Annotated in this window: 40 protein-coding genes and 1 tRNA gene; 24 read left to right on the forward strand and 17 right to left on the reverse strand. The window is 47.6% G+C overall.

All coding sequences use genetic code 11. The features are described from left to right. The 4 genes from G459_RS28225 to G459_RS0121735 form a co-directional block, all read left to right on the forward strand. Positions 1-289: transposase (locus G459_RS28225; RefSeq protein ID WP_035456644.1), on the forward strand; the 289-nt coding region annotated here is incomplete at its 5' end. A 114-nt stretch (positions 290-403) separates the two neighbouring features. Beyond that, entirely contained in the window at positions 404-985 is a 582-nt protein-coding gene (locus G459_RS0121725; protein ID WP_035456645.1) for an RNA polymerase sigma-70 factor, read from the forward strand. Continuing rightward, positions 982-1,953, forward strand: a complete 972-nt coding sequence (locus G459_RS0121730) for a FecR family protein (protein ID WP_026969508.1) — start codon at positions 982-984, stop codon at positions 1,951-1,953. Before G459_RS0121725 ends, G459_RS0121730 begins: the two co-directional genes overlap by 4 nt. A gap of 18 nt (positions 1,954-1,971) precedes the next feature. Continuing rightward, positions 1,972-3,624 carry a peptidase associated/transthyretin-like domain-containing protein gene (locus tag G459_RS0121735; RefSeq protein ID WP_026969509.1) on the forward strand — a complete coding sequence of 551 codons (1,653 nt, stop codon included), beginning with the start codon at positions 1,972-1,974 and terminating at the stop codon, positions 3,622-3,624. Positions 3,625-3,744: 120 nt separating this feature from the next. On the opposite strand, the gene G459_RS0121740 is transcribed toward G459_RS0121735, so the two are convergent. The 3 genes from G459_RS0121740 to G459_RS0121750 all read right to left on the reverse strand — a co-directional run bounded on the left by G459_RS0121740 (position 3,745) and on the right by G459_RS0121750 (position 7,891). Beyond that, on the reverse strand, positions 3,745-6,378 hold the full coding sequence (locus G459_RS0121740; RefSeq protein WP_084454626.1) for an ABC transporter permease: 2,634 nt from the start codon (positions 6,376-6,378) through the stop codon (positions 3,745-3,747). Beyond that, a complete protein-coding gene (locus G459_RS0121745) occupies positions 6,378-6,704 on the reverse strand; it encodes a PadR family transcriptional regulator (RefSeq protein WP_026969511.1) in 327 nt (108 codons plus the stop codon). Before G459_RS0121745 ends, G459_RS0121740 begins: the two co-directional genes overlap by 1 nt. Positions 6,705-6,871: 167 nt before the next feature. Continuing rightward, positions 6,872-7,891, reverse strand: a complete 1,020-nt coding sequence (locus G459_RS0121750; RefSeq protein WP_026969512.1) for a PDDEXK nuclease domain-containing protein — start codon at positions 7,889-7,891, stop codon at positions 6,872-6,874. Positions 7,892-8,076: 185 nt separating this feature from the next. On the opposite strand from G459_RS0121750, the gene G459_RS0121755 reads away from it, so the two are divergent. The 4 genes from G459_RS0121755 to G459_RS0121770 all read left to right on the forward strand — a co-directional run bounded on the left by G459_RS0121755 (position 8,077) and on the right by G459_RS0121770 (position 13,828). Further along, positions 8,077-9,327, forward strand: coding sequence for an LA_2272 family surface repeat-containing protein (locus G459_RS0121755; RefSeq protein WP_026969513.1), 1,251 nt, complete (start codon positions 8,077-8,079; stop codon positions 9,325-9,327). A 264-nt stretch (positions 9,328-9,591) separates the two neighbouring features. Continuing rightward, the gene (locus tag G459_RS0121760; protein ID WP_026969514.1) at positions 9,592-10,197 is read left to right on the forward strand and encodes a hypothetical protein; all 606 of its coding nucleotides are present in this window, start codon (positions 9,592-9,594) and stop codon (positions 10,195-10,197) included. A 172-nt stretch (positions 10,198-10,369) separates the two neighbouring features. Continuing rightward, complete coding sequence (locus G459_RS0121765) at positions 10,370-12,715, forward strand: TonB-dependent receptor (protein ID WP_026969515.1); 2,346 nt, start codon at positions 10,370-10,372, stop codon at positions 12,713-12,715. Positions 12,716-12,967: 252 nt separating this feature from the next. Next, positions 12,968-13,828, forward strand: a complete 861-nt coding sequence (locus tag G459_RS0121770; RefSeq protein WP_026969516.1) for an oxygenase MpaB family protein — start codon at positions 12,968-12,970, stop codon at positions 13,826-13,828. 3 nt (positions 13,829-13,831) lie between these two features. On the opposite strand, the gene G459_RS0121775 is transcribed toward G459_RS0121770, so the two are convergent. Beyond that, on the reverse strand, positions 13,832-14,185 hold the full coding sequence (locus tag G459_RS0121775) for a DUF2147 domain-containing protein (RefSeq protein ID WP_026969517.1): 354 nt from the start codon (positions 14,183-14,185) through the stop codon (positions 13,832-13,834). 213 nt (positions 14,186-14,398) lie between these two features. Between G459_RS0121775 and pta the strand changes: the two genes are divergently transcribed. From pta to G459_RS0121805, 5 genes are all read left to right on the forward strand, one after another. After that, complete coding sequence (gene pta, locus G459_RS0121780) at positions 14,399-16,489, forward strand: phosphate acetyltransferase (RefSeq protein WP_026969518.1); 2,091 nt, start codon at positions 14,399-14,401, stop codon at positions 16,487-16,489. 136 nt (positions 16,490-16,625) lie between these two features. After that, positions 16,626-17,822 (forward strand): acetate/propionate family kinase, encoded by a 1,197-nt coding sequence (locus tag G459_RS0121785; RefSeq protein ID WP_026969519.1) that lies wholly within the window; start codon positions 16,626-16,628, stop codon positions 17,820-17,822. Positions 17,823-17,973: 151 nt separating this feature from the next. Beyond that, positions 17,974-19,428: an amidohydrolase family protein gene (locus tag G459_RS28230; RefSeq protein WP_051315362.1), complete on the forward strand. Its 1,455-nt coding sequence runs from the start codon at positions 17,974-17,976 to the stop codon at positions 19,426-19,428. Positions 19,429-19,615: 187 nt separating this feature from the next. Next, positions 19,616-20,065, forward strand: a complete 450-nt coding sequence (locus G459_RS0121795; RefSeq protein WP_026969520.1) for a KTSC domain-containing protein — start codon at positions 19,616-19,618, stop codon at positions 20,063-20,065. Between the two features lie 228 nt (positions 20,066-20,293). Next, the gene (locus tag G459_RS0121805) at positions 20,294-20,749 is read left to right on the forward strand and encodes a DinB family protein (RefSeq protein ID WP_026969522.1); all 456 of its coding nucleotides are present in this window, start codon (positions 20,294-20,296) and stop codon (positions 20,747-20,749) included. A 74-nt stretch (positions 20,750-20,823) separates the two neighbouring features. Here G459_RS0121805 and G459_RS0121810 read toward each other — a convergent pair whose 3' ends face one another. The 4 genes from G459_RS0121810 to G459_RS0121825 form a co-directional block, all read right to left on the reverse strand. Next, entirely contained in the window at positions 20,824-22,209 is a 1,386-nt protein-coding gene (locus tag G459_RS0121810) for an efflux transporter outer membrane subunit (RefSeq protein WP_026969523.1), read from the reverse strand. 118 nt (positions 22,210-22,327) lie between these two features. Beyond that, on the reverse strand, positions 22,328-25,489 hold the full coding sequence (locus G459_RS0121815; RefSeq protein ID WP_035456646.1) for an efflux RND transporter permease subunit: 3,162 nt from the start codon (positions 25,487-25,489) through the stop codon (positions 22,328-22,330). A gap of 40 nt (positions 25,490-25,529) precedes the next feature. Beyond that, positions 25,530-26,666 carry an efflux RND transporter periplasmic adaptor subunit gene (locus G459_RS0121820; RefSeq protein ID WP_035456649.1) on the reverse strand — a complete coding sequence of 379 codons (1,137 nt, stop codon included), beginning with the start codon at positions 26,664-26,666 and terminating at the stop codon, positions 25,530-25,532. A 425-nt stretch (positions 26,667-27,091) separates the two neighbouring features. Beyond that, complete coding sequence (locus G459_RS0121825) at positions 27,092-27,754, reverse strand: GDSL-type esterase/lipase family protein (RefSeq protein ID WP_026969526.1); 663 nt, start codon at positions 27,752-27,754, stop codon at positions 27,092-27,094. 337 nt (positions 27,755-28,091) lie between these two features. Here G459_RS0121825 and G459_RS0121830 point away from each other — a divergent pair, with 337 nt between their 5' ends. Next, positions 28,092-29,213 (forward strand): DUF4407 domain-containing protein, encoded by a 1,122-nt coding sequence (locus G459_RS0121830; protein ID WP_026969527.1) that lies wholly within the window; start codon positions 28,092-28,094, stop codon positions 29,211-29,213. A gap of 57 nt (positions 29,214-29,270) precedes the next feature. On the opposite strand, the gene G459_RS0121835 is transcribed toward G459_RS0121830, so the two are convergent. The 5 genes from G459_RS0121835 to leuS all read right to left on the reverse strand — a co-directional run bounded on the left by G459_RS0121835 (position 29,271) and on the right by leuS (position 36,420). Continuing rightward, positions 29,271-30,032, reverse strand: a complete 762-nt coding sequence (locus tag G459_RS0121835; RefSeq protein ID WP_026969528.1) for a DUF5995 family protein — start codon at positions 30,030-30,032, stop codon at positions 29,271-29,273. A 6-nt stretch (positions 30,033-30,038) separates the two neighbouring features. Next, a complete protein-coding gene (locus G459_RS0121840) occupies positions 30,039-30,761 on the reverse strand; it encodes a VIT1/CCC1 transporter family protein (protein WP_026969529.1) in 723 nt (240 codons plus the stop codon). Positions 30,762-30,764: 3 nt separating this feature from the next. Next, positions 30,765-31,928 carry a dipeptidase gene (locus tag G459_RS0121845; protein WP_026969530.1) on the reverse strand — a complete coding sequence of 388 codons (1,164 nt, stop codon included), beginning with the start codon at positions 31,926-31,928 and terminating at the stop codon, positions 30,765-30,767. A gap of 607 nt (positions 31,929-32,535) precedes the next feature. Continuing rightward, a complete protein-coding gene (locus tag G459_RS0121860) occupies positions 32,536-33,561 on the reverse strand; it encodes a glycosyltransferase family 4 protein (RefSeq protein ID WP_026969532.1) in 1,026 nt (341 codons plus the stop codon). An 84-nt stretch (positions 33,562-33,645) separates the two neighbouring features. After that, on the reverse strand, positions 33,646-36,420 hold the full coding sequence (leuS, locus tag G459_RS0121865; protein ID WP_026969533.1) for a leucine--tRNA ligase: 2,775 nt from the start codon (positions 36,418-36,420) through the stop codon (positions 33,646-33,648). A gap of 171 nt (positions 36,421-36,591) precedes the next feature. Here leuS and G459_RS0121875 point away from each other — a divergent pair, with 171 nt between their 5' ends. The 6 genes from G459_RS0121875 to lpxB all read left to right on the forward strand — a co-directional run bounded on the left by G459_RS0121875 (position 36,592) and on the right by lpxB (position 43,303). Further along, on the forward strand, positions 36,592-38,181 hold the full coding sequence (locus G459_RS0121875) for an amidohydrolase (protein WP_035456651.1): 1,590 nt from the start codon (positions 36,592-36,594) through the stop codon (positions 38,179-38,181). Positions 38,182-38,318: 137 nt separating this feature from the next. Next, positions 38,319-38,768, forward strand: a complete 450-nt coding sequence (locus tag G459_RS0121880; RefSeq protein WP_026969535.1) for a GNAT family N-acetyltransferase — start codon at positions 38,319-38,321, stop codon at positions 38,766-38,768. 139 nt (positions 38,769-38,907) lie between these two features. Then, positions 38,908-39,558 (forward strand): 7-carboxy-7-deazaguanine synthase QueE, encoded by a 651-nt coding sequence (locus G459_RS0121885; RefSeq protein ID WP_026969536.1) that lies wholly within the window; start codon positions 38,908-38,910, stop codon positions 39,556-39,558. A 4-nt stretch (positions 39,559-39,562) separates the two neighbouring features. Continuing rightward, positions 39,563-41,485: an OmpA family protein gene (locus G459_RS0121890; RefSeq protein ID WP_026969537.1), complete on the forward strand. Its 1,923-nt coding sequence runs from the start codon at positions 39,563-39,565 to the stop codon at positions 41,483-41,485. A gap of 208 nt (positions 41,486-41,693) precedes the next feature. Beyond that, complete coding sequence (locus G459_RS0121900; RefSeq protein ID WP_026969538.1) at positions 41,694-42,119, forward strand: 6-pyruvoyl trahydropterin synthase family protein; 426 nt, start codon at positions 41,694-41,696, stop codon at positions 42,117-42,119. A gap of 80 nt (positions 42,120-42,199) precedes the next feature. After that, the gene (gene lpxB, locus G459_RS0121905; protein ID WP_026969539.1) at positions 42,200-43,303 is read left to right on the forward strand and encodes a lipid-A-disaccharide synthase; all 1,104 of its coding nucleotides are present in this window, start codon (positions 42,200-42,202) and stop codon (positions 43,301-43,303) included. A gap of 39 nt (positions 43,304-43,342) precedes the next feature. Here lpxB and clpX read toward each other — a convergent pair whose 3' ends face one another. From clpX to G459_RS0121925, 4 genes are all read right to left on the reverse strand, one after another. Then, entirely contained in the window at positions 43,343-44,569 is a 1,227-nt protein-coding gene (clpX, locus tag G459_RS0121910; protein ID WP_026969540.1) for an ATP-dependent Clp protease ATP-binding subunit ClpX, read from the reverse strand. A 2-nt stretch (positions 44,570-44,571) separates the two neighbouring features. After that, positions 44,572-45,243, reverse strand: a complete 672-nt coding sequence (locus G459_RS0121915; RefSeq protein ID WP_026969541.1) for a ClpP family protease — start codon at positions 45,241-45,243, stop codon at positions 44,572-44,574. Positions 45,244-45,318: 75 nt separating this feature from the next. Further along, a complete protein-coding gene (gene tig, locus G459_RS0121920; protein ID WP_026969542.1) occupies positions 45,319-46,647 on the reverse strand; it encodes a trigger factor in 1,329 nt (442 codons plus the stop codon). Between the two features lie 91 nt (positions 46,648-46,738). Then, a tRNA-Leu gene (locus G459_RS0121925) sits at positions 46,739-46,820 on the reverse strand. Positions 46,821-46,986: 166 nt separating this feature from the next. Between G459_RS0121925 and G459_RS0121930 the strand changes: the two genes are divergently transcribed. The 4 genes from G459_RS0121930 (at position 46,987) to G459_RS0121945 (ending at position 51,482) form a co-directional block, all read left to right on the forward strand. Next, positions 46,987-49,203, forward strand: coding sequence for a RelA/SpoT family protein (locus tag G459_RS0121930; protein ID WP_026969543.1), 2,217 nt, complete (start codon positions 46,987-46,989; stop codon positions 49,201-49,203). A 50-nt stretch (positions 49,204-49,253) separates the two neighbouring features. Then, the gene (locus tag G459_RS0121935; RefSeq protein ID WP_026969544.1) at positions 49,254-49,742 is read left to right on the forward strand and encodes a Fur family transcriptional regulator; all 489 of its coding nucleotides are present in this window, start codon (positions 49,254-49,256) and stop codon (positions 49,740-49,742) included. Next, a complete protein-coding gene (locus tag G459_RS0121940) occupies positions 49,726-50,067 on the forward strand; it encodes an STAS domain-containing protein (protein WP_026969545.1) in 342 nt (113 codons plus the stop codon). Before G459_RS0121935 ends, G459_RS0121940 begins: the two co-directional genes overlap by 17 nt. Positions 50,068-50,210: 143 nt before the next feature. Then, positions 50,211-51,482 (forward strand): adenylosuccinate synthase, encoded by a 1,272-nt coding sequence (locus G459_RS0121945; protein WP_026969546.1) that lies wholly within the window; start codon positions 50,211-50,213, stop codon positions 51,480-51,482. The last annotated feature ends 154 nt before the right edge of the window (positions 51,483-51,636 follow it).

The following is a 51,636-nucleotide window of genomic DNA, read 5'->3' on the forward strand; positions in this document are numbered from 1 at the left end:
GGAGTTGTTCAGTGTAGGAAAGCTTTTCGCCAGACTGTTGTTTAACCGATGGAGTACCGATGCGACTCAAAGAAAAATCAAAGAAATAGACAAGGTCGTAGAGATGTTTAACAGGCATGTTTCCGGAGTGGTCAATGCATTACTCACCAACCTAAACAATGCAATGGCCGAACGCCTAAACGGTAAAATACAGGAACTCAAAACAGTGGGAAAAGGCTATCGAACATTCGCCAACTTTAGAAGCGCTATTTTATTCTTCCATGGAGGCCTAAACTTATATCCTCACTAACTTAAGGGTAGAACCAAATAGTTCAATGTCCACATAGGGGTACGGGAGATTTCAGTTGTCCTATTCCAAAAAGAAACCAAAATCATATCTTGCAGCGAAAGCATTTTTATTTCCATGCAGGCTACGGATCAAGAGGTTTTTTCAGCAATACAATCAGGCGAAATCCCAGCCTTTGAGATGCTGTTCAAGACCTTTTACCAGCCGCTATGCCGCTACGCGACCAGTTTCCTCAAGGACCCTGACGACGCAGAAGAGATCGTGCAGGCTGCATTCATCGGATTTTGGGAAAAAAGGGAGGCGATCTCAATCGACACCTCGGTCAAATCCTATCTGTATCGGGCGGTGAGAAATTCCTGTCTGAACGAGTTGAAGCACGAGCAAGTGAAGCAAAGATACATTGCTGGGGAGACCGTCATGGGAGAGAAGGTCTCCGAATCGGCTGATCATCTGGCAATCCATGTGGAGCTGGAGGACAAGATCAAGGCGGCGATTCAGAAGCTGCCGGAGCAGTGCAGGCTGATCTTCACGATGAGCCGCTTTGAGGAGCTGAAGTATCAGGAGATCGCCGATCAGCTAAACCTCTCTGTGAAAACAGTCGAAAATCAAATGGGTAAAGCGCTGAAAATCATGCGTGTCCAGTTAAAAGAATACCTGGCTTTGTTGGCGATTTTGATGAGCAATCTGTTGGATTCATGAAGTGGGAAGAGGAATATATTGAAGATCTGGTCGGCAAATTCATCGTCGGCGAAGCCTCGGAAAGTGAAGTCCGAGACTTGCGGGAATGGTGCGCCCTTTCGCCCGAGAATCAAAAATACCTGGACGACTCGCTCCTGATCTTTGAAAGAGCCCAGCTTCCCGATGACCGGAATTTCGACACCGATGCAGCTTGGGACAAAGTAAAGGGACAGATTACGGCAAAGAAGACAGTCCGCAGAACGCTGATTCCTCTTTGGAAAGTGGCCGCCGGACTGATCCTGGTGGCAGCTGTTTCCTATTTGTTTTACTGGAATCTGGCACCTGGAGACGAGTTTGTCTACCTGAGCGAAAACGAGGTCATGACCCAGACGCTTCCAGACCAGACGGAGATCTCGATGAACAAAGCCTCCGAGGTCAAGGTGGACTACAATGCCCGAAAGAAAACCGGAACGATCCAGCTCAAAGGTGAAGCTACCATCAGCATCGGCAAGGAAAAAGATATCCAATGGACAGTGGAAGCAGAAAATCTGTTGATTCGGGATATAGGAACGGTGTTTCATGTAAAGGCCTATCCTGACGGGCAACAGATCGAAGTCTCAGTCTTGGAGGGAGCAGTTCAATTTTACAGCGCAACTCATGAGGGCATCATGCTTCAGGCTGGTGAAAAGGGGATCTACGACAAGGCCTCCGGCAGCTACAACAAGACCGTCGCGGATACCAATGTGGTTGCTTTCAAGACCCGCTCATTTCAATTTACGGAGGAAAGTCTCCAGTCGGTCGTGGATCGGATCAGTGAAGTGTATGATCGAAAGATCACGCTGCTGGGAGGAATCGGCACCTGCAAGATCACCGTGGAATTTGAGGAGGAAGAGCTGGATACCATCCTGGGGATCTTGTCCGAAACGATGGGCCTTGAAGTCAGTGAAAACGGAGACGAAATTATCCTGAGCGGCGAAGGCTGTTACTAATCTCATGAGGCAGAACAAATGAACAGAGCGCTACTTTTTTTAGCCGTATTTTTTTTGTTTTTCGGAAGCATTCAGAGCCAGACGATCCCCGTTCTGGAACGAAAAGTAAGCCTCGATGTCCAAAACGAACGGATAGATAACCTGCTCAAGCGGCTTTCACAAGACGCCGGTTGCGTGTTTTCCTACAGCTCCTCCGCCATTGATGTGAGCCGGACCTTTTCTGGGAAGTTTAACCAAAGTCCGCTTCGGGAAGTGTTGGAGGTGGTTTTTGAAGGTGAGATTCAGCTAAAAGCCAAGGGCGTGTATGTGATTTTGACCCCTAAACCGGAATCCTCCAAGGAAGTGACGATCAGCGGCTATGTGGTGGATGAGAGCGGAAAAGGAATTCGTGATGCGACCGTTTATGATCCGATCACGCTGAAGTCTTCCACGACGGATGAGTATGGATACTTTCAGTTTGAGGTAAAAAACCCTGCCGAAGAAAACTTCGAACTGGTCGTCAACAAGAGGGACTTTTCCGACACGCTGGTGCTGGACAACTCTGGCAATTCCTTTCAAAAAATACTATTGAAGACCGAAGGCGTTGGCAAAAGCCTTGCCGAACCGATGAAGAATTTCTGGCTTTGGACCAAAAACTCGGTGGGCGTTACTAACCTTGAAAACGTCACAGATACGATCCATCGGGGTTTTCAAATGTCTTTTATCCCGTTCATCGGTACCAACCGAAAGATCTCCGGTAGCGTCATCAACGATTATTCGCTGAACGTCTTGGGTGGTTTCTCGGGAGGAACTGAAAAAGCCGAACTGGGCGGATTGTTTAACATCAACAAGGGCGACGCCGGAGTCGTACAGATCGCAGGTCTGTTTAACCAAGTCGGCGGTCAGGTCAGAGGCTTGCAGCTGGCAGGCTTGGTCAATTCCGCTATGGATTCGGTAAAAGCTGCCCAGATCGCCGGACTCACCAATTTCACGACAGGAAATGTGCGGGGATTCCAACTGGCTGGCTTGCTGAACCTGGGTACACAAAGCGTGCAGGGAACGCAGATCGCCGGCATTGCCAACTATACCCATCGGAATGTCACAGGCGCACAAATTAGCGGGATTTTGAACATTGCCAAGAATGTGGCCGGTTCGCAAGTCGGCCTTTTCAACTACTCGGACAGCACCACAGGAGCCCCAGTTGGTCTGATCAGCTTTGTCAGAAAAGGCTACCACAAAGTGGAGGTCGGGGCCGATGAAGTGTTCCCGCTCAACATTGCTCTCCGCACCGGTACCCGATCTTTTTACAACATTCTTTTTGCAGGAATGCGTCCCGAACAGGCAGATTCCGTCACTTGGGCTTTCGGCTATGGCTTGGGAACTTCTTCGAAACTGGGCAAGAAGACCTTCCTGAACATTGAGGTGAGTTCCGAGCAAATGATCAAAGGGAATATAGCCGCTCTGAATTTGATCAACACCGCTTACCTGGGGTTTGACTATCAAGTTGTGAAAGGTTTTGGCCTTTACGCCGGGCCAAGCCTCAACTGGAGAGTTTATGACAGTTCTTACACGGATCATCCACAAGTTTTCGACTACGTCACTCCAAAGATCCTTTCGGAAAACACCTACCCGGTGGAGAACCTCGCCAGCCAGCTTTGGTTTGGATTTAGGGCAGGGGTGAGGTTTTTTTAGAAAGTAGGGGGAAGACAAGGTTGAAGGTGGTAGAATTTCCAAGAGCCAAAGGACCAAAAGCTGTCCGGAGCCTCGTAAATCGTACTTCGCAAATCCTATTTTTTCAGTTCCAAGAAATTCCTATTCCGATTTCAAACTCTTCACCGGATTCATCAGAGCGGCTTTGATCGCCTGAAAACTCACGGTCAATAAGGTGATGCCGAGCGCAATACTTGCAGCCATCACAAAAATCCACCAACTGATGCCTGTTCGGTATTCATACTTTTGAAGCCCTTCTTCAAGAATTAGGTAAGCCAATGGCACAGCGATAAGGCACGCCAATAAAACCAATAGCACAAATTCCTGAGATAAAAGTCTCCACGTGCTCAGAACTGAAGCACCAAGTACTTTTCGGATGCCGATCTCCTTGGTGCGTCGCTCTGCCACAAAGGATGCCAACCCAAAAAGTCCCAAACAACTGATAAATATTGCAAGCACTGCAAAAACGCCGGCCAGTTTGCCGATACGATCTTCTGTAGAAAACTTGGAATCAAATTCCTGATCTACAAACCGATAGTCAAAAGGGATCTCGGGAATAAGCTGGGTAAATACTTTTTCGATTTTGGGCAAAGCTTCAGCCGCACTGATTCCGGGCGTGATCCGCATCAGAAGCACCCTTTCATAACCATAGGTGACATAAACCGCAGGCTTCACCGGTTCAAATGGTGAATTCATCAGCATGTCCTTTATCACTCCCAATACCACAAAATCCTGATCCACATTCCAGGAGCGATTGGTCCAGCGGATCGTTTTTCCCACCGGATCCTCGAGATTCATGTATTTCACCGCCGCCTCGTTCAGTACAATGCCGGAAGAATCACTTGCCATTTCAGCCACGAAGTCCCGGCCATCCACAAATTCCCAGCCCACGGTTTTTCCAAATTCCGGAGACACATTCAGCGTAGCGAAATACGCCTCAAAACCGGGGTCTTTTCCCTCCCAATTGAATCCTCCATTGTGCGACCAAGTCCCGGTGACATCACCGCCGGATTCTGCCACCTCAGTGACCATGCCCGTCCGCTTCAGTTCCTCCCGGAGCGCAAGGGCTTTTGTATTGAATTCATCTGACTTTTTGCGAACCGAAATCAATCCTTCCCGGGAATAGCCCACCGGTCTGTCTTTGACATACATGAGCTGATGGTAGATGGCGGCGGTACAACTAATCAACCCTACAGATACGACAAACTGGAGTACAACAAGCGTTTTGCGGGGTAGGGCAGAGAACCGGCCTGCGCGGAACGTACCTTTCAACACGCTTATCGGTTTGAATGAAGAAAGGTAAAAAGCTGGGTAACTGCCTGCCAACAAGCCTGTAAAGGTTATGAAGGAAAGACAGCTGAGCCAAAACCATTTGTCAGCCAATGGCAAAACCAATTCCTTCCCAGCCAATTGGTTGAACGAAGGCAATACAGTATAGGCAACTATCAAGGCGAGCAGAAAAGACAGAATCACTACCAGGAAAGACTCACTGAAAAACTGTCCAATCAGTTGGGAACGGATCGAACCCATCGTCTTTCTGATTCCGACTTCTTTGGCTCTACGTTCGGATCTGGCTGTACTGAGATTCATAAAATTGATGCAGGCAAGCAGCAGTACAAAAACCCCGATCGCTGCAATGAACCGAACCATTTGGATGGGACCGTTTTGGAGTTCCCCATCCCTGAAGTCAGCATACAAGTGCCAATCCGCCATCGGAAGCAATAAAACATCTGAACCCTCCGACCCATCCTGCTTCCTAAAGTCAAGGTTTTCGGTTGCTTTTTTCTCAGCGGATTTGATGGCAGCACCTGCTTCCTGCATCGTCACATTTGGGGCGGTCTCCACATACACCATGACAAAATTATTATCCCATCCCTGCCGGGTGATAAAGGGAGCATCCTTCAGATAGAAATCCCAGGGTTCAAAAAACATCATCCCGTAGAACTCTGTGTTCTTGGGGAAATCCTCAAATACCCCAGTCACTGTGACGTCGGTGTGCTTGTTTACCTTCATCGCCTTGCCCATGGGATCACTATCGCCAAAAAATGCTTTGGACGTGGATTCGGAAATCATGATTCCTTGTATCTCTTCCAGACCATTCCAACTGCCATATTTCATTTCCCAGGAAAACATCTCGGGAGCACCTTCTCCGATATACATGCCTTTTCTGGTCAGTATTTTGTCATCGGTGGAAAGCACGGCATCAAATCCATCGGGGCCCGAGATGGGAACGATGTGTTTGAAATTCTGACCATAGCTACTCTGAAGTTCCTCGATGAGCGGGAAAGGAAGATGCTTTTGGCCCATGTAGTACTTGCCCTCATAATTTCCCGCTTTGGTCACCTGAGCGATCCGTTCATAGTTTTTGAAATACCTGTTAAAGGACAGTTCATCAAAAACCCAAAGTCCGATCAGAATGGCTACCGCCATCCCGGTTGCCAAACCAATGATGTTCAGGGAAGAATTCCCTTTTTGCTTCAGTAGATTCCGCCATCCGATTTTGAAATAAATCTTATACATGCCCATTGGAGAAAACTGATTAGAATTTGAAAACGACCTGATAAACCCCGGTCTGAAATATTTGAGTACACTCCAGGAAAATTTCCACTTGGCTTTTCTAGGAGAATCTTCGACCTCGCTACCAAAAATCTCAATCAGATCCCCCTCGATCTCTTCCAAGTAATCTTCGCGGCAGAACCAGCGGAGGAAAGCGAGTGCCTTTCGTGGAGGATGCATCAGCCAAAGGAGATTTTGGGAATCCGGCTGTAGATAGTACTTCTCAATGCAAACTGCTCATCCAGCACCCTCTTGCCCAGGGCGGTGATAACGTAGTATTTTTTACGCCGGCCTCCTCTGTCTTCTGTGATTCCCCCAAATCGTGACTTGACAAAATCCTTATCTTCCATCCGTTTCAGTGCGACATGTATTGCGCTGACGTTCAGAGATTTTCCAAGTTCTTTTTCCAGTCCGGAGAGAATCGATACGCCATAGGCTTCGTCGTGGAGAGCCGCCACCATAAGCAATACCAGTTCTTCAAATTCGCCCAATGAATGTTGTGCCATGTTGGATTTATTTACTTAACAAAAGTAAATATTATAATTAGATTTACATTTGTTAAGTAAATCAAGAGAAAAATCAACTTGGTGAGAGATCGAATTTTCCTCATTTGAAAGAAATATGCTGTGATTTTAGCCGCTGGAGGGTCGGACTAGGTAAAAAGGGGGTGGAATTACTCTGTATTTCTACTTTCCAATTGATCCATTTTTTCAATTTCTTTCTGCACCTCTGCGATCAATTGTTGCTCGGTCGGCAAATACAGCTGGTATTTACTGGCGACGATGGATTTGTTGTTTTCGGGCAAGGTGATCCTTACCACCGCGTCGTTTTTGTCGGCGCAGAGTAAGATGCCAATTGTGGGGTTTTCAAAATCTTGTTTTTCGAAGCGATCGTAATAATTGACATACATCTGCAACTGCCCAATATCCTGATGGGTGATTTTTGAGGTTTTTATTTCGACCAACACAAAGCACTGCAACAGACGGTTGAAAAATACAAGGTCGATGGAAAATTCATCGCCTTCGATATGGATGCGTTTTTGCCTTGCCACAAACGAAAAGCCATTGCCTATTTCCAACAGGAAATCCTGCAAATGGGTAATGATCGCAGCTTCCAAATCTTTTTCATAATAGGCCGCTTCCCGTCTTAACCCCAGAAACTCCAAGATCATGGGGTCTTTGATAATTTCTTTTGCGTCACTGGGCAATTTTTCCTCCCGGGCCACGGCCAACACTGCCTGAACATCGTTACTCATCAATAACCTTTCAAACAGTTGACTGTTGATCTGCCTCTCCAGTTGTCTTGCTGTCCAGTTGTTTTTGACAGCTTCTGCGATGTAAAACTCCCTTTTATCGGAATTGTCAATCCTTATTAAAGTTCTGTAGTGGGTCCAGCTGAATTGCGAACGCAGTGCGTTCGTAATTGGAAATGACCTATAAAACTGTCTACACATTTCTAATTGGCGAATGGAAAACCCACTTCCAAACTGCGGTTGAAGTGTTTGGGATAAGGATTTGATCAGAAAATCTCCATAACCAGCCCGCTCTTTGCCTTCTTGTTCTTCCTCTAAGATTACTCTACCAATCTGCCAATACATCAGCACACGCTCTGTATCGACAGAGCGAATCGCCCGCTCTCTTGCCGAGGCAATGATGCTTTGTATTTGTTGGATCAGCTCTTTTTTAAGCTCCATGATTTCGAAACCTCCTAGGTAATTGCTTGCGGATTGTAGATAGATAACAAGTTCCTTTTTTTGAGCCAAAAACCCAAACCCTGTCCATCTCCTAGGATTTCGTCCTTTGTATCACATTTTTTTTCAAAACGGAATAGGGGTTGGAATCCTTGAGCTTGTCCTATAAGCGAAACTAAACCAATGTCATGAATACGTTTTATAGAATTTTCGCAGCAATCCTGGTCTTTTCTTTCAATCCGATAGCCGCCAAACCTCTGCAAAGTCAAGCGGAGAAGCCTGGATTAGAAGTGAGCGGGACACCAAACGACAGTCTGAAATCCAGAGAAAAATCAGCTCTGATACAAAAGCCAGATCCATTTAAATTTGACCCTTTTGGAAAAGACCTCAGCGATACTACCTCGATGGGATTTCAGTTTTCCTTCGTCCCCTACGTGGGAACGAACGGAATGTACTCCGGAAATATCGTCAACGACTACTCTTTCAACCTTCTGGGGGGCTACTCTGCGGGAACCAGAAAACTTGAAATGGCGGGGCTGTTCAGTATCAACCGCAGCGACATGACCGGTGTGCAGCTGGCAGGGCTCTTCAACCAAGTTGGCGGCAAGGTCGACGGTGTCCAGTTAGCGGGGCTTTTTAATTCCAACTTAGATTCGGTGAAAAACTCGGTGCAGCTGGCGGGATTGATGAATTTTACCACGGGTCCAGTCGATGGCGTTCAGATTGCCGGAGTCGCTAATTTTTCTCCAAAAAACGTCACCGGAGTCCAAGTCGCCGGGGTGACAAACTTCAGTGCAGCCGACGTCGAAGGTACTCAGGTAGCAGGCGTGCTGAACTTTGCAGCTAAAAACCTCAAAGGTTCCCAAGTTGGCTTGGTAAATTTTGCCAACAAAGTCGACGGTTTTCAGCTTGGCTTGATCAACTATTCGGATAGCACAAGCGGGATTCCGGTGGGTTTCTTGAGCTTTGTACGCGCAGGATATCATACGCTGGAGTTCAGTATCAACGAAGTGGTGCCGATGAATTTGGCTTTCCGAACCGGGAAGCGGGAGTTTTACAATATCTTCTTCGCGGGCATCCGACCCGAGTGGGACGATCAGGTGACTTGGACTTTTGGATATGGTCTGGGGACTTCCCCGAGATTGGGCAAGAAGACCTACCTCAACATTGAGGTGAGCTCCGAGCAGCTAAGCCAGGGAGGAGTTCACGCACTCAACCTGATCAACAGAGGCTACTTGGGAGCAGAATTCCAAGCGACCAAAAACTTCGCAATTTTCGCCGGGCCGACAGTGAATTTCCGGGTCTATGACTCTTCCTACGCCTTCCATCCGGAGCTGTTTACCTACACAAACATGAACGTGCACAACGATGTGTACTATCCTGAAGATCTGGGCAGCCAGCTCTGGTTCGGATTCAAGGCAGGATTCCGGTTTCTTTAATTAATGCCAAGAAGACTTTACCACAAGAGATCACAGAGGAATAGGGTCCTGAATTTCTAACTCTGATTCGAGCCTCGATCCCTAGAGTAAATACAGAACTCTATTTCTCTCTCAGTGCCCTCTGTGGTAAAAAAAATTCTTAAACCAAATAGGGGTAAAGCCTTGGTTGATTGTCCTGTAAACGAAAGCTAAACCAACCTTTCTTTTCTCCTCAGAAATGAGCTGATGATCAGAAAGACAAAAGACTAAAATCAAAAAACTAACATGAAAAAATTACTTGGAGTACTAGTCGCATTGCTGATCATGAACACCGCCTATAGTCAACAAGCTGGCAAATTCAGATACCAAATGGACTTCGGAACGGCAGTTCCAAAGGATGGTGGAATCGGCGCTATTGTCAATATTGAACCTCAGATTCTCGTCATGGACAACCTTGCCGTCGGGATGCGAATGGGCGTTGCAGGGCTGGCCAAAGACATCGTCTATTACGACATCCCAGATGATTATGATGGGGAGATCGGAGCAAATCTTTCGGTACTGGCTACTGCCAATTACCATTTCAACTTCGGTGAGGGCAGGGTGGCGCCCTATATCGGGGGTGGTTTTGGCTATTATGGTCTGAGTAATATTGATATCGAAGAGACTGATATCGATGAAGAGGACATCGAAAACTTGGAGGCGGATTTTGCCTGGGCGCCGATGGTGCGGGCAGGTGTGGAGTTAAACAAATTCCGGATCGGTCTTGAGTATAACTTCGTTCCGAAAAGCAACCTTCAAAACGTCGGTGGCGATGTCATCGGTCAAGCCACCAACGAATACTTCGCCTTTACGCTCGGCTTCTTTGTCGGAGGTGGAAGATGGGGAAATTAAACCCCGAACCTAAGGTCTAAAAGCTTCATATCCAAGGCATTTTCGCCCAGCTATTCCAAAAATTTCTTACCCAAATCCCAGCGGCCGGTTGCTAATCAATCGGCCGCCTGTCACCGGATTGCCTTTTTCGAACCACTTGATTCATTCTCCTCCCTTAAACTAAACCAATGCTATGAATTCGCTTAGTAAGCTCTTTTTGGTGATTTTTTGCTTCGCAATCAATCCCCTTCATGCCCAGACTTTGACCCAGACAGTCCGGGGCAAAGTCGTCGATCAGGTCACTAAGGCTCCGATCCCTGGAGCGACCGTGATGATACTCAACACGGACCCGCTGATGGGAGTGGCCACCGATGTCGATGGAGACTTCAAGATCTCGCAGGTACCGCTAGGAACCCACACGCTTCGAGTGAGCTTTGTCGGCTATCAAGACCTGATTCTCCCCAATGTCTTGGTCAATTCCGGCAAGGAGGTCGTTTTGGCCATCTCCATCGAGGAGGATTTTGGCCAGCTGGATGAAGTTGTGGTGATGGGGGCCGAAAAGGAACGGACCGTCAATGACATGGTGACGGTGAGCGGAAGAACCTTCTCCGTGGAGGAAACGAGGAAATTTGCTGCGGCTGTGAACGATCCCGGCCGGATGGCGACTTCATTTTCCGGTGTGGTCGGCACTGATGACGGCAACAACAACATCTCCATCCGTGGCAACAGTCCAAATGGATTGCTCTGGAGAATGGAGGGCATCGACATTCCCAATCCCAATCACTTTGTCAATCCGGGAACGTCGGGAGGCGGAATTTCGATCCTCAGCTCGCAGTTGCTTGCCAATTCTGACTTTTTGACGAGTGCTTTCCCTGCCGAATATGGCAATGCACTGGGTGGCGTTTTTGATTTGAGCTTGAGAAAGGGAAACAACGAAAAGCGCGAATTTACCCTGCAGGCAGGCTTTTTGGGGACGGACGTAGCTGCTGAAGGCCCAATCGCCAAAAACTATAAAGGCTCTTACTTGATCAATTATCGCTACTCCACGCTGTCGATCCTGTCCAAACTCGGAATACCCTTAGGTGATTTTGTGACGGATTTCCAGGATTTGTCTTTCAATTTCTATCTCCCTGCGGGAAAGAAAAGTAGCTTCTCGATCTTTGGTTTTGGAGGATTGAGTGACCAAAACGGGGATGCTGAGAAGGATTCTCTCACCTGGGAAGGAGAGGGAGACCGCTACAGTTCCAGATACTTTTCCAACACAGGAGCGGTTGGAATCAAGTACTCGTATATGATCAACAATTCCAATTTTCTCCAAACTACCGTCTTGGCATCAGGACATGAGATAGGCGATGACGTGGAGCGGCTGGATGATGAATACAACGATCAGAAGTGGTCTTACGAGAATTTTGGCAACTCCAAGATCACATTTTCCAGTGTGTTGAACTCGAAGATTTCGGCCAGATCCAATCTCCGTAGCGGGATCTATGTGAACCAGCTATACTACAATCTGGTGGAAAATGGCCGGGAGGAGGAAACAGATCCCATGGAGACTTTCATAAACTCCAAAGGGAATACGCAAAGCATCCAGGCTTTCTCTCAACTTAACTACCGGGCAAGCGAGCGCCTGACCTTCAATGTCGGGCTCCATTACCTCCAGCTTTTGCTGAATAATTCCAACTCAATCGAGCCGCGGATCAGCGCCTCGTATGAACTGGACGAAAAGCAGCGGATCAGCATGGGGTATGGCCTTCACAGCCAAGTCCAACCGCTGGGTACTTACTTTGCGGAGCAGGAAGAAAACGGACAAGTCAGCCTGCCAAACGAAGACCTTGGCCTGAGTAAGTCGCATCATTTCGTGCTGGGCTACGACCGTCAGCTGAATCCATTTCTTCGCATGAAGATCGAGGGCTACTATCAGCATTTGTTCAACATTCCCGTCAAGCCAGGTGAAACAGAAACCTACTCCATCCTCAATCAGCAGTGGACGTATATGACCGATCCTTTGGTCAATGACGGCTTTGGCAAAAACTACGGCGGAGAGCTTACCCTGGAGCAGTTTACGCACAAAAATCTCTACTTTTTGCTGTCCGCTTCCGTGTACAACTCCCTGTACAAAACGCAGGAAAACAAGTGGCGAAATACGCTTTACAACGGAAATGCGAATCTCACGCTGACTGTCGGGAAGGAATATGAATTGAAGAAGAACCGGGTGCTGGGCCTTAATCTAAGAAGTATCTACGGAGGAGGACTGCGGGCGACTCCGATAGATCTGGAGCAATCCATAGCCGACAATGAAACGGTCTATGACGAAAGCCGGGCCTTTGAGGAGCAAAATCCCGCTTATTTCAGGACCGATCTGCGCGTAAGTCTGAAGTGGAACAAACCAAAATCAACCAGCACGCTTGCCCTTGATATCCAAAATACGACCAACCGCAAAAACATCTATGGAAGCTATTTTGAACCTATGAAAGGGGAGATTGAGACAGCCTATCAGTCCCCGATGATCCCTCTGATCAGCTATCGGATTGAGTTTTAGGTAAAAAGACGCTAGACGAAAGACGCTAGATTTTAGACTTCGTCGGAGATCGGTTGTCACCATTCTGTCTTGTGTCAGCTTAAAATTAATGTTTTGGAAGCGTCCACTCTCCAAGGGATTTTTTAGATCCCTTGGAGAGTTTTTTTATGGTTTTCGGGTTTGATTTTTTCTGACAGAAACGAAAAAGCCAAAACAGATAATGTGAAAGATGGCTCGATCTTGTAAATTCCACCCTCTTTATTTTTCTCAACTATGAAGCCTTTTTCAACTCAGATCCAATCCCTCAATCCACAGACCGACCACGAGCAAATCTCCTTCTTGCTAAGTTGCCATGTCTTTCCATGGGATCTGGAGCGCTCGCTTGAGTTTGCCCTGTTTAGGACGTTTGCCGTTCCTTCAATCTCTCGCCTGCTGGCGGATACCGGGGAGTTTTCCAAACGTCCGAGAAAACGCTACGACGACACTGAGCTCATTCTGTTTGAGATCCTTGAGCATGGCATGAACAGCCTGCGGGGAAAGCGCTCCATCCGCCGGATGAACTCCATGCACAGCCGCTTTGATATATCCAACGAGGACTTTCTGTACGTGCTATCGACCTTCATCTTTGAGCCCATCCGATGGGTAGAGAAATATGCCTACCGCCGGATGACTAAAGTAGAAAAGGAAGGCATTTTCAGAAACTATCTGGCTTTGGGCAAGCGAATGAACATTAAAGATATCCCGCAAACCCTGGAGTCATTTGAGGAATACAACCTCCGCTACGAGCGGGAAATGTTCCGATTTGCCGAAAGTAATCGGATCGTTGCTGACAAAACCATCGACTTGATGCTGGGGTTTTATGTGCCGAGGTGGCTGTTCGGATTGGGAAGACCTTTTGTTTTTGCGCTGTTGGATGATCCGCTTCGAGAGGCCTTGAACATCCGAGAAGTCTCAAGTCTGAGAAAATGGCTGGCTAAAAAAGGGCTTGCGGTTCATGCTTTTTTCCACAAAATCAGCCCAGAACCGCAGCAACCGGTGCTGGGAACTCAGCGGAAAAGACCCAGCTACCCCGAAGGATATCAGATCGAGGAATTGGGGACTTTTCCGTCTAAAGCCAGTGAGGTACCTCAGTGATCGCTACTTCTTCTTGCCTTTGAAAGTTCCGGTCGCCATATCGGCAAGATTCACTTTTCCTTCCATCTCCGTGGCGGTAGCAGTCCCATCATATTTGATCAGATTTCCCTGGATCTCAAATTCGATGTGGATTACATTGCCTTTGATCGTGCCAGTGACCGGCGCTTCGCCAAGCTGTCCGGTGTAGGTGCCGGTGATTTTTTCGCCTTCCTGCTTGAGCTCGAAAGCTGGAGTTCCGCTGCCGGCGTCTGTCTGCACGGTCATCGACCAACTGCCGGTGACATTGATTGCGTCTTGGGCAGAGGCCGAAAATCCGATAAAAAGGAAGAATGCGAAAAGGGTGATTACTTGTTTCATGGTTTTTGGGATTAGAGTTCTTTAAGTTATTGAAAATAGAGAAAAATCAACATGGCCGGTTTCTCTAGGGCGAAAATTCAAGATGCTATGAAAAGGAAATGCAGTCGGGCCGCCTGATAAAAAAGGCGAGATATGACTTGCGTCAGACTTTTTTCATCAGCTTATTTTCTAATTTGATCCGAGAAACCCACCTGTTTTTTATCTCGATTCCACATGACCAATGCCATTTACCTTACCGCTACGGAGCCTTTTTCGGGAAAATCCATCTTTGCTCTCGGTCTGATGAGCCTGCTGGCGGGCAAGACGGACAAGCTATCCTACTTCAAGCCGGTCATTTCCGGAGGAAAAAAGGAGAAAGACCGACGTCTGGATCTGATCAAAAGCCACTTTAAGCTCTCGCAATCTTACGAGGAGATGTATGTTTTTTCCCGGAAAAAAGCGATCAAGGAGATCAACAGCGGCAACGAATCCTTTCTGATTGATTCCATCATTGATCGGTTCAAAAAGCTCCAGGAGAGTTCGGAGTTTGTGGTGGTAGAGGGGACGGACTTTGTCGATACCACGACCAATGTAGAGTTTGACGGCAATATCGCGATAGCAAAAAATCTGGGGATTCCGGCGGCGATCATCCTGAACTGCTCCAAGAGATCGGTGGCGGAGATTGTCGACTTGGCCCTGGCCACGGTTAAGGGTTTTGTGAGTAGGGGAGTGCAAGTGCTGGTCTTGGTTGCCAATAAGATTGAAGCCGGTACGGAGGACGATGTCGCCAAGCGGCTGAGGGCTGTCATTCCGAAGGAGACCCTCGTGACGACCATTCCCATGCAAGTCGAACTCAGCAATCCGACCATGAGCGAAGTGCTCGAGTCTCTAGAGGCTAAGTTGCTTTTTGGTGAAAGTCAGCTGACGAACAGAGTGGATCACTCCATTGTCGGGGCGATGCAGCTACCTAATTTCCTGACCCGATTGGGACAAAATACCCTGGTCGTGACACCGGGTGATCGGGGGGATTTGATCATCGGAGCGATGCAAGCGAATGTGTCTAGGAATTTTGGAAAAGTGGCGGGAATCATCGTATCCGGCGGCATTCCTCCGGAGCCTTCTATCGTCAAGTTGATCGAAGGGCTGGAGACGATTATTCCGGTTTTGCAGGTGGAAAAAGGAACCTTCCAGGCGGTGACTGAGGTGAATCAGATCAGAGCTAGGATATCGGCTGACGATACTGAAAAGATCTCGATTGCCGTGCGACTTTTTGAAAAATGGGTGGACGAAAAGGCACTATCAGACCGGATCGTGGGCTTCCATTCGGAGACATTGACTCCGCGCATGTTCCAATATCAACTGGTAAAAAGGGCCAAAGCAAAGAAAAAACACATTGTCTTGCCCGAAGGAGACGATGATCGGATCTTGATCGCGGCTGATATGCTGATCCGCCAAAACGTAGTCAATCTGACGATCCTAGGAGCGAAAGAGTCGATCCAAACCGCGATTAACAGACTGAATTTGTCCCTCGATCTGGATAAGATCAACATCGAAAATCCTGAAAGCTCCAGCAAATTTGAAGGCTATGCTAAGACCCTTTATGAACTTAGAAAAAGCAAAGGAGTCACGCTCGAGATGGCGCGGGATCTGATGCTTGACGTATCTTATTTCGGCACCATGATGGTGCACAAAGGGGAAGCTGACGGGATGGTGTCCGGCGCGATCCACACGACTCAGCATACCATCCGTCCGGCGCTTCAGTTTGTGAAGACCAAACCCGGCGTTGCGACCGTTTCGTCCGTCTTTTTCATGTGTCTGCCTAATCGTGTATCGGTCTTTGGGGACTGCGCGGTGAATCCCAATCCCACTTCGGAGCAGCTGGCTGATATCGCGATATCTTCGGCGGAGTCTGCCAGGATGCTGGGGATCGAGCCCAAAGTTGCCATGCTGTCCTACTCCTCCGGTTCTTCGGGAGCAGGTGAGGATGTAGAAAAGGTCCGACTGGCCACGGAATTGGTGAGATCCAGAGCTCCCGAATTGAAGGTCGAAGGACCGATCCAGTACGACGCGGCTGTGGATCCGGAGGTTGGGAAAAAGAAAATGCCCAACTCCGAAGTCGCCGGCCAAGCAAGCGTGTTGATCTTTCCCGACCTGAATACCGGTAACAACACCTACAAAGCCGTACAGCGGGAGACGGGCGCTTTGGCCATCGGCCCGATGCTGCAAGGCCTCAACAAACCGGTCAATGATCTGAGTCGTGGCTGCACGGTTGCCGATATTTTCAACACCGTGGTGATCACTGCCATCCAGGCGCAGGAAAACTGAATTTTGATTTAATGAGTAAATTCTTCGATGTTCTTCATTCAGCATTCGATATTCGTTGTTCCGTTTTAATATCGAATGTCGAACATCAAATAATGAATAATGAAGTAACTCCAACATCCCTTCCAACTTCTAACCCATGAACATTTTCGTAATCAATTCAGGCAGTAGCTCTATAAAGTATCAGCTGATATCCATGCCGGAAGCGACGGTCATCTGTACAGGAATGGTGGATCGGATTGGATTGCCCGGTTCTGAGGTGAAATACAAGGCTTATCGGGCTTCTGGAGAAATTGTAAAAAATGAAATCCGGCCGATCCCCGACCATTCCGAAGGTCTGAAGCTGGTGGCGAAATTCCTGACAGACACAGAGATTGGCGTGATTTCGGACCCGGATCAGGTACATGTGGTCGGACACCGGGTAGTTCACGGAGGGGAAAAATTCTCCCAAACCCAATTTATTACCGAAGAAGCCAAAGCCAAAATCAAAGATCTTTTTCCTTTGGCACCACTTCACAATCCGGCAAACTACCTGGGAATTGAAGTGGCGGAGAGCATTTTTGCGCAAGCAAAGCAGATTGCAGTATTCGATACGGCTTTTCACCAGACCATGCCTCCGGTCGCTTTTCGGATGGCGATTCCCCATGAATACTATGAGAAGGATGGGATTCGGGCCTATGGCTTTCATGGCACCAGTCACAAATACGTCTCGGAGAAAGCAGCGGAATATTTGGGGAAAAAGAACTCCAAAGTCATCACCATCCATCTCGGAAACGGCTGCAGTATGGCTGCTGTGAAAGATGGAAAGTGCATCGATACCAGTATGGGCTTGGGCCCGATGAACGGCCTGATCATGGGAACACGGGCCGGAGATGTAGATCAGTCGGTGATTTTTTACCTAGTCAATCAGCTAGGTTACTCACTGGATGAGGTGAACACGGTACTGAACAAAAAAAGCGGAATGCTCGGCCTGACGGGCTTTAGCGATATGAGGGACATCAGGGTGCGATATGATGCGGGGGAAAAGGCCGCAATTCTTGCTTACCAGTTGTATGCGTATCATATCCAAAAGTTCATCGGATCGTATGCTGCGGCCTTGAATGGACTGGATGCAATTGTTTTCACAGCTGGAGTGGGAGAGAACGACGTCCTGACCCGAAAGCTGGTGTGTACCGAGATGGACTTCTTGGGAATCAATTTGGATGAGGAGAAAAATGCAGCTCGATCGGCTGATTTGAGAGCCATCAACACCGTGGACTCACCGGTCAAAGTGCTGGTCATCCCGACCAACGAAGAATTGGAGATTGCCAGACAGTGCTTTGAGTTGCTGCATTGAGGCCTTTTGACCGAAACATCTTGAAATCGATCATTGAGAGCAATTTTGAACGTCTATCTTTGGGCTTCTATCTCCGAGTGTCAACCTAAAGTGGTTTTCAAAAACGTGACACTGAAAAGATTTTTATCACCCAATAAGAAAAATTGATTGTATGAAGTTGTTTTCCAAATGCTATCTCATTGTCACATTAGTATTGCTATCGGTGATAGCTCGAGCCCAGGGCTTACCCCAAGAGCAGTTTTTGATCTATAATGCGCAGATCGTAGATGTCTTGACAGGCAAGATCAAGAGCGAAAGGGCGGTGTTAGTCAAGGGCGACCAAATAAAAGCTTTGGGAGACTTCGACCAGCTGAGCAAAGGCGTACCCAAATCGCAGCAGCTCGATGCAAAGAATAAGTTCATCATCCCGGGTCTTTGGGACATGCACATACACCTGGAAGGGCAGGGGCTGGAGGAAGATAATCAGGCTTTGCTTCCGCTATTCATCGCCTTTGGCATCACGACGGTGAGGGACTGTGCAAGCGACTTGGGCGAGACGGTTTTGCAGTGGAGAGATGAGATCAACGAAGGGGAATTGTTTGGGCCGAACCTGTTTACAGCCGGGTTAAAGCTCGAGGGGAAGAATTCGTCCTGGAAGGGAGACCTTGAAATAGAAAATGAAACCGAGCTTGCCCTCATGATGGATAAGCAGGATGTTTGGGCTCCGGATTTCATCAAGATTACGGATAACAAGCTGCATGGAGAGCTTTTTTTAAAAAGTATCCAAGCCGCCCATGATCGGGGCTATGTCGTCTCTGGCCACGTGCCGATCGATCTCACGCTGGAGGAAATGGTGGATGCCGGTTTTTCGAGTGTGGAGCATGCTAGCTACCTTAATAGATTGGGATACGATCAGGAGGGGATTGTGGCGCAATTGAGAGCCGGAACGCTGACCAGTGCGCAAGCCAGCGCGCTCTACAGAGGTGAATTTGACCAACAGAAGGCAGATCGTAATTATAAGATACTGGGTGACAAGGGGCTGTTTGTGACGCCAACCTATATCGGAGCACGACAGATGTCCTACAGTGATCAGGAGAATCATCTGTTAGACAGCATGATGACTACCTATTTGACAAAGGCCTACACGGCCGAATATCTTAAAAGGCTTGAGCGGGTGAAAAACGAAACGCCTGAGCAGATGAATGAACGTAAGCGAAACTACCAATTCAACATTTCGCAGCTCCTCCATTACCAGGATGCCGGGATCACGATACTCGCCGGCAGCGATGGTGCAGTACTCAATGCCCTGGTTTATCCTGCCCAGTCCCTGATCCAAGAACTTCAGATATTCCAAGACGCTGGCCTGAAGCCGATAGATGTCCTCCGCGCCGCTACGATCAATGGTGCACGGTTTCTGAAAAAGGACCCGGAAATGGGTTCCATAGACGTAGGCAAGCGTGCAGATTTGGTAATACTTGACAGTAATCCACTGGAAAACATCAATGCCACTACCCACATCAGTGGCGTATTTACCAAGAGCAGCTACTTGGGAAGAGCGGATTTGGATAAAATCCTTTCAGACGCGAGAGAGACCAAAATAAGACTGGATAAGTCGAGAGAAAACTAACCCTGGGCGATTGGGACTCAATTTCTGGAGTCGATTACATAGAAGGATTTTACTTGCACCGGACCGATTTGTGTGGTGTTTTTTTAAGTTTTGGCGGGTAGAATTACAAAATAAGGCCGTTGGTTTTCAGATTTGCTGGCGGCCTGATTTAATATCCGTAGCTTTGCGGGATTTTAAAAATGAAGCGATGAAGCGAATCAATGAGTATAAGAAGATTTTCAATGTGGAGGAACCCCTTGATCTGAAACAATTGAAGACTACCTATAGAAACTTGGTGAAAGAATGGCATCCTGACAAATTTCTCGAAGGAGATGAGAGAGCAGCCGAAGCCAGAGAGAAAAGCACAAAGATCATCGATGCCTATCATTTTTTGGTAAGCATCGCACCGGAAACCCACGCGGCCAATCTGGAGGAATATACCAAGACCGCCACCGAATCGGGGATCGCTGACTTTCATTACAAAAACCAGCTGCTCGAAATCACTTTCTTGGATGGTAATACCTACGAGTATTTTGGAGTGACCAAGAATATCTACAACAAGTTTTTGAATGCTGACAATGCGTATCGCTTTGCCAGAAGAAATATCCTGAACTCACACCTTTACCGAAAATCCAAAAAGACGCTGGAGGAAGCCTAACCGGTGGTTGTCAGAGTTTTGAAATAAAATAAAACGGGCTTTCTGGATTCAGGAAGCCTGTTTTGTTTCTGCGAAAAAGGAAGTTTTTCAGGAGGTTTTGACCTGGAGTAGTATCCATGCAATGCTTGACTAAAAGCCAGATGTTGTAACTTTCACTTTTACCCAATCTCAACGCGAAGCCAATGAGCGGCAAGCCGAAAATCCCGATTTTACCCAACCCGAAATAAAATGGAAGCACTACTTAAAACCTGGAAAACCAGCAGAAACATCTACTTGGATTACTTTGAAAAGTATGATCTCGAGCAACTGAATAAAGTGCCGACAGGATTTAACAACAACCTGATCTGGAACATCGGGCACATCATTGTTGCTCAGCAATCCCTGATCTACCGACTGTCAAGCCTTCCAATGAACATCTCCAGTGAGCTATTTGATGCCTACAAACCAGGAACCAAACCCGTGTCGCCAACCTCCCAACCGGAGGCAGATGAGTTGAAGACGCTATTGATCTCGCTTGTGGATCAGACGGAGTCGGATCTTTCGACCGGGGTATTTCAAAGGTTCACCGGACGACAGACTGCTACAGGGTTTCTTCTGTCTACGCTGGCCGATTCGCTTGAATTCAACAATTACCACGAAGGCATACATTTGGGTTATATGCTAAGCCTAAGAAAATTCGTCTGAAGTCGTTTTTCCCTGAAAATCGAAAGGGCTGAAAAACTCAATTTTCAGCCCTTTTTGATTTGGTTAAGTCCGAGTTACCAGCCTCCGCCGAGTGCCTTGTAAAGTCTCACTGTGGAGGTCAATTGATACTGAAGTGCCAGGGATTTTTCAAATTCGGAATAATACAGTTCCCGCTCGGCATCCAAGACTTGCAGGAAAGAGGTGTAGCCGTTGTCATATAGCGCTTTGGAAAGCATCAATGACTTGGTAGTAGCGGTGACCTGCTCCACTCTGGCGTCATATTCATTGGAATAAGTCCGGATTTCTGCGAGGGAATTTTCTACCTCTGCAAATGCCTCCAAGATTGTCTGTTCGTAGTTGTAAGCATATTGCTTGGCACGGGCGCGTTCAGCTTCTACCCTTCTTTTATTTTGGCCGAATTGGAAAAGCGGACCTGCCAGTTGGCCGGTGACCGAACCCAAGACTGCGCCTGATACAAACAATTTGGAGATGTCCGGGCTGGCAACTCCAAAGAAGCCGGTCAGGCTCAGGGAGGGAAATCGCATTGCAACAGCGACACCAATTCGCTCGGTCTGGGCGACCAAAAGTTGCTCAGCTTGGACGATGTCTGGCCGTCTTTCCAGTAGCTCCGAGGGCAATCCGGTCGGGATGTCCAATGGGAGTTGCTGCTGATCATTTTGAAGGCCTCTGACGATGGGAGAGTAAGTTTTTCCTGTCAGTACACCGAGAGCATTTTCCACAAAGATCATTTCGCGTTCCAAACTGTACATCCCTGCTTTGGCGTCGGCGGCAATCTGCTCCGCTTGGAGCTTGTCCAATTCTGATACGTCCCCTTTTTCAAATCGGAGATTAATGATTCTCAGATATTCCAATCGGGTTTGATAGGTTCGCTCCGTGATTCGATAGCGATCATCCAAACCTCGCAGGTTGAAATAAAGCTCGGCAACCTGTGCGATCACGCTGATGAAGATCGATTTTCTGTTCTCTTCCGAAGCCAACAATTCAGCGTAAGCTGCACGGTTGGCATGTCTGAGTTTTCCCCAGATGTCGATCTCCCAGGAGATATTTCCCAACACATTGTAGGAATTGGTATTGAATCCGACGCCTGCCTCCTGAGCCCGATCTCCGAAATCCGAAGCTCTTGCGGATGCTCCATATCCGATGGCAGGACCCATGTTGGCCTTGTTGTAGCCCAGAATCGCCTGTGCCTCTTCTACCCGAGCCATTGCAGTCAGTAGATTCAGGTTGGAATCGACCGCATTTTGGATCAGAGACCGAAGTACGGTATCCTGGTATACGTCCCACCAAGCAAGGTTGGAGATAGAATCGGGATTTCCCACAGGTTGAAAATATCCCTCCGGAGTTTTGGTTTCGACCGTTTCAGGTCGGGAATACTTTGGCCCAACTGCACAACCTGCCAGAACCAACAAGATGAATATCGGTATGATTAGATTTTTCATGGGTTCTAATTGAATTTTAACAGCCGCATAGCCTGTCCCGTCCGCTGCGGAGCGGGAGGATTTTCCAGAGGCAAGAATCATCTCTTCGTGGGGCCCTTTCTTCGTGCTCGATTTCATATCAATGAGTCGGTTCAGAAGGTGAGACAGCAGGAGAAGCCGGTGGGGTCGGTTTCTTTTTCTTTCCGATACTTTCGATCAAGACATACAAGCCCGGCACGATGATTACCCCGATGATAGTTGCGATCAACGTGCCGCTGAAGACGGCCATTCCCATGACCTTTCTGGCTTCGGCGCCTGCACCACTTGCCGTGAGCAATGGAACTACCCCGAGCATAAAGGCAAATGAAGTCATCAGAATGGGGCGAAGTCGCAGTTTGGCAGATTCCATCGCTGCTTCGTAAAGTGATTTGCCCTGCTCTTCGTGGAGCATCTTCGCAAATTCGACGATGAGGATGGCGTTTTTCGCAGTCAAACCAATGAGCATCACGAGTCCGATCTGCGCAAACACATTGTTTACATAACTGACGCTCCAAAGTCCGCCCAGCCAGAGTCCGAGGAATGCCCCAAACACCGCAGCCGGTACACCGAGTAGCACAGAGAAAGGCAGGGTCCAGCTTTCATATTGAGCCGCTAGGATCAAGAAGACAAAGACTAAAGCCATTAGGAACATGGTGCCCCCGGTACCTTCCGCGGCCTTCTCCTGATAAGACATGTTGCTGAACGCCATGCCGATTTCCTGAGGCATGGTTGCCGCGACTTCTTCGAGCGCTTGGAGTGCGTCCGCTGAGCTAAATCCTTCCTTGGGCGCTCCGGAGATTTCCGCCGCCCGATACATGTTGAATCGGTTGGTGTAGGAGGGACCGGTGATGTCCTCGACCACGACTAAAGTGCTTAACGGGATTATTTCACCGGTTTTGCTTCGCACATAATAGCTGGCCAAGTCATCCTCACCCAATCTGTTTTGACCTTCCGCCTGCACAAAGACTTTGTATTGGCGGCCGAACCTGTTGAAATCATTGACATAAGCGCTACCGAGATAGGTAGACACGGTGCTGGTAATCTCAGAAAGGTCTATCCCCATCTTCTCAGCTTTGTCGTAGTCGATCTGGATTTTTTTCTGAGGAACGTTCGATCGGTAAAGCGTGAAAATGTTTCCGATTTCGGGTCTTTTGCGCGCTTCGGCCATGAAGACTTTGGCCTGCTCGTCCAAAAATTGAGGACTGTTGCCGGAGCGATCCTGGAGCTGCAGGGTGAAGCCCGCTGAGGTTCCCAGACCCTCGATCGGCGGAGGACCAAAGGCAATCGCCGTCGCTTCGGTGATCGTTTGTCGGAAAGCCTGATTGGTTTCAGCGATCAGTTGTTTGGCGGTTTTGGTCCGCTCTTCCCAAGGTTTCAGCGATACGAAGACGAAAGCGTTGTTGGTAGAATAAGCCGTTGTCAACAAGCTGTAGCCCAATACCATCGTTGAATATTGGATTTCTTCGTGCTCGCCCAGAATCGCTTCGATCTTTTTAGCGACTTCATCCGTGCGTTCCATAGAAGCCGCATCCGGCAACTGCATATTGATCAGGAAGTAGCCTTCGTCTTCTTCAGGCACGAAGCCGCCTGGAATTCCTCCATTTAGGAGGAAAATCCCACCGATTACAAAGCCAATGATGATCAAGGAACGGATGGATTTTTTTGCAACCGCACCTGCGATGCCGGTATAGCCCAGTGTAAACTTGTCAAAGCCTCTGTTGAAAGCGTTGAAGAAGCGTTGAAGCCAACCGTTCGATTCTTTCTTAGGTTTCAAAATAATGGCGGACAAAGCTGGGCTCAAGGTCAAGGCATTGAATGCGGAGAACAAAACCGAGATAGCGATGGTGATCGCAAACTGCTGATAAAGTCGACCCGTAATGCCGCCTGCAAAAGCGACCGGTACGAAAACAGCGGCAAGAATCAAGGCAATGGCGACGACCGGACCGCCCACTTCTTTCATTGCTTTTTGGGTAGCCTCTTTTGGTTTCATGCCGTGCTCGATGTTGTGCATGACGGCCTCGACCACCACGATCGCATCATCGACGACGAGTCCTATGGCGAGGACTAGCCCCAGAAGCGAAAGCACATTTACCGAAAAGCCCAAAATCGGGAAGATAATAAATGTCCCCAGCAAGGAAACCGGAACGGTCAGCAATGGGATCAACGTCGCCCGCCAGTCTTGTAGAAACAGGAACACGACGATAATCACGAGCGCTACCGCTTCAAAGAGCGTATGGACGATCTCCGAGATGCCGACGGAGATAGCCCTGGTGGTATTTAGCGCGATGTCATATTTCAGATCCTCGGGGAAGAAACCCTCCAGATTTGCCATGGTGGTCTGCACCGCCTCCGATACTTCCAAGGCATTGGAGCCTGGGATCTGGAAGACCACGATGGAAGCGGCTGGCTTGGTATTCAGCCTACTGGTGGAGTTGTAGTTGTCGAGGCCAAGTTCCAGTCGGGAGATGTCTTTGAGACGTACAATGGAGCCTTTATCATCCGCTTTGACGATGATATTGCCAAATTCTTCCTCAGTGATTAGTCGCTCTTGGAGTGTAACCGTGTAGGTGTATTCCACTCCCGCGGGGGTAGGCGGAGCTCCGAACTTTCCGCCGGGAGCGATCGCATTTTGCTTTTTCACCGCATTTGACACGTCATTGACCGTCAGATTAAGCTTGGTAAGCAGATCTGGATCAAGCCAGATTCTCATCGAATAATCCGCCCCGCCAAACAAGAAAACGTCACCTACACCTCTGATTCGCTTGAGCTGATCGACGATGTTGATGTTTGCGTAGTTGTTGAGGAAAAGCCCGTCGTAGGTTGCATTCGGCGAAGAAAGCGACACCAGCATCAGCGGGAATACAAGCGATTTTTTGGTAGTCACTCCGAAGTTTTTGACTTCAGTCGGCATCTTGGCGCTGGCCTGCGAAACCCTGTTTTGGGTCAGCATGTTGGCATTGTCCAAGTTTGTACCTACTTCGAAGGAAACCTGAAGAGTAAGTGATCCATCGGAGCCGTTGATGGACTTCATGTAGAGCATCTCTTCTACACCGTTTACCTGCTGCTCAATCGGTGTGGCAACGGCCTGTTCGACGTTGACAGCGTTGGCACCGGTAAAGGTCGTGGTCACCTGGATCATCGGAGGGGTGATGTCCGGGTACTTGGAGATGGGGATGCCGCTGAGTGTAATCAATCCCATGATGATCATCAGGATCGAGATCACCATGGCGACTATGGGTCTTCGTATAAAAAACTCACTCATAGTGCTGGAGTCAGATAGTTAGAATTAGGAGAGAGCTGCTTCATTTGTTTTCTTCTGGCCATTTTTGCTCCACTACTTCAATCTTGGCGTTCGGAGTCACACCGGCAGAGCCAATGATCGCTACCCGGTCGCCGGCTTTTAGTCCGCTTTTGATGATCCATGCATCACCGACCTTTGGGCCCGGTTCGATGGTCGTTACCTTTAGGCTATCTGATTCGCCTACCACATAGACTTGGGAGATGTGCTGGAGCTGCACGACTGCGCGCTGCGGAATCATCACAGCTCCGGCATAGGTGCTGAACAGGATACGGGCTTTCACAAAAAGTCCCGGACGAAGAAGACCGTTCGGATTTGGAAAAGTACTCTCGATAGTCATCGTACCGGTCGAAGGATCAATCTCACGATCGGCAAAATTCACAGTTCCCATTTCACTGTAGATCGAACCGTCGGCTAGCATCAGCTGAACGTTGTTTTTGGCTCCCTCTATTTCCTCCGGAGTGAGCTGGGCAATGCGGAGATATTCACGTTCGCTGATCTGAAATCTGACCCGGACACCGGTGACGCTGGAAATTGTAGTCAAGATAGACGTCCCAGTGCGGCTTACGTAGTCTCCTTCCCGGACATTGGAGATTCCCACTATTCCGTCAAAAGGAGCCAATACCCGGGTGTAGCCCAATTCCACTTTTGCATTCTCAAGAGAAGACTTGGTAGCGGCGACGTGCGCTTTTGCCGCTTCAAACTCAGCGACGGCGTTGTCCAGGTCTTTCTTACTGAGCGCATTCAACTCGGTCAAGGGTCTTACCCGGCTGAGCTCACTTTCTGCCCTTACCAGTTCTGTCGTTGCCTGAGTGACCTCGCTAGCCTGCCGGTCAAGTCGGTTTTTGTACTCAATATCATCGATGGTATAGAGCAGTTGACCTTTTTTCACGGCGGAGCCTTCCTTAAAATTGACCGATGTCACCCATCCTTCGACACGCGCCCGGATATCTACATCTGATTGACCATAGACCTGAGCTACAAAATCTTCATAAAGTGGGACGTCGCTTTGGATTGCTTTCACGACGTTTACTTTCATCGGCGGAGCCTCTGTGACCACTTCTTTCTTACAGGACGCGAGCAAAAAGGGGAGGGATAAAAAACCAAAAAGCAGGGTTTTTGGATTAAAGTTAAATTTCATAGGAAATGGAATTAGCAGCGTAATAGTCTCTCGTACGTTTTTGGTGCGATTACAAAATCAACAGTTGGACAATTGAGAGCGCGGCCCTTGATGGAATTCAAATTGACCGGTTCAAGTCAAAAGTTGGTATTAATTCCAATAAAAAACCTGAGAAAAATCAGGTTCTGACTCTAGTTTAGTTTTAATTTCAAAATGCCCAAACTTAGAGAATGCACCTGTGGACGGGACTGGTGTAAGGTTTTGATCCTTAGTGATTTTTCGATTTCTGCTTTTTGGAAAAAGGAAATTCCGTTCAGAAGTCGTTTTAGAGAAAAGAAAAATAAACGCCGCCAACAGCGGGCTCTTATCAATTTTTGACCTCAAAAGTAGCGAGCGAATAAAGACCACTTCATTCCTTCCTTGAACAAGAGGGAAGGATAGAGGGGCTATTTTTCAAAGAATGGCTTAAAGATCTCTGCCCAGATTTTATACCCGTCTTCGTTGAGATGCAGCTGGTCGTCGATGTATAATTCCGGCCTCGGATTTCCCTTCTGGTCTGTGAGCGGTTTCCAGGTGTCCACGAAATTCACCCCCTCTTTTGCCTGACAGTATTGTTTTAGCATTTCGTTGAAGATCAAGTAGTTTTCTTTCTTGTCCCAGCGGGATGGGCTCGGCTTGGCTCCGATCAAAAAGATTTCAATCGTTGGGTTGACCAGTTGCAATCGAGTGATAATATTGTCCATGCTGGTCATGATATCAGCGGTCGGCACATCAGACCAAAGGTCATTGTCTCCTTCGTAGATGAAAACCCGACTGGGCTCTAGGCGAATTACCAATGGGAACAGCTGCTTTTCAAGATCAGAAGACTTGGATCCTCCAAAGCCCGTATTCAAAATGGGCGTGTCCGGAAAGGTCGATTGAACGTCCTTCCACATGCGGATAGTAGAACTTCCGGTGAAGACAGTGCTTCCTTGACTCCAACCCAAGCTGTCCAGCCGGGCAGAAATCTCTCTGACTTCCTTTTCGAAGGGAAGGTCCTGAGCCTGTGTTTTTCCCCAAAGCAGGAGGGCAAAAAGGAGCAGCAATGCTGAAAATCGGGTGGGTTTCATGATCTATTTGACTGATTCGGGTATAAAGTAAAACATCCTATTCAAAATCAAATGCCCTAAAATCGATTTGGCATCTTTCTTTTAGCAAATGTGATGCGTCCCAAGCATTGAAAATCATGGGCTGTGAGCGCGCATCTTTTGCACGAAAATGTACACTTCGGACAAAGGGACTGTTTGATCTATGGGAGCAAGGTCGAAAGTCAACATCCTTTTCTACCCCATAAAAGTGGGTTTTTGTCACATTTCTACTCTTTTCCGGGCTTTGGAAAATCGTATCCATCTTTTTGGAACCCTTTTAGCGTTCTTAATTCGGATCCAACCCGCAACCTCCCAAATTATGCAGACAATCACCCGTTTCTTCTGGTTTTGCAGTGGGGCAAATTTTGCCTTGCTCAAGCGAGCCCCTACCGAGTCCAACAAGTATATGGGAATCGGTGCCACTGTCTTTTTTACGGGAGTTTTGGCGGCGTTGGCAGCCGGATATGCACTCTTTACCGTGTTTCAATCCTTGGTTCCTGCGATCTTTTTTGGGTTGCTCTGGGGGCTCATGATCTTCAACCTGGATAGATTTATCGTGTCCAGTATGCGAAAAAGGGAAAATGCGTGGGCAGAATGGAAGTTGGCAATTCCGAGATTGGTATTGGCTGTGTTGCTCGCTTTGGTGATATCCAAACCGCTTGAGTTGAAGATGTTTGAGCGGGAGATCAACCGCAAGCTCGATGAGAAAAAGACGGAGTTCATAACCCAATCCAAGTTGAACTTGGCCAAAGGCTTTCCTGAAATCCAGGACTTGGAAGCGAAAATCGACACCTTGAAATCCGAAGTGAATCAGGCGGAAGTTTTTCGGGATCAGGTTCAAAAGGAATACGATGCGGAGCGATTTGGGGAGAAAACCTCCGGCACGAGTGGGATTGTCGGGCTGGGTACCAACGCCAAAAAGAAGGAGCAACAGCTCGATGCTGCACAATTGGCGTTGGATGATTTGCGGAAAAGAAACCAAGTGAGGGTCGATACTTTGGAAGCTCAGATCCGGGAATTTATCGCGTCGCGTCAGGCAGAATTTGAAAAGCAACAACCCGGAATTGAGGGATTTGATGGGCTGGCTGCCCGGATGGATGCGCTGTCTGTGCTGACCACCGAGAGCTCAGCCATGGCGATGGCTAATATCTTTATCATGCTGCTGTTTATCGCAATTGAGACCGCACCGATTTTTGTCAAATTGATCTCTGCACGCGGCCCGTATGACGAGTTGCTAGAACTGCATGAGGATAAAGTGAAGTTGTTCAAAGGTGAAAAATGGACTTTTGCGAAAGGGGAATCCGAGGCAAGGGTGGGTTACTTTCAGGATACACACTTTTATGCAACAGATCTGAAAAAGGAGAAAACCAACAAGAAAAACAAAGCACAAACTGAAGCGGAAATCGCTGACATAGAGGAGAAATGGAAAAGGAACGTTTGATGTACTTCATGCAAAAGTTCCCATCCTGAGTTGCCGGGACTTTTTGGAAAAATACGTCTATTGATTCAATGCTTTTTTCACGACTACGTCCAGTTGATCCATGGTCTTGCTGACGGATTTCCATTCCAGAAGACCGACGATTTTGACAATTACAGCGAGGAATTTTCCCGGATTGATCAGTTTCTGGGCGAGTTTTGAGATGTTTTTGTCCCGGTCGCTGATCTGGAAATCTTTGTTGGCGTCGCCGTGATATTCGCCAGCATACTCCCATGCTCCGTCGCGCGCCAGTTGGATGGAGAAGTTTAGAAGCATTTCATCTCTGCCTTTGGCCAAAGGCACCAGCCAGCCAAAGATCGGAGAGACCACGCTGATGTTGGCTTTGACGCCGTCGACGAGTTCGGATAGGAGCGCATTGATCTGGTTAAAATCCCCCTGAATTCCGGCGATTTCCTTGTCGACCATGGTCTCGGAAGCAGCTATTCCCAAGTCGAGGTTGATATGAGCGTTGATTCCAAGGAAAAGGTGCTGCAGCACCAGATGCCCAGAGTTTTTGCTTGCATCAAAGGCCAAACGCCAGCTTTCAGTGGTGGCTATTCCCATATTCCAAGCCGTGTAGGCGTCGATAAATCGCTTCGCAAAAATCACATCCAAAAGCTCCATTCGAAGATTGTCTTCAAACTCACCAGCGAGGATTCCGTCGCGGACCCGGCGAGTGACCTGACGGTACAAGATCGCGAAATAGCCGATTCTTGATTGCCTCGCTTTGCACTCAGCGACAATCTGATCCATTCGGATCAATACCTCTTCGATTGTTTTCATTATTGTTTAGATAAAAATTTGTTCTAACACATCCCCTACAAAATAAGCCACTACTGCGGCCAAAAGCCCAAGTGCGACAGTCTCGGTAATACTTTTGAGCGTGGAAGTTTGGTTTACGATCCCCTTGAGCCAGCCGACGATAAGAAATGCAAAGCCGGTCAAAATACTTGTCCAAAGAAATACATTAATATCGCTGGGGAAGAAAAAATCCCAGAGGTAGACCAGAAGTGGGATAAGCCCGACAGCGGAGAATGAAAGCAGCGTGGCGAATCCGATTTTGAACGGGCTTTTGGTCTCGCGAATCAGTCCCAATTCGTCTTTCATCATCTCGCTGACCCAGAGTTCTTTGTTAGCACAGATATGATCGACTATGTTGGTCAGGAGTTCTCCTTCGAAGCCCTTTTCCCGATAGATTTCTGCGATTTCTTCGCGCTCCGTTTCCGGCATGTTTTCAACCTCCCAGTATTCGATTTTCTCATGCTTGCTAAAATTGTCCCGCTCACTTTTGGCAGACAAATAGGCTCCTACTGACATCGAAAACCCGTCGGCCAGCAGATTTGCAAAGCCCAAGATGAGTAGGACGCCGGCATCCAGATTCGCTCCAAAACCCCCAGCGACGACGGCAAAGGTCGTGACTGCGCCGTCGATGCCACCGTAGACAAACTCCCGAAGGTATTCCTGAATTTTCCCAAATCGGAGAGTTTGACGATGGGTTTGACGCTCGCTCATGGACTACTTTAAGTTTTCAAGGAAAAAGCGTTTGACATTTTCCCCCATCACTGCCCGGATTTCCTCTTCGGTAAAGCCTGCATTGATAAGCCCCTCAACGATCAGCGGAAGGCCTGTGATGTCAAAGGGAACAGCCACCGAACCGTCGTAGTCAGATCCCAAAGCAACATATTCAATACCGACCAAGTCGCGCACGTGTTTGATGGAAGCGATAATATTGGGCAGTTCCGGCTCGCCCACCGCCATATCAAAAAATGCGATTCCAATGATGCCGCCCTTGGCCGTTATTTTGTTGATTTGTTCGTCGCTGAGATTGCGTGGGGAATCCAGGACAGCGCGGATTCCGGTGTGAGACACGATGACGGGTGCTGAGCTGAGGTTCAGGACATCATCGACGATAGCCGGGGAGGAGTGAGCCAAATCGACAAATATCCCAAGTTCATTCATCCGCTTGACGGCTGCTTTGCCAAAGTCGGTCAGTCCTTCTCCGTTTTCGCCGTGTGCAGATCCACCGAATTCGTTGTCAAAAAAGTGAGTTGGCCCTATCATCCGGACTCCGGCATTGTAGACGACGTCGAGATTTTCGATTTTGCCCTCCAGCGCGTGTCCTCCTTCGATTCCCAGCATGGCTCCGATTACTTCTTTGTCGGACTTTCGGGCTTCGATCAGTTTTTCCAAGTCAGCCTTAGACTTGATGAAAATGGCTTTTTCTCCTTCCTCAGCCACGAAATCGGCTAAGTCCTCCGATTGGGAAACGGCTCTGTTGACTAGGCTAAACCAATTCCATGGTCCTTCGCCTTTTGCAATGGTCAGCGGTGTGATGTTATCAAAAGTGTCGGCCGTATTTCTCTTCATGTTTTGCCCGGAGGGAGATTTGGAGACGATGGTGAACATCTCCAAGCCCACGTGGGCCTCTCTCATTCGCGGAAAGTCAACATGTCCTCGTGTTCCTCTCTTGGTCAGGTCTCTTCCCCAAAGTAACGCGTCGCAGTGCAAGTCGGAGATGAAATCCAGCCGATCATAGATCGCTTGAGCTTCTGCTGACACCTTGTAAGGACCTGCGGTTTTCACAGGGTTCCGCTTCGACTCGACATAAGAGGGCAAAGTGTTGATTCCGACGAGGTAGAGCACCAAGACAACTCCGAAAAACCAAAATAACTTTTTCATGGGGCGGGTTTGCCACAAGTTAATTGGAAAAAGGAAAAAACACTTGGGGGAATTTGCATGGTTTGGAATCTCAAAGCAAAAAATAATTGAAAAATTTTTTACTGATATTTTGATTCTGTGCTTTCTTTTGATAGGTTTAAGAAACTTTTGTGAATATAAATATCGCTGTACATAGCAATTCGCCAAAGTTTATATGGTTTTAATCCATTGACAATAAACCCTGACCGGGAGCCTATTTTTAAAAAGGCTCCCTTTTTTTATGGGCATTTTCCTTGATCTTTTGAGGAAAGTCAAAAAACCGGTTTAAAAATCGGTAAGTTTTGTTTTGATTTTTGTCAAATATTGGAAATCCGGTTAGAAATATTTTTATGAACCGATTTTCAGAAGATTCTGATTCTGAGATTAAAAACAGAAAATCCTTCCTGATAATTTTGAAAATCAATGTTCTGTGATTCCGCCGTCACTCCTATAAACAGTGCTTTTTTTTGGCTATAGGCGAAATATTCTATCCGGAAAATCTGATGTTAGCAGTCTTTGTAGAAGGTATGAGGGGAAATGTGGCGACAGTATATCGGTAATGCTCGACTAATGTTTCGAGTAAATGCGCTCATCTACGGAGGCAACTGAGCAATAATTGTTTTCTTGTAGAAAAGCTGAATTGCAGCCGGATTCGATTCGAAGCTTTGGAACGGAGGTTGCCAAGATCGGAATTTAAAAGTGAAGCCACCTCGGATTCCAATTGATCCACATCCTTTGTTTTCAAGATCGCTCCGGAGTCTCCGATGATCTCTGGAATAGCTCCGACAGCCGATCCAATCGGGATGCAACCGGAGGCCATCGCTTCGCCCAAGGCATTGGGGAATCCTTCCGAAGTCGAAAGCTGCAGATAGAACTGGTGTGAGTTAAATAGATCCAAAAGTTCAAGTGCCTGCTTCTTGCCAACGATACTAATATTTGGGTTGTTAGATCGATAATTTGGATCGCCGACCAAAGTAAAGTTCCAATCCGGATGCTTCTTCGCTAGTTTCTCGACTAGATCATAGCCTTTGACGATCGCGCGGGAAGATTTGGATGTCCCGGTGGCTACCGAAATGAAGCTTTTCGCTGGCCTCTTTTTCCCAAAATCCTTCCAAAAATCCGTGTCAAAGCCGTTTGGAATAACTTGAATCGGTGTTTTTAGATCTGGGATCAGGTTTAGCAATCCCTGTTTCTCTGAAATCGCCGGATCGTATTGATAGTCCTGTCTGACCAGAGCTTCGGCGACGGGTAAGATCAGTGAGCAGTTTTTGAAGGAGTAAGCGGTAGCCATTCGAAGCCACTTTTTCCGGAAGTTTCCATAGCCGATCTCGGGCATGTTAATGCAGTCTGTGCCGCCGGCTTGGATCGTGCATCTTTTTCCAAAAACCTTCCCAAACCACACCGGCAAGACGGAATGATAGCCACCAAAGAAGGACAGGTATTGGCTGGTTTTGGGTAGATACCAGAGCAGCTGGAAGAATTGGAGGAGAAAGTAAAGGGGGAGCTTTAGTGGGCTTTGGGTGAATTCCAATGCTGTGATTTTGATCTCAGGACTGATCATTTCCAGATCTCTGTCAATAAAAGCGGTATGGACCGGAAATGTATAAATGATCATATGGAGCCCTAATGTATTTCAAGGTAAGTCAGAAAATGAAAAAGGGGAAACATTGTCTCCCCTTAAGCTCAGCTGTTATAAGATTTACACCACCAGATTCACAATCTTGCCCGGTACAATAATCACCTTTTTCGGAGCTTTCCCTTCCAGCCATTTTTGAACATGGGAATCTTCCAAGGCGGCTTTTTCGATCTCGGGAACGGCAAGTGAAAGAGACAAATTCAGCTTTGCTCGCATCTTGCCATTGATCATGACCGGGTATTCAAAATTGCTTTCAACCAAGTATTCTTCTTTGAATTCTGGGAATGCAGCGGTGGTAATTGAACTGGTATGTCCCAAAAGTGCCCAGAGTTCCTCTGCGATATGCGGTGCATACGGAGAAACCAAAAGGGCCAAGGGTTCCAAGACCTCTCTTTTACTACACTTCAGGGCGGTCAACTCATTCACACAGATCATAAAACTGGACACAGAGGTGTTAAAGGAATGATTGGCCATGTCTTCTTCCATCTTTTTGATGGCTTTGTGCAGGGCTTTCATTTCTTCCTTACTCGCTTGTTCATCCGAAACTGCAAACTCTCCGGCAGCATTATGGTAGAGGTTCCAAAGCTTTCTCAAGAACTTAAATACGCCGTCAATCCCATTGGTGTTCCAAGGCTTGAACTGCTCCAAAGGGCCGAGAAACATCTCATACAATCTCAGGGTGTCAGCCCCGTATCGCTCGATGATGTCGTCCGGATTGACCACGTTGTACTTAGACTTTGACATTTTTTCCACTTCCGAACCACAGTGGTATTTGCCGTCTTCCAAGATAAATTCCGCATTGGCCAGGTCGGGTCGCCAAGCCTTGAACTTATCCAGATTTAGCTGATCGTTGTAGACAATATTCACATCCACGTGCATGGCGGAGGTGTCGTATTGGTCTTTTAGGCCATGGGAAACAAAGGTATTGGTGCCTTTCTGGCGATACACAAAATTGGATCGCCCTTGGATCATACCTTGATTGATCATCTTTTGGAAAGGCTCGTCGATATGAACTGCTCCGATATCGTGGAGAAACTTGGTCCAGAATCGGGAATACAACAGGTGTCCTGTCGCATGCTCAGACCCTCCGATATACAAATCCACCGCACCCCAATAATCAGTTTTCGCTTTGTCGGCAAAAACCGAATCATTTTTCGGATCCATGTAGCGGAAGAAATACCAGCTCGATCCTGCCCAGCCGGGCATGGTGGACATTTCGAGCGGGAATTCCCCATCGGCGGTTTTGTAGGTCCAGTCTTTCGCCCGTCCGAGTGGCGGTTCACCATCTTCAGTTGGCAAGTATTTATCAACCTCAGGCAAAACCAAAGGCAGGTCTTTTTCTTCGATCAGGTAAGGCAAGCCATCTTTGAAATATACGGGAAGCGGTTCTCCCCAATAGCGTTGACGCGTAAAGATCGCATCCCGCATTCTATACTGGATCTTGCCTTTTCCGATACCTTTTTCTTCTAGGAACTCAATGGCTTTCACCATTGCATCCTTCATGTAGAGGTTGGAGATAAAGCCTGAATTGATGATTAGTCCGCCTTTGCCGGGGAAGGAACCCTCATCCATCGAGCCCTCGATAACCTGGCGGATTTCCAAGCCGAAGTGCTTCGCAAAGTTGTAATCCCGCTCGTCGTGCGCCGGGACGGCCATGACAGCACCGGTTCCATATCCAGCCAATACGTAGTCAGCAACCCAAACCTGGATTTCTTCTCCGTTGAAAGGGTTGATTGCGTAGGAGCCGGTGAAGGCACCGGAGATCGTTTTTACGTCACTCATGCGCTCGCGTTCTGAGCGGTTTTTGGCAACTTCGATGTAGGCTTCGGCTTTTGCACGCTGATCTTCGGTGATCAGTGCTGCTGCCAGCTCGGACTCCGGCGCCAGTGCCAAGTATGTCACCCCGTAGATCGTATCGACGCGAGTGGTGAAGACTTTAATCTTTTGCTCAGAGTCTTTTACCTGAAAAACTACATCGGCACCGATGGACTTGCCAATCCAGTTACGTTGCATCTCTTTGATTGGCTCGGACCAATCGACTCTTTCCAGTCCCTGAAGCAAGCGATCAGCGTAAGCTGTGATCCGCATGGACCATTGCATCATTTTTTTGCGCTCGACCGGATAGCCGCCTCTTTCGGAGAAGCCGTCTTTGACTTCATCGTTGGAAAGCACTGTTCCCAATGCGGCGCACCAGTTGACAGTCGTCTCTGCGAGGAAAGTCAAGCGGTATTTCAGGAGCATTTCCTGTTTTTCTCTTTCAGAAAAAGCCGCCCATTCTTCAGCAGTGAATACTGGCGTGTCTTCGTCGCAGACTGCCTTCACTTGCTTGTTTCCAAGGGTCTCAAAGCGTGAGACCAAAGAGTCGATGGGAAGGGCTTTGTTTGCGTCCTGATCGTAGTAGCTTTTGAAAAGCTGCATAAAAATCCACTGTGTCCACTTATAGTAAGCCGGATCCGAAGTGCGGACTTCGCGGTCCCAGTCAAAGGCAAAGCCGATGTTTTTGAGCTGCTCCGTATAGCGGGTGATGTTTTGCTCGGTCGTGATGGCAGGGTGCTGTCCGGTCTGGATTGCGTACTGCTCGGCAGGAAGGCCGAATGAATCATATCCCATCGGATGGAGGACATTGAAGCCTTTCAGCTTCTTGAATCGACTGACGATATCCGAAGCGATGTAACCCAGCGGATGGCCCACGTGAAGGCCGGCTCCGGATGGATAGGGGAACATGTCCAGGGAATAAAACTTGGGTCGATTAGGATCTACTTCCGCTTTGAAAGTACCCTTTTCTTTCCAATAGTTTTGCCATTTCTGCTCGATTTCCCGGAAGTTGTAATCCGCCATGATTGAAATATTCTTGATTTTTTGACTGAATGCCTGCAAAAATAGAAAAATCAGGCGGCTTTGGTAGTCAAATTTCCAATTCCTCCCAAATCCCGCTTTTTGCCACTGATCAATTTTGTATCAGACACTTGGCTCTTTTTTGTATTTTCCAAAACCTAACCAATCAACCTTATGAGAAAGAAAATTCTGTTATCTCTAGTCTTAGCCGGGGGAATTTGCCTCTCAGCTTTTCCCCAGAAAAAATACACACCCAAGCAAATCGAGGCGCTCAAAGCTGAGGCAGCCCAAATCGTCGAAGCCAATCACAAGCAAAGCCAGGTGATGGTGGACAAGATCTTCAGTTTCGCAGAGCTGGGATTTCAGGAAGTCGAGTCGTCCAAATACCTGACCGGAATACTCGAGAAAAATGGTTTTACTATCGAACATGGGGTGTCCGGGATTCCCACGGCCTGGTTTGCCACCTGGAAAAATGGAGAAGGGCCGGTGATCGCCTTGGGTTCGGATGTGGATAACATTCCAAAAGCTTCTCAATATCCTGGAGTTGCTTACCACAAGCCGATCGTTGAGGGTGCTCCTGGACATGGAGAGGGGCACAATTCCGGAATTCCACTGAATATCACGGCGGCATTGGCGGTGAAACAGATCATGGAGCGTGAGAATATCGGAGGAACTTTGGTCCTCTGGCCTGGAATTGCGGAAGAATTGGTGGCGGCGAAAGCTTGGTTTACCCGCGACGGGAAGTTTGAAGGAGTGGATATCTGCATCTTCACCCACGTAGCCAACAATCTCGGAGTGAGCTACGGCCAAGCATCTGGAACGGGTTTGATTTCAGTGGAATATACCTTTTCGGGAGAAGCTGCTCACTCAGCAGGTGCCCCCTGGAGAGGAAAAAGTGCCGCAGATGCAACCGAATTGATGAATATCGGCTGGAACTACAAGCGGGAGCACCTGCATCCGCTGAAGCGCTCTCATTCAGTGATCACCGACGGTGGTGATCAGCCAAATGTGGTTCCTTCCAAGGCTTCGATCTGGTACTATTTCCGGGATGTGAAGTACGACGGCATCATGGAAATGTATGCACAGGCCAATGACATTGCAAAAGGCGCGGCTTTGATGACCGGCACAACCATGACCTCGAAAGTCGTGGGAACGGCTTGGCCGAGACATTTCAACAAAACTATTGCCGAGACGATGTATCAGAATATTCTGAAAGTAGGCTTGCCAACATGGGATGAAAATGATCAAACTCTGGCAAAAGCGGTACAAAAAGAGCTGGGATCCAAAGAAGAAGGACTGCCAACCAAACTCGATACGCTGGGATTGCCAATAAAGGAGCCAGTCTCCGGAGGTTCGGATGATATTGGAGACGTGTCTTGGGTGGTGCCGACCGTGACTTTGAGATATCCGTCCAATATTCCCGGTTTGCCTGGTCATCACTGGAGCAACGCCATCGCGATGGCCACTCCGATCGCGCACAAGGGAGTAACTGCCGGGGCAAAAGCTGAGGCGATGACTATCCTGGACTTTCTACTAAAGCCTGAACTGGTAGATCAAGCTTGGGATTACTTCAAAAACGTGCAGACCAAGGAAGAGACCTACAAACCGATGATCACCGCCGAAGACGCACCGCCAATCTATCTCAATGAAGGAATCATGAAGCAATTCCGTCCTCAGATGGAGAAGTTCTACTACGACGAGACAAAGTATGACACCTATTTGGAACAACTTGGTGTGGCGTATCCGACAGTGAAGAAGGATTAATAGGGATTTACGAATTACGATTTTGGATTTACGACGTTTTTTTGAACTTCAATCGAGAATTCCAGAAGTTTGACTTTTGAGAATTGGGTTGAGGTTCATTGTGGCGTCGTAAATCGTAATTCATAGATCAAAATCCAATGGAAGAGTCATTCACTTTCGAAATCAAAGAAGCCTCTCCCTCGGAACTTCTCTGGGTGCATGAGCGCATCCCGGAGTTTCCGGGTAAGGCTTCATTGGAATTTTATACAGATCGGTTGAAACACCGGCTGTTCTTAGCATTGGTGGCGGAAAGAGAAGGGGAGCTGCTAGGTTTCAAGGTCGGTTACCAAAGTGAAACGCCGGACACCTTTTATTCTTGGATGGGAGGGGTGAGACCCGAGTTTCGAAAGCATGGGATTGCCGATGCCTTGGCAGAATTTCAGGAGACTTGGGCAAGGGGAAAAGGTTTTCGATCTGTTTATTTCAAAACCCGCAACCGCTTTCCTGCTATGATCTCCTTTGGACTCAGCCGTGGCTTTAAAGTCATGGAAGTGATTCCAAAAGGAGGCGTGGAGGACTATCGGGTGGTGATGTCTAAAGAATTGTAAAATTGAAAGATTGCAAGACTGGAAAATTGAGGCATCGGGAATGTCAATTTTCCAATTTTTGAATTTTTCAATATTCCAATCCTTACCTTTGCCCTATCAAATCACCCAGCGGTGGAATCTCCCGCTTTACCAAAAATTCATGAACACTCAAGACCTCATCGCGTCAAGCAAGCAAGAATCAGTGGCCGCAGGGCTTCAGCTTCCAGTCATGGAGGCTTTTTATACCATCCAGGGAGAAGGCAGATTTACAGGCTATCCGGCGTATTTTATCCGGCTGGGAGGCTGTGATGTAGGCTGCGTCTGGTGTGATGTGAAGGAAAGCTGGGAAGCTGGCAAGTGGCCCGTGCTGCCTATCGAGCAGGTCGTGGAGGATGCTTTGGCTCATCCGGGAAGACTGGCAGTGATCACGGGGGGAGAGCCTTTGATGTACGATCTGGGGCCGTTGACGGCACTTTTGAAAGAAAAAGGATTTACGACCAATATAGAAACCTCCGGCGCGCATCCTTTTTCAGGTGACTTTGACTGGGTTTGTTTTTCTCCCAAAAAATTCAAAAAGCCGCATCCGAGCATCTACAAAGTTGCGGATGAGTTGAAGGTGGTGGTTTTCAATAAGGCTGATTTTGCTTTCGCAGAAGAGCATGCAGCCCTGGTGAATCCGCTATGCGACCTACGTCTCCAGCCGGAATGGAGTAAGGCAGCGAGATTCACTCCCGAGATCGTCGAATACGTTAAAAATCACCCGAATTGGAAAATATCTCTCCAAACTCATAAATTTATGGACATCCCCTGAGTCCATGCGCCCTGCTTTCCTTTTTTGTATTGCGTTTTTCTTTTTCCTCCAAACGGAGGCGCAGACCTATTCGATCATCGACAGCAAGGCCATCAAGCTCTACCAGGAAGGCGAGGAACTGACGCTTTCGCGGCAATATGCGGATGCGATATCCAAATATCAGGCGGCTATAGCCCGAGAGGCCTCTTTTTTGGAAGCCTATGTGAAAGCTTCCCAGCTCTACATTACGACGGGCGAGTTGGACAAGGCCGAAAAAATGGCAAACGCAGGCAAGGCCCGACTCTCTGGGAAAAATGCAACTTCAAAGAATGTTGCAGAGTTCGGTTGGGTGCTTACCAATATTTACTGGCACAAAGGTGAATTTCAGGCAGCATACGACGAGTTCGAAAAGGTCGATCCGATCTTGGATCCGGCCTTTAAGAATCACATGTACTACAAAGACATGGTGACGCGGATGGCCTTCCTTCAAAGCCAGCTTGGGAATTCCCAAGCGATCGAGAAAGAACAGCTTACTTCTCCATTGAATCAATTTAGACTTCAATATTTCCCCGTACTCACGGCCGACGGAGAGCAGATCCTTTTTACCAAGCGGGATGGCACGGGTAATTTTGACAAAGAAGATATTTTCACTTCTTTTTCGGATGGACGGGGAGGCTGGACTGCTCCATTGAGCCTTGCACAGACGATCAATTCTCCCTACAACGAAGGTACTTGCTCGGTCACTGCCGATGGAAATATCCTGATCTTTACCTCCTGCGATGCGCCTGATTCACAGGGAAGCTGCGATCTGTACGTCGCTTATAAAGTAAATGGGTCTTGGGAGCGGCCAACCAACATGGGGGTCAAAGTCAACTCCAGATCCTGGGATTCCCAGCCGTCGCTGTCAGCCGATGGAAGGATATTGTTCTTCTCTTCCAATCGAAGGGGTGGATTTGGAGGAAACGACATCTGGTACACCGTCCGGCAAAATGACGGCAGCTGGGCGGATGCCAAGAACCTGGGTGACGTGGTTAATACCTCGAAAGATGAAATCTCGCCCTTTATGTTCTTCAACAACGAGATACTCTTTTTTGCCTCAGACGGGCATCAGGGATTTGGAGGGATGGATATTTTTCTTTCCAGAGTGAAAAATGGAGAGTTTCAAAAGCCCGAAAACCTTGGTCTGCCGATAAATGATCAGTTGGAACAGGTCGCGCTTTTTATCACTGCGAAGAAGGACTTTGCCTACTACACCGAGCTCACCACGGAAGCGGAGCAAAACGACCGCTCGCTGTTGTACCGGTTTAAGTTTCCGGAAGAGATCTATCTGGGAGAGAATCTCACCGTGACGGAAGGCAAAGTGTTCAACTCCAAGACGGGTCAACCCATAGACGCGACGCTTTCGCTCGTCTCGCTGACCAACGACAGTACGCTCTATCAGTTCCAGTCCGATGGCAAAACGGGAGATTTCATGATGCTTTACCCGGAAAATGCCGTGTCGGGATTGTATGTGGAGAAAAAGGGGTTTTTGCCTAAAATCTACAACGTGGAGCGGGACAAAATCCAAAACGTAAAGGATCTTAAAGTCGAGCTTACGCCCGTGGGTTCAGGTGAGGAGTTTGTTTTCGAAAACGTATTTTTCGAGTTTGATAAGTTTGATCTGAAGCCGGAGTCAATGAGCTCCCTCAAGCGACTGTTGAAGTTTTTGCTTGAGAATCCGAACGTGAACATTCTTATCTCCGGCCACACAGACAACGTCGGAAGCGTGGCCTACAACCAGACCTTGAGCCTCCAGCGGGCGAAGAGCGTCCAGTCGTTTTTGGTAGCTGCCGGACTTCACGCGGGACGGGTGATGGTGGACGGCAAAGGGGACAAAGAGCCCATGGTGCCGAATACCACTCCACAAAACCAAGCTCTAAACCGGCGAATCACCATCAAGATCTTGTGATTTGGAGAGATTACCGGTCGAAAGCTTGCAGATTTAGTGATCTGTGCTGGTGCTCATGCGAATGTTCTTTCAACCATGTGGCCGATGCAGAAGCGGCCAAAACCGGTTATTTGGGTAGCTTTCCAAGGTTGAATTTCAGCTACTCTCGTGGATTGGGATTTCGAATCCCTGTACTTTTGCCTAACTTTGCAGCCAATTTCAAAAGCCGATGATTTACATCTCCCGAAAAGAACACTTCAACGCCGCCCACAAGCTTTGGAACCCGACCTGGTCTGACGAAAAGAATTTTGAGGTGTTTGGCCCCTGCGCCAATGTCAACTGGCATGGACATAACTTTGAGTTGATCGTCACGGTGAAGGGACTTCCTGATCCTGACACAGGCTTTGTAGTAGATTTGAAGCAACTGAGCACCCTGATCCGAAAGCTAATCATCGACAAGGTGGACCATAAGAACTTGAATGTGGACGTTGATTTTATGCAAGGAAAACTGGCAAGCTGCGAGATCCTGGTGATGGAATTTTGGAAAATCCTGGAGCCAGCGGTCAAAGAAATCACCAAGTTTGGAGGATTGAATAAGCTGACGCTCTACGAGACGCCGAGGAATTTTGTGGAGTATTTCGGTGAGGAAATTTAAAACTGAAAATTTATAGTGTTGAATGAAAAGTAGGTCTAAAAGCCTACTTTTATTTTTAGGAAAAAAATTACCCTGTAAAATTGAAAAGGATCTACATCATATCAGGCGAGCGATCTGGCGATCTCCATGCATCCAATTTGATTTTGGCCTTAAAATCTTTGGATCATTCCATTAGTTTCCGAGGAATGGGAGGTAGCTATTCCAAAGATGCCGGTGTGGAGCTGGCAGTGGATTATTCTGAAGTCGCTTTGATGGGCTTTTTGGAGGTGGTCTTGGGTTTTCGAAAAGTCCTGAAATATCTGAATTTGGTCAAAAAAGACCTGTTGGCCTATCGTCCTGATGCGCTGGTCTTGGTGGATTACGGCGGATTCAATATGAAAATCGCAGCTTTTGCCAAGGAAAACGGACTCCCTGTCCACTACTACATTCCGCCTAAAGTCTGGGCTTGGAATCAAAAGCGGGCCTTGAAGTTGAAGACGATTTGTGACCAGATTTATTCGATACTTCCTTTCGAGCCTGAGTTTTTTCAGAAATTCGACATGAAGGTCCATTACGTTGGAAACCCGCTTTTGGATGAAATCCGGAAGTTTAAACCGCATGATTTTTTCTTTCAGAAAAATGAACTGAGCTATCAACCGATCATTGCGTTGTTGCCGGGAAGCAGGAAACAGGAGATCGATGCGATGCTGGACCGGATGATCGCCTTGGTGAAAGAATTCCCGAATGGGCAGTTCGTGATTGCGGGGGTCGACAGTCTACCTGAGTCGGTCTATGCGCCTGCACGAAAGGCAGGGTTGAAAGTCGTGATCAACCAAACGTATGACCTCCTAAGTCATGCCACAGCAGCGGTGGTGACCTCCGGGACGGCGACTCTCGAGACAGCACTGTTTAGAGTTCCCCAGATAGTGGTTTACAGAACCTCTGCTGTTTCTTATCTGATCGCTAAAAACCTGATCCGAGTTCCCTTTATTTCTTTGGTAAACTTGATCGCCGGAAAAGAGGTCGTCAAAGAATTGATTCAGGATGACTTTTCTGTAGAGAAGATCCGCGCTGAGTTGAACCTGATTTTCTCGAATGTGGTGTACAAAGGCGAGATGCTCCAAGGGTATGATTTGATCCAGGAGCGAATAGGAGAGGGTAGTGCCTCGCAAACCACCGCTAAACTGCTTTTGGATTCCCTATAAAAAAGAAACCCTGCCTCGATTGAAGCAGGGTTTTGTGCTTTATGCGACCTGAAGTCGCTTGAATTTCGATTTGTCAAATTTGGATCGGGCGTATGCTTCGTCAATCACCAATTCCTTGATCGAATCGTCCGAAGGTACTTCATACATCGCATCGGTAACGATCGCTTCGCAGATAGACCGAAGTCCACGCGCACCGAGATTATACTCTACTGCCTTGTCTACGATATAGTCCAGCGCATTGTCTTCGAATGTCAGCGTCACGCCTTCCATTGCCAACAACTTGGTGTACTGTTTTACCAAAGCATTTTTGGGCTCGGTGAGTATTCGCTTCAATGCATCCTTGTGCAAGGGATCCAGATGAGTCAGCACAGGAAGTCGTCCGATCAGCTCAGGAATCAATCCAAAGGCTTTCAAGTCCTGCGCGGTCACATACTGAAGCAGGTTCTCTCGATCTGCCTGAGGCGTGTCGCTGGATTTATTGAAGCCCATCGGCTGGGAGTTCATTCGCTTGCCGATGTGCCGGGCAATCCCGTCAAATGCACCTCCGCAGATAAAGAGGATATTCTCCGTGTTTACGGTGATCATCTTCTGGTCAGGATGCTTTCGACCTCCTTGCGGCGGTACGTTGACCATCGTTCCTTCCAACAGCTTTAGCATCGCCTGCTGGACGCCTTCGCCGCTCACATCACGGGTGATGGAAGGGTTGTCGGATTTGCGGGCGATCTTGTCGAGTTCATCGATGTAGACGATCCCGCGCTCTGCAGCTTCGACGTTGTAATCTGCCGACTGCAGCAAGCGGGTCAAGATGCTTTCCACGTCTTCTCCGACATAGCCAGCCTCAGTGAGTACTGTTGCGTCGGCGATGCAGAATGGGACTTCCAGGATTTTCGCAAGGGTTTTTGCCAAGTAGGTTTTACCGGTTCCGGTGTCTCCCACCATGATAATATTGGACTTTTCAATCTTGATTTCATCATGATCGTCTTTTTGCTGAAGACGCTTGTAGTGGTTGTAAACCGCGACGGTCAACACTTTCTTTGCTTCCTCTTGGCCAATGACATATTGATCCAAGTAGGAGGTGAGCTCCTTGGGCTTCTTAAGTTTAAACTTAGGTTTGTTGGCAGTCGTCTTCTTGGTTTTTGCTTCTTCGCCAAGAATATTATACGCCTGGTCGATGCAGAAATTACAGATATGGGCCGAAATGCCCGATACCATCAGATCTACATCTTTTTTGTTTCTACCGCAAAAGGAGCAGGTAACTTGAGCCATGCTTATACTTTTTTAACTAATACTTCGTCGATCAGGCCGTAATCTTTGGCCTCTTGAGCTTTCAACCAATAATCACGGTCTGAGTCTCTGTCAATTTCTTCGTAGGTTTTGCCGGTATGATTGGCAAGGATCTGATACAATTCTTCTCTCATGGAGAGGATCAGTTTCAGGGAGATCTCCATATCTCTGGATTGGCCCTGCATCCCGCCAGAAGGCTGGTGAATCATCACGCGGGAATGCTGAAGCGCAGACCGTTTGTTTTTTGCTCCGCCTGCCAAAAGCACCGCACCCATAGAGGCCGCGATTCCTGTACAGATCGTAGCAACGTCCGGTCCGATGTATTGCATGGTGTCATAGATCCCGAGTCCAGCAGTCACTGAGCCGCCTGGACTGTTGACATAGAGTAGGACGTCTTTTTTCGCATCTACAGATTCAAGGAAAAGCAACTGAGCCACGATGATATTGGCGATGTGATCGTCAATGCCGGTGCCCAAGAAGATAATCCGATCCATGATCAGCCGTGAAAAGACATCGATCTCACGGAAATTCTGTGGTCTTTCCTCGATCACAGAGCGGGTCATGTTTTCGATATGCTGGGTATATTGGTCAAAAGCGGTTCCGCTGACGCCTTGGTTGTGAATGGCGTATTTTCTGAATTCTTCTTTGTTAATCATTTTCGAGTTTGTTGTGGTAACAAAAATAAAAAAGTCCTTTATAAAAGGACTTTTCAATATAACTCTCTAATCGATTTACTTCTCTAAAAGTTCCTTGAATTCGTCAATGGAAATGGTCTTTTCCGTCAGATCGATTTTCTCCTGAACGAACGCCAGGACTTTTTCATTCTGTACCGAAGTCAGCATATTCATGTAATTCTGACCTTCATTTCCTTTCAGGTAGTTGTCTACAAACATATCCATGCTTGCTTCCAGCTGAGAACCAAGGCCTGAGGATGCAAACTGCTCACGAACCATCTCTTTGGTTTTTTCGATCACGTCTTCGTGTTCTGCCTGGATCGAATTGTCTTTTGCGATCTGATTGGAGATCAGTGACCAAGTCAATTGATTCGCATAAAGCGGATATTCGTTTTCTACGTCGGCTTCAGAGACTTTGCCTTGGTTTGCTTTGAGCAACCATTCTTTCAGGAAAGCTTCCGGCAGATCGAGGTTTGCTTTTGCAACCAATACTTTTTTCAGCTCTTCATCCGTGAAGACTTTAGACTCACGGTTGTAGCTGTCTTGAAGCGTTTCTTTCACTTTAGCAGTGAATTCTTCCTCAGAAGCTACGGTCTCAGGACCAAAGATTTTATCGAAAAACTCCTGATTCAATTCAGCAGCTTCTGTTCTATTGATGTTTTTCACTTCGAAAGTAAATGCTCCGGAAGCCTCAGCTGCCTCTTCGTCGGTCAATCCGAAGGCTTCAGACCATTCGTCTTTCTTCACGTCTTTTGCTTGAAATTCAACGACCGCGTCTTTGCTTAATCCGATGAATTTGGCAGCAAGCTTCTTAGAAAGTTTTGAGGTTGGGAGAGAAAGAGTCTTTGTAAATTCTCCTTCAGTAGCCTTCAGATCACCATAGATATTGTCGTTGGCCTCGCTCACTTCAGGATTGGTGCTGTTGCCGTATTGAGACTTCAGATTTTCGATGGTCTCGTTGACCAACTTTTCGTCTACTTGTATGGAATACTTGGTTCCCTTGGTAGTGTTGTCTAAAGCGACATTGACAGAATCGACAAATCCGATCTTGTATTCGAAATCGAATTCTTTCTGGGTTTTCCAGTCAATGGAGTTGTCTTCTTTTTCGACAGGAAGCGGTTCGCCGAGAATTCTAAAAGTTTGCTCCTTCAGGTACGTGTTCAAGGACTCGCCGAGGATTGCGTTGATTTCATCGACCAAGATAGAAACACCATACATTCCTTTAACCATGGAGATGGGTGCTTTGCCTGGACGGAAGCCTTTGATGGCTGCCTTTTTAGCGTAGTCCTTCAGTTTGGCATCAACCTTTGGTTGATAATCTGCTTCGTTTAGCGTAATTTTAATTGAAGCTTGATTTGCGGAGTGCTTGTCTAATGTAATTTCCAAGGTGTATAAAATTAAACAGATGATGAACTAAAAACCCCCAATCTCTTTCCTGTCTGAACTTAAACAGTGAGTGATTGAGGGCTTGATACTGTGCGGATAGAGGGACTCGAACCCCCATGCCTCGCGGCGCTAGATCCTAAGTCTAGTGCGTCTACCAATTTCGCCACATCCGCATTGGAACCAATCAGACCGAGATTATTTGAACAATGATCTCCTTTTCCAATTGTGGATGCAAAGGTAAAGACATATTTTAATTTTTTACAAATCACCGAAAAAATATTTCCCAAAAATGTGGAATGATTTAATCCCTGTACCAATTTTGAATAAAATTCCACCCTTATGATCCCTGTGGACGTCGAAGAAGAGCGAAAGGAAATACTCAAACGATATCGAAGATTGCTCAAGCAGGCCAAGCCTATCTTGAAGCAGAATGATACCAAACTGATCAAAAAGGCTTTTAACATCTCCTTGGAGGCGCATAAGGACATGCGCCGGAAGTCCGGTGAACCTTATATCTATCACCCGCTGGAGGTCGCGCTGGTCTGCGTAGAGGAGATTGGCTTGGGTACTACCTCGATCATCGCGGCATTGCTGCATGATGTGGTCGAGGATACCGACATGGAATTGGATGATATCGAGCGCGAATTCGGTCACAAAGTCATGACCATCATCGACGGGCTGACCAAGATCTCGGGAGTGTTTGAATATGGGAGTTCGCAGCAAGCCGAAAACTTCCGAAAGATGCTTCTCACACTCTCGGACGACGTGCGTGTTATCCTGATAAAGCTGGCTGATCGACTCAATAATATGCGGACGCTCTCGAGTATGCCGCGGCACAAGCAGCTCAAGATTGCTTCGGAGACCATGTATCTCTATGCACCGTTGGCTCATCGCCTTGGGCTGTATGCGATCAAGTCCGAGCTCGAAGATTTGTATCTTAAGTTCACCGACACGGACACCTACGTAGACATTGTCAAAAAGATCAACGAGTCCAAAAGCTATCGGAACAAATTCATCAAGACCTTCATTCAGCCGATAGAGGATGAATTGACGAGGCAAAATTTCAAATTCACGATCAAAGGAAGACCCAAATCTGTGTACTCCATCTACAACAAGATGAAGAAACAGGGGATTCCTTTCGAGGAAGTGTACGACCTGTTTGCCATTCGGATTATCCTCGATTGTGAGCTTGAAAACGAAAAGGCGGATTCTTGGCAGGTATATTCGATCGTGACTGACTATTACCGGCCGAATCCAGATCGGCTGCGAGACTGGATCAGCACACCCCGATCTAATGGGTACGAGTCACTGCACACGACTGTCATGAGCAACACCGGTCAGTGGGTCGAAGTCCAGATCCGCACCGAGCGGATGGATGAGATCGCTGAGCGGGGCTATGCAGCACACTGGAAGTACAAGGATCGGGAAAACTCCGGAAGATCTGGATCCGGACTCGACGATTGGATCGGACAGGTGCGGGCTATTTTGGAGTCCAACGATGGCAATGCCATTGAGTTTATGGACGACTTCCGGGGGAATCTATTTCACGACGAAGTATTTGTATTTACGCCCAAAGGGGATTTGAAAGTCCTGCCCGTGGGTGCCACGGCATTGGATTTTGCTTTCGAGATCCACACAGAAATTGGAGCGAAGTGCATCGGAGCCAAGGTCAACCAGCGCCTCGTGCCGATTAGTCATAAGCTGAAGAATGGAGATCAGGTGGAAATCCTGACTTCCGGGAAGCAAAAACCTACCGAAGACTGGCTGAATAACGTCGTCACTTCCAGAGCCAAAGCCAAGATCAAAGATGCGCTCCGCGAGGAAAAGAAGTCAGCAATTTTGGATGGACGGGAGATCGTGCAGCGAAAGCTCAAAGCGATGAAGATGGAATTTAATTCGGAAAGGGTGGAGCAGTTGCGAGCCTTTTTTGAGTTGAAAACCGCGAATGAATTCTATTATCGGGTGGGAAAAGGCATCATCGACCCGACCTCCATCAAGTCATTTAAGGACTTTAAGGAGAACCAAAAGGCCAAAAGTAAAAGCGGCGAAAAAGTCAAAGACGAATCTTCTTTTACCAAAGAGATCAAAAACCTCAAAGGATCAGAGCACGACCAGCTGCTGATTGGAGAGGATATGGATGTGGTAGACTATATCTTGGCCAAATGCTGCAACCCGATTCCGGGTGACGACGTGTTCGGCTTTGTGACGATCAATGAAGGCATCAAGATCCACAGGACGTCCTGTCCAAATGCGCTGGAATTACTCTCCAATCACGGCAACCGGGTCATCAAAGCACGCTGGACGAGCCAAAAGGAAATCGCGTTTCTCGTCGGCCTCAAGATTCTCGGAACAGATCGGGTCGGACTCATCAACGACGTCACCAAGGTGATCTCGAATGAACTTAAGGTGAATATGCGCTCGATCACGGTAGATTCTGACGCAGGGATTTTTGAGGGGGCGATCAAGCTGTACGTCCACAGTACCGAACATCTGGATCATTTGATCAAAAATCTCCTGCAGGTAGATGGGATCATCAAAGTCTCTCGTTTTGACTGATGGAATCTTTTATAAGAGACAAAAGTTATATTTGAAAAAAAACGCAGAAAATGCCTTTGAATACCGCACATTTCGAAGAGGTCAAAAAGATATTTACCGCCTATCTGGAAAACCAAAAGCTCCGAAAAACTCCTGAACGCTATGCGATTTTGGAGGAGATATATAGCCGAACCGGTCATTTTGATGTAGAGGGGCTTTACATCAGCATGAAGAACAAGAACTATCGCGTCAGCCGTGCGACGGTTTACAATACCCTCGATTTGCTGGTAGAGTGTGATCTGGTGACGAAACACCAGTTTGGTAAAAACCTGGCCCAATTCGAGAAATCCTACGGATACAAACAGCACGATCACATGATCTGCGTGGAGTGCGGCAAAGTCTATGAATTTTGTGATCCTCGCATCCAAAATATCCAGAATACCGTTGCAGAAATACTCCAGTTCAAAGTCCTCCATCATTCGTTGATGCTGTATGGACAGTGTAATAATGGTGACTGCAAATCCGCAAAAACAGAAGAACAGCATGAAACTAAGCTATAAAACCAGTAAAGACGAGCGCGCCCACTACCTGGCTATTGAGGGAGATCTCATTGGGGATGAAGTGGGCCCAAAACTGGTAGAGGTCGTTTCAGACGCTATTCAGGAGGGTGCTAAAACCTTTGTGATCGACCTGAGCGAAGTGCGGTATATAAGTTCCAGCGGGATCGGATTGCTGATCACCATGCTGACTAAGATGAGGAATGTAGGTGGTGAAGTGTTTTTGACATCGCCCTCTGAGCACGTGAAGAAGCTGCTGATTATCACCAAGCTCAACAATATTTTTACGGTGTATGACTCGGTAGCCGATTTCAAAGCCAAGAATTGAAACCTGAGCTCCTGTAAGCGCCTGTTGCCATTTTTTGAAATGCTCCGAGATAATAAATAGATTGTTTCCCTTGGTTTTCTATGGCCTTATCGCAAATTTCGCGCTTCAAAAAACATTGCTTAAACGATTAGACTGCACATCAAATGAAGATGGACGTATTGCTGGGCCTCCAGTGGGGAGATGAAGGAAAAGGAAAAATTGTGGACGTCTTGGCGCCTCAGTATGAGGTAGTGGCGCGCTTTCAAGGCGGTCCCAATGCCGGTCATACCCTCGAATTTGACGGAATCAAGCATGTACTTCATCAGATTCCTTCCGGAATTTTTAGATCTCAGATTCTCAATATCATCGGAAACGGCGTCGTTCTGGATCCGATCATTCTAAAAAAGGAGATCGAAGGATTGGGCAAGTTTTCCATCGATTATCAGAAAAATCTGGTGGTGTCCAAAAAGGCCACCATCATCATACCTACTCACAAACTTCTGGACGCAGCGTACGAGCAGTCAAAAGGAGATAAGAAAATCGGTTCGACACTCAAAGGTATCGGGCCAACCTATCAGGATAAAATCGGGCGGTCCGCCCTTCGGATAGGAGATATCCTTAGCCCGGATTTTCGGGAGAAATATCAAGTCTTGGTGGATAAACACAAAACGACGCTTTCTTTCTATGACTTCCCGGTAGATAAACTAGAAGAGATGGAAGGTCAGTTTTTCGAGGCGGTAGAGTTCGTAAAGTCACTCAACTTGATTGACAGCGAGTATGTGGTCAATGATGCCTTGTCTGCGAACAAAAAGATTCTCGCCGAAGGTGCTCAAGGATCTTTGCTCGATGTTGACTTTGGAAGCTATCCGTTCGTCACTAGCAGCACCACGATGACGGCTGGTGCTTGCACAGGTTTGGGCGTATCTCCATCCAAAATCGGTGAGGTGTTTGGAATTTTCAAAGCCTATTGCACTCGAGTTGGAAGCGGACCTTTCCCGACGGAGCTTTTCGACGCCACAGGCGAAGCGATGCGCAAAGAAGGAAATGAGTTTGGAAGCACCACTGGCCGTCCACGTCGATGTGGTTGGTTAGATCTTCCCGCTCTGAACTATTCTATTATGATCAACGGCGTCACGCAGCTCTTCATGATGAAAGCCGATGTGCTCAATATATTCGAAGAGATCAAAGTTTGCACCCACTATGAGCTTCCTTCTGGAGAAAAGATCGACAAGCTAAGCTTTGAGATTACAGACATGGAAGTGCAGCCGGTATACAAGACCTTGAAAGGCTGGAATTGCTCTCTGGCAGACGTGAGGTCTTACGATGAATTCCCTACCGAACTGAAGGAATACGTTGCTTATTTGGAATCTGAATTGAATGTACCTATCAAACTGGTGTCTGTCGGCCCTGACCGGGTTCAGACCATTTTGAGATAAAGTTCAAAACTTGCTATTACAAAGCTCCTGAGGTTCTCTTCTCAGGAGCTTTTGTTTTATGGTTCTACCCTTAAGTTAGTGAGGATATAAGTTTAGGCCTCCATGGAAGAATAAAATAGCGCTTCTAAAGTTGGCGAATGTTCGATAGCCTTTT

It is taken from the genome of Algoriphagus terrigena DSM 22685, from assembly GCF_000429445.1.
Classification (GTDB): Bacteria; Bacteroidota; Bacteroidia; order Cytophagales; family Cyclobacteriaceae; genus Algoriphagus; species Algoriphagus terrigena.

Excerpts from the sequence above, each read along its gene's own strand:
- G459_RS0121725 (WP_035456645.1), top strand. The coding sequence starts at position 404 with ATGCAGGCTACGGATCAAGAGGTTTTTTCAGCAATACAATCAGGCGAA.
- G459_RS0121730 (WP_026969508.1), top strand. The coding sequence starts at position 982 with ATGAAGTGGGAAGAGGAATATATTGAAGATCTGGTCGGCAAATTCATC.
- G459_RS0121735 (WP_026969509.1), top strand. The coding sequence starts at position 1,972 with ATGAACAGAGCGCTACTTTTTTTAGCCGTATTTTTTTTGTTTTTCGGA.
- G459_RS0121740 (WP_084454626.1), bottom strand. The coding sequence starts at position 6,378 with ATGCATCCTCCACGAAAGGCACTCGCTTTCCTCCGCTGGTTCTGCCGC.
- G459_RS0121745 (WP_026969511.1), bottom strand. The coding sequence starts at position 6,704 with ATGGCACAACATTCATTGGGCGAATTTGAAGAACTGGTATTGCTTATG.
- G459_RS0121750 (WP_026969512.1), bottom strand. The coding sequence starts at position 7,891 with ATGGAGCTTAAAAAAGAGCTGATCCAACAAATACAAAGCATCATTGCC.
- G459_RS0121755 (WP_026969513.1), top strand. The coding sequence starts at position 8,077 with ATGAATACGTTTTATAGAATTTTCGCAGCAATCCTGGTCTTTTCTTTC.
- G459_RS0121760 (WP_026969514.1), top strand. The coding sequence starts at position 9,592 with ATGAAAAAATTACTTGGAGTACTAGTCGCATTGCTGATCATGAACACC.
- G459_RS0121765 (WP_026969515.1), top strand. The coding sequence starts at position 10,370 with ATGAATTCGCTTAGTAAGCTCTTTTTGGTGATTTTTTGCTTCGCAATC.
- G459_RS0121770 (WP_026969516.1), top strand. The coding sequence starts at position 12,968 with ATGAAGCCTTTTTCAACTCAGATCCAATCCCTCAATCCACAGACCGAC.
- G459_RS0121775 (WP_026969517.1), bottom strand. The coding sequence starts at position 14,185 with ATGAAACAAGTAATCACCCTTTTCGCATTCTTCCTTTTTATCGGATTT.
- pta (WP_026969518.1), top strand. The coding sequence starts at position 14,399 with ATGACCAATGCCATTTACCTTACCGCTACGGAGCCTTTTTCGGGAAAA.
- G459_RS0121785 (WP_026969519.1), top strand. The coding sequence starts at position 16,626 with ATGAACATTTTCGTAATCAATTCAGGCAGTAGCTCTATAAAGTATCAG.
- G459_RS28230 (WP_051315362.1), top strand. The coding sequence starts at position 17,974 with ATGAAGTTGTTTTCCAAATGCTATCTCATTGTCACATTAGTATTGCTA.
- G459_RS0121795 (WP_026969520.1), top strand. The coding sequence starts at position 19,616 with ATGAAGCGAATCAATGAGTATAAGAAGATTTTCAATGTGGAGGAACCC.
- G459_RS0121805 (WP_026969522.1), top strand. The coding sequence starts at position 20,294 with ATGGAAGCACTACTTAAAACCTGGAAAACCAGCAGAAACATCTACTTG.
- G459_RS0121810 (WP_026969523.1), bottom strand. The coding sequence starts at position 22,209 with ATGAAAAATCTAATCATACCGATATTCATCTTGTTGGTTCTGGCAGGT.
- G459_RS0121815 (WP_035456646.1), bottom strand. The coding sequence starts at position 25,489 with ATGAGTGAGTTTTTTATACGAAGACCCATAGTCGCCATGGTGATCTCG.
- G459_RS0121820 (WP_035456649.1), bottom strand. The coding sequence starts at position 26,666 with ATGAAATTTAACTTTAATCCAAAAACCCTGCTTTTTGGTTTTTTATCC.
- G459_RS0121825 (WP_026969526.1), bottom strand. The coding sequence starts at position 27,754 with ATGAAACCCACCCGATTTTCAGCATTGCTGCTCCTTTTTGCCCTCCTG.
- G459_RS0121830 (WP_026969527.1), top strand. The coding sequence starts at position 28,092 with ATGCAGACAATCACCCGTTTCTTCTGGTTTTGCAGTGGGGCAAATTTT.
- G459_RS0121835 (WP_026969528.1), bottom strand. The coding sequence starts at position 30,032 with ATGAAAACAATCGAAGAGGTATTGATCCGAATGGATCAGATTGTCGCT.
- G459_RS0121840 (WP_026969529.1), bottom strand. The coding sequence starts at position 30,761 with ATGAGCGAGCGTCAAACCCATCGTCAAACTCTCCGATTTGGGAAAATT.
- G459_RS0121845 (WP_026969530.1), bottom strand. The coding sequence starts at position 31,928 with ATGAAAAAGTTATTTTGGTTTTTCGGAGTTGTCTTGGTGCTCTACCTC.
- G459_RS0121860 (WP_026969532.1), bottom strand. The coding sequence starts at position 33,561 with ATGATCATTTATACATTTCCGGTCCATACCGCTTTTATTGACAGAGAT.
- leuS (WP_026969533.1), bottom strand. The coding sequence starts at position 36,420 with ATGGCGGATTACAACTTCCGGGAAATCGAGCAGAAATGGCAAAACTAT.
- G459_RS0121875 (WP_035456651.1), top strand. The coding sequence starts at position 36,592 with ATGAGAAAGAAAATTCTGTTATCTCTAGTCTTAGCCGGGGGAATTTGC.
- G459_RS0121880 (WP_026969535.1), top strand. The coding sequence starts at position 38,319 with ATGGAAGAGTCATTCACTTTCGAAATCAAAGAAGCCTCTCCCTCGGAA.
- G459_RS0121885 (WP_026969536.1), top strand. The coding sequence starts at position 38,908 with ATGAACACTCAAGACCTCATCGCGTCAAGCAAGCAAGAATCAGTGGCC.
- G459_RS0121890 (WP_026969537.1), top strand. The coding sequence starts at position 39,563 with ATGCGCCCTGCTTTCCTTTTTTGTATTGCGTTTTTCTTTTTCCTCCAA.
- G459_RS0121900 (WP_026969538.1), top strand. The coding sequence starts at position 41,694 with ATGATTTACATCTCCCGAAAAGAACACTTCAACGCCGCCCACAAGCTT.
- clpX (WP_026969540.1), bottom strand. The coding sequence starts at position 44,569 with ATGGCTCAAGTTACCTGCTCCTTTTGCGGTAGAAACAAAAAAGATGTA.
- G459_RS0121915 (WP_026969541.1), bottom strand. The coding sequence starts at position 45,243 with ATGATTAACAAAGAAGAATTCAGAAAATACGCCATTCACAACCAAGGC.
- G459_RS0121930 (WP_026969543.1), top strand. The coding sequence starts at position 46,987 with ATGATCCCTGTGGACGTCGAAGAAGAGCGAAAGGAAATACTCAAACGA.
- G459_RS0121935 (WP_026969544.1), top strand. The coding sequence starts at position 49,254 with ATGCCTTTGAATACCGCACATTTCGAAGAGGTCAAAAAGATATTTACC.
- G459_RS0121940 (WP_026969545.1), top strand. The coding sequence starts at position 49,726 with ATGAAACTAAGCTATAAAACCAGTAAAGACGAGCGCGCCCACTACCTG.
- G459_RS0121945 (WP_026969546.1), top strand. The coding sequence starts at position 50,211 with ATGAAGATGGACGTATTGCTGGGCCTCCAGTGGGGAGATGAAGGAAAA.